The following is a 57,671-nucleotide window of genomic DNA, read 5'->3' as shown; positions in this document are numbered from 1 at the left end:
TTTGGCAACTGGTGATTCATTTTTCTGAAAGCTTGGTGTGCATTTTGTAGTGCATCAAGCCACCTTGTTGCGTCTGAAAGCCGACAATCGAGGTGCTTCGACTTCACAACTTGGATGGATTTTCAATTTGATTCAGGACCATGGGATTTAAGGATCATTTTGAACTAGTGCTTGAGCGCATTGCGGCGATCGGTGATAATTGCCGTTTGGCTTAAACAATTTGGTATCCTATTGCCAAATTGGACAAGTGCGTGAAGATTTTCATTTGCCGGGCGTTCAGTACCAGAAACTTATTCCGCCACGGCATGTGACTGACGAACTTCTTCTGAAGGGGGCGAACATTCATGTTTCAGAGGGTTTTGTTCGAATCTGATGGAGGTGTTTAGGACACCACTTTCAGTTGACGATGCAGGCGAGAATGTCGGAGGCTTAGCCTTCTATCAAGACATCAGTATAGAGATACCACATGCCTAGAGAACCAAGGTTCAAACAAACGGATTCGATTTTGGTTCGTGACGAAGATGGAAAGGAGTTTCAAGTTGAGGTCATTTCCATGTTCAATGATGCGACCACCGATCGAAGTACAAACGATGAGTGGATTGAGGCACGATTGAAAGAACTCCGTGCTCCCGATGGCAGGCCTGTCTTTCCGGTGGAAGGTGAAGAACGAAAATATTACATCGATGGTGAACCAGACAGGATTCTAATCGCTATCGACTGATACTCTTGGAGGCTGATCGAATTCAAACGGCTTTAAGCCTGCAATGGGATCAGCATAGTTGACGACGTCAAATCCTTAGAAAAGCTTGTCAGTTGTGAAACGGGAGACATTAAGCAGATCGCCGACCAACTAGGTCATATAAGCCATCTTATAATTCAAAACCTGCCGGGCTTTCGCTTTGATATGCGAGTCGACTCCTTCGGTCGCTAGAAGTGTCTTAGCTTTACGGGTAGCACATAAAGGGTTGCGAAGTTCATGAGACATCTTGGCCAAGGATTCATCGCGTTGTTTGCCAGATCAGTGAATCTGATCTCAGACGTGTTTCCGCTCTGTGATATCTTGGATGATACCGATTAGATATACTCTTGGCGCTTAAGATCAAAGACCGCCGCTTTCCCTTTAGCGGACTCTAGGCTTGGCCTTCAAGTTCTGATTGTGAATCGATCTTGACGTTGTTAGGTCCCGCTTGCACGACAGATGAGAGATTTCCTGGATACCTTGTGAGCCATCGGTGCCGGTGCCAAAGAGGATGATCCCTACAGCGCATCGTCCCCAGTCCAAAGCCAATGACCGAAGAAAATGTCTATTGGCAGATTGAGTCTTTGCTTTAGGTCATGGCGTTTCAGACGCAAGCGACCGGGCGTGATTGTCATCTCTTTGTTCGGGGGCGGCAGATAAACTTCCAGCTCAAAATCGATGAGCCTAGAATTTGTGACGTCGCCAATGGATTAAGAAACCGCTTGAGAATTTCAGGGATGCGTGTTACCATTTTTGAAGGTGCAGATTTTGAATGTTTACGCCAGCTAGATCGTATCACACAATCATCTTGGAATAAATGATGGCGACGATCACGCGAGACGATTTCCAAAACGATCGACAAGGCCGGACATTTGCCGACGTGTTGGAAATCTCCGGTCAACCGTTTGATTCATTGATCGATTTTTTTGCTGATGAAGATCGGCAACGGAGAATGGAGGAAGCGGAGATCCATCATGACCGTCCGGCGTTGGCGGGCGTGATCCGAGAGTTGGAGGCTCAACGGGAAATCGATGACTTCCTGACAACAGCGGACGCACGACATGCGAAACGGTTTCGTCAGGCGGTCGGTGTTTTGGTTCGTTTGATTATGGAAGCTCGCGGTTGGAAAAAGACCGGGCGAAAAGGCTCTCTCGGAGTTCGTGGAAGCTCTGATTCACAAGGCGATTCAGGTGGATCGTCTCACAATACGGGCGGACTGGCTTTCTGGTTTCTTCGGGCAGAACGGTATCAACCGGCCAACGGGCTCCCTTTTCAAACTGTGAAAGAGCGTTGCATGGCAACTGAAGAAACGCAACAAGTGGAATCGTGACCTGTTGACTGGTCACCAGTGGAATCTTTGATAAGCGTAGTTCTCGAGGAGAAAACATGACTCCAACTTCCCCGATTCGTGTCTGGGTCCGTACGTTGGGAAATAGCTGCCGGATTCGCCTGGAAAGTCAGGATCATGCCCAATGGCTGCTGGCCCAACTCCGTGAAAGAAACGCTCTCATCGGATCGGACGATGTGCAAATTCATCCGACGGATTCTGGGTGTCGAATTCAAATTCCGAATGCCGCTGAGCGAACACTGACAACGCTTGAGACTGCGTTGCGAGAGATTCCTGACGTCGAATTGATGTTGTCGCCGGAATCCACTTAGCACCAGGACTGCCACGGTTCGGATCTCGTTTCCATCGATATAGACGGAATTGCATCGCAAGGGATTTCGCTTCGTCGGCATGCTCACATTGCCGCTCGGGAAACATTCCTTAAAGGAGAGGCCATCAATGAACGAGAAGCGACCGATGCCACTTTATAACCCTAAGCCCCGACCGATTTGTCCAGTGTGTGGGGCCGCGACTTATTCGAAGGCTGGGATTCATCCGCAATGTGCTCAAACAAAAGCGGATGAACAACGCACGCGAGAAATCAAAGCGACATGTGAGGCAAATCCTCCAAGGCCGCCCGCCGTGTCAGCCGAGGCAGTTGGGTCCTGGTATCGTCGATGCCCGCAATGTCGAAGCGAAGTTCACGTTCGACGGCATGAATGCAATTGCGGCTACGAGTTCGTGAAACGACAACCGGCTTGAGGTCACTTGTCATCTGCTCCCTGCGAATTTGTGTTTCCGTTCTATAGTCGACTCTGAACGAATTAAAGCTCACCGACGACATTTCGTACCCAAAGAGATTTCGGCCCTTCTTGCAGTCGTCGCATCGCCGATTCTGAAATCGCAAGTTGCAAGTTTTATTCGTCCTGCAATAGGTCCCCCACTATTCCCTCTCAAGTGGCTGAAATCGAACATCAGCCGAAGTGTCGTGGATCTGTTGTGAAAGCTCAGTCGTTGTAAGAACAAGGGACGACGAAAAGTCGTCCAGGCGAACCGAGCAGCATGAACTCCGGAACCGAAGGACCACGGGCGAAAAGCGGATCGTCTCGGAGTTAGCCCGCTCTACAAAACGTTTGCCGTGCTTTTGCTTGGCGGAATGGGGATCGATGATGTTCTGTGCGTATGAACAGAGTGAAGTTTCGCCGCAAACGACTGAGGTCTTGCAGGTCGAATATCATGTTTGACCGTGGGTCATATCGACGGTACAGTGCTACGTGATGACTCTTCAGATTCGGGTATTCTCCATTTTCCGATTTCTTCTTTTCGTCCCTCCAATCCACTGATTCTCATGGGGATTGGATACGCAAGTTTGGAGCTGACATGGTATTACGCGCTCTTGCCCTCTGGAAACAGCAACTTACGCGACAAATCTTCTCTCGACGAAGTCGTCTCTATGTTTCGAAACGCTCGCGTCAGATGAAGTACACATCGGCCCGTGTCGAGCAGCTCGAACAACGTGTCTTGCTTTCGGCGGTCACCGGCACGGTGTTCGACGATATCAACGGCAACGGTTCACAAGACGCCGGTGAGGCCGGAATCGCCGGAGTTACGGTCTACCTGGACGCCAACAACAATGGTACATTGAATTCCGGTGAGCAGTCCGTACTTTCGGATACGGACGGGAATTATGGCTTCGAAGGGCTGGCTGCGGGCGAGTATGTCATTCGTCAGATCACGCCACTTGCTTTCGAGCAGACCTCGCCACAAGACACGAATAGCCGATTGTTCGCTACAACGTTCTTTGGAACGCATCGGGTGCAGGAACTCGACCCGGCGGATGGCACGATTCTGAACGAGTTCGCGTTGCCCAATCCTCAGGCAAGCTTCACCCAAGGGTTGGCTTTTGGTGACGGCACGCTGTTCTATTACGAAAACAGTGCGAAAACGCTGTACGAACTCGATCCCGAGACCGGAGCGATTCGCGATCAGACGTCGTTGGCCGCCGAGTTCGCGAATCGAAACATCGGTGGGCTGGCAGCGATGAACGGGCTGGTTTATATGCTCGATTCCACCTCAATTACGGCGGCTCCAGCGTTGGTGGTGTTCGATCCCGTATCGGATCAGGTGACAGCCACGTTCCCCAGGCTACTAGGGGTGACAGTGGAAGGTGGCTTAGCCGCCTTGCCGGGGGAAAACTTGCTAGTGACTTCCTCCACAAACGACGAGTTTCTATTTCTTGATCCCGCGACCGGACAGATCCGCGAGTCCACTCCCTACAATGCGACCCTCAGCAACTCGACCGTTAGCGGCTTGGCTGTCGTGGACGGGGAAATCTACCTGACCGCGGGCGGTCGCATCACAGATGTGCTCGCTCGTGACGGATCGTTCTTACGTTCGTTTATCATGCCGGTCGAAAGCGGCGGACTCGCTGGTGGTACGGGTGGCGTGGGCGCATTCCGTGTCACGGTTGATGGAACGACAGATGTTGCCGGGCTGGACTTCGGCAACCGTTCGACGTTGGGCCGCATTTCAGGCGTCAAGTTTGAAGATGTCAATGGGAATGGCATCCAAGATGCCGGTGAGAATGGTATCGCGGGCGTCACGATCTACTTGGATCAAAATCGCAATGGGGTCCTCGACGAGGGAGAAACGACAGCCATTACCGGCGAGGATGGCTCATACTACTTCACGGGACTGCTGGACGGCGTATACACCGTGCGGGAAGTGGTGCCGGAACGTTACATCCAAACGACGGTCGGCAACGATCCCGGTACGTTCTATGGAGCCGCCTATATCATCAACGGTAACGGACTGATGAACTTTGTCGAAATCGACGGCTTGACTGGCCGAGTCGAGCGAATCGGCGCCCCACTTTCCGTTCGACCACATGGCCTGGTTCGTACCAACTCGGGAGAGTTCTATGCCTTGAACGGTTGGAACGCGGACAGTCTTTATCAGCTCGATCCGACGACTGGGGACCTCACGCTGATCGGCGCAACCGGCTACGAAATGACGTTTGGACTCGCTTACGATTCCGCGACCGATACGATCTATGGTGTCGGAAAACCAACGGCCAGCGACACCGTCAACTACCTTTTGGAAATCGACCGCACGACTGGCAGCGTCACACAGATTGGTCCGGGATATGAAGGACTGGTAGCAACGAGTGGTCTGGCGTTTGATCCCGTCAATCGTCAGGTACTGGCATTTGATAACAATGACAAAGAGGTGGTCGCCTTCGATCTGGATGGCACTGCCGAACAGAAATTCGTTGTTACGGCGGGCTTCAGCTTCGGCCATTGGTCATTGGCACATACGCAGGACAAGCTCATCGCTGGCGGGTTAGGGACAATCGGTCGGAGATACCTCGTCGAGTTCGATCTGGAAACCGGCGAACGAAGACGATATCTCACGCTTTCGGAGGACACCCCGTTGGAGTCCCTCGATTGGGTCAATGATCCCACGCAGTACCGGTTCTCGATTTCGTGGGAAGAAGGGCTGCTTGAATACACCGGTGTTGACTTCGGCAATCAGCGATTGAATGCGGCTCCGACTGCCGATGCAGGTGGACCTTACACGATCACCGAAGGTAGCGGCGTCACGCTGAGTGCCGCCGGATCGACCGATCCGGACGGCGACAGTCTCACTTATCAATGGGATTTAGACAACGACGGCGATTTTGATGATGCTAGCGGAGTGACTGTGACTCTCGATCCCGCCGAGTTAGCTGCTTTGGGACTCGGCGATGACGGCGTGTTTTCGGTGTCCGTACTTGTCAGTGACGGCGACCTCACCGACACGGCAACCGCCACGCTCCTCGTCGAAAATGCTGCTCCGGATATTACCTCTGTCGTGACCGATGCGGACGACGTGGGCGATGCCTTACCTGGACAGAGTATCGCGCTCACGGCCAGTTTTGATGACCCCGGTCTCCTTGATACCCACACCGCCACGATCGATTGGGGAGACGGAACCCAGTCTGCGGGCAACATTGCTGGAAACGTCGTCACGGGAAACCATACGTACGATGAGGGGGGAGTCTATCTGGTTTCGGTCTCTGTGACAGATGACGACGGTGACACCGATGCAGCAACGACAACCGTGTACGTGACCGGCATTCGGGTCAAAGACGGCGTCCTTCAAATAGTAGGCACCCGCGAGTCTGACAACATCTCGATCAGAAATCATCGCAAGCATGGGGCCGAGGTCCGAACCAACTTCCTGTCAGGACGCGGTGTTGGATTCGATGCGTCCGGCGTCACTTCCATCGAAGCTTATCTGGGCAATGGAGACGATAAGTTTTCCATTGACAATAGTTTCACACAACCCCTATTGATCGTTGGCGGCGCCGGCAACGATCGCCTGTCGGCAGGTGGCGGCCGAAGCCTCATCATCGGTGGGTTCGGAAGCGACCGACTCGACGGCGGACGGAACGAGGACTTGCTAATCAGTGGCACAACGGCTTTCGACGAAGACGTCACTGCGTTGCGTGGACTGCTTGCTGAGTGGTCGTCAGCGAGAACGCTCGAAGAGCGGGTCGCCAATCTCTTTGATGGTTCAGGAAGTTCGACGCGTGCCAATGGCGATTACTTCTTGACAGTCGGCGATGGCGGTACGGTTTCGGATGACGGCGACTCCGATACGCTCAGCGGTGGCCGATCGACCGATTGGCTGTTCTACAATCCCGACAACGATCGGGTCCGCGGACGAGTTCGCGACGACCTGTTTGCAAACGATCTGGACGGCTTACTAGGTACAATGTAGAGCCGTCGAGCATCGAACTAAAGTTGCACCGCCGGTGTCCTCTTGGCAAACCGCCTGGCCGGAGGACACCGCCGATGCCCATTGTTGAACTCAGTGGCAACCCAATTTCTGTAACGTCGCCTGACACCGGCAGAAATGTCATCGTTTGCCCGAAGAGGCATGTCACAACCTTCTGAAAAGACTTCGTGCTAGTCTTTTCGACTCTGGGCTCGTTCCTGAGCCTTGTCTCTCAACGCGGCTTGCAGTCTTTCGACTTCCGAAGTGAGATGGCTCGGCACGATCACACCCACTGCGGGGAGCGTTTCGACGATGTGCTGCATCAGGTTCGGATCAGTGTAAAGAAAACGACCGATAAAGCTGGGACGCTCCTCTTCCCTCGCATCTTCGTCGACGATGACCCACAGTTCGGCAAACTGCTCGCCAAACCCGAGAAAACCGAAGCCATGACAAACCGGCGACGGTCCGCCGACCGCAACATCAATGGGATGGTAAAACCACAACCCGTCCGTCGGTTCGTTTCCCGTGATGTAGCCCTGACGGAAATCATGGTTCTCCGGTGCGAATCGATGCATCAAAGAGTGTACCGCATCCAACGCCTCAGACGGTTCGACGGCAACCTTCCCCTCATCGGACGCATCGTCTGGGCGATTCTTGCGATCTGAAAGCCCCTGCTGACGAGAATCCATCGTGACTTTCCTTCGATCGGTAGACGTGATTTGCCAGTCACATTGACCTGCGTCTCAGGGCAACGTGGGGGCCAAGTTAGGTGGGAACGGCACAGTAACTCATCAGTGGATCGGCGACTCGTCGAGAATCGGGTCGTTCCGTTTTGAGCTGTGACGAATCATTTCTCTTTTCCTTCCGTGTCCGATGGGCTTTTTGACTTGGCGGTAGAATCCGGTTCGTCGAAGAATGGAAAGAGTTTTCTGATTTCAGCTGTGCTTGGTTGGTGGCCGTACTCGCAGATCTCGAACGCCTCGGCGTATTTCACCGCTTTGCCCCGATCTTCGCCGTACCAGCGAATCAGAGCGTCGCGATACTTTCTCGCTTCCCCTCCCGCCCGGTTTTGCCATACCTCTCGGACTTTGGCTAACCGCAGTTCCTGGTGACGGGCTGGAGGTGCCTGGGCCGCTTGTTCAGCATTGCCAAGCGCTCCCCCCTCGAACACTTGCGATTCCAGTTCAGCAATTGCTTTGACTTTGGTTTCAAAAACATCGTCAATCGCGACCGCAATATCGGCCGTGAACGGATAAGGCTTTTGGAACCGATCACTGGCATACAGAAAGACCGGATTCTTCTCGAGAGCGGGAACATCGGGACAGAAGAAAGGGACCGCCACCATGAAAGCAGCGTCTTGCACGAGCACGCCGACGTAGCGATGGTCGGGATGATAATCCCATGGACGATGCGCAATGACAATATCCGCTTTCCACTCACGGATCAGTCGCGTGATCTTGCGACGGTTCTCCAATGTCGGCATCAGCTCGCCATCATGAATGTCCAACACCTGCGATGTGGTGCCGAGGATTTTCGATGCTTTGCGAACTTCTTCCGTTCGCCGTTTCGCCAATGCACCCCCAGACATGGCCCAGTGTCCGATGTCACCGTTGGTCACCGACACCAGTTTGACATGGTGTCCGAGCCGAGCCCACTTCACGCCACACCCACCCGCACGATATTCCGCATCATCGGGATGAGCGCCGAAGACAATAATTCGCAGCTTGCCATCATCTTTCGGAGTGTCGTCAGCAAACCCGACTGATGACGTTAGCGTGAGAATGGTGAGCAACAAGGACAGGAACCGCATGTTGAGTCTTCCCATGTTAAATAGTTCGGTGGGGCAAAGTCACGCACTAGTTTGTGGTCGGCTTCGCCCTCATGATTGATTTTGAATGTTGAATGTACTACGCGGGCCCTGCTATTCACAACTCGACCCGTTCGAAGATACTAACCCCACTGCGACGACCAAGACCAGACTTCTCGCCAAACGCTTTGAAAACCTTGAACTGTTGCTCTCATCAAGTGACTTCGCTAGAGAAGTTTTAATGAGCATGGGGCTCCTCATAGGATGACGGTCGTCGCATGAGAGAACTTGACTGTAACATAGTTCTGGTGGAGTCGCGAAATCTCAGTGTGAGATGATCACCGTTAACGTCTAGCAGACTTCAACTCTTGATAACTTTAGTCGACTGGCCTCGTGAATAGCGCGATTGCAACTAGTTGGGAGCGAACTGGTGCCAGAGTTGATCGAAGGTTGATTGGAACGGTTGGATCAGACGGAGGTCGTTCGAGAGGATGAAGTTTTCCTCGTTGTATTCGGCAGCGCCGCGAGTCCAGTTGTAGCTACCAGTTAGGAGCGTCTGTTCGTCGAAAATTGCAAACTTGTGATGCATATGATATGGCGAGCGATCTCGACGCACGTGAATACCTACAGACTCAAACCGTTCGATGTCAGAGCCGGTGTCGAACGACTTGTCATCGTCTGTGATGAGCCGAATTTTCACGCCACGTTCATGAGCGGAAACGATCGCAGATGCAATTCGGTTATCTGTAATCGTAAAGACACAAACATCCACACGACTCTTGACGTTGTCGAAAAGGCTGGCAATGCGTGTTGGGCAATCGTCTCCGGGGCTAAAATGGCATTCGACATTTGGCGGAGACTCGTTCACGTTGGGAATTAGAAGCTTGATGACGTCTTCGAGCCAATTCAGTGTTTGACGCGCGGGAACATCGTTAAAGTTCGACAAGGCAACTTCAAAGTCCAGGCTTCGTAAAACACCCAGGTTTTGCGGGGTCGGTGCGATGCCCTCCAGCACACGTGACATCGCCCGTTTTTCGCTGCGAGATAACCGGTGGTCGTCAAGTGTTTGCACGAGTTGATCGCGAATTTGATCGAGATTCATGATGGACTCCAGGTATCTCGAATGATTGCTAGTTTCGTGTCACTCAAATAGCCATAACGATTGATCCAGACACCCTCGACCTGGCAGTCAGCAACGAGTTGTAAGCGACGCTCGAAATCAGCTGGTGGTCCGTAGCCGTGCACTAGCGGGGTAACTGCACATTGGCCGTTCGTCTCTTGAGTGACTTGCTCGATTTTTTGGGTTTGAAGATCGGTACTCACACGATGTGGTTCGTCAGGGGCGGGGTATCCATAGTCCGCGAGTTTATTTGTATCAGGACTATTATCGATCTCCATCCAATTCGCGAGTACTTTAACTAAGATTGACTCATCGAGTTTAGAGTTCTGTTCGAGCAATCGTCTTCCCCAGAAGTCAACCATTTGAGTCCAGTGCATTGTATAGAGTTTCGGCGAAATGGCATCGCAGATGGACGCATTGCGAGAGAAGTCAAAGCCTGTGAGTTGGTTGTACGGGGGCATAAAACTATTGGCTGAGAGTTCATAGCGGTGTGGACTATGGTTCTCAAGACTAGTCCGCCAGCGATTCAGAATTGCGAAACTTAATTCTCGTTTGATCTGTAACCAATGCTGTATTGAACTGGCAGGAATACCGAACTGTTGTGGAGTCGATGGATCTGACATGACTTGCTGAAGAATTGGTGTTGTGAGTCCTCCACGGAGTAGGTTATAGAGGCGGTCGATGTCCGACTGGATTTCTTCGAAATCAATGTTTAATGACTTGAGATATTGTTCGACTGGTCGGCACTTGGCGACATGTGAACTGAAGTCTTGGAAGCATTCGTCGATTGTGTAACACGGAGCTTCAGGCCAATCCGGACGGAATCCGCTGATCTGCGGGTATTGGGAAATCAAGTCAGCGATGTAAGCGGCGTTGTATGCATGAACCGCTTCGCTCGCCAGACTCGCGGTATTCGCCACCCTGCCCTGTGGGAGTTCGCCATTTGGTAGGCGTGGACGATCTTCGTTGCGGAGGCCTGTCGGTTGTGCGGCGCCAAGTTGAAAATAGACTTTCAATCCTGCATCGACCGCTAGCGAAATGAATTCTCCGATGATGTGGCCATGGTCTTCGGTTAGGTCATTTGGGGTGCGTGGTGCATACGGGGACTGTTTGTAGAACTGTGGGTCCGGGTGATAGCTAGGGCCGCTTCGGACCCACAAACTTGTCCGACCGAAGAGGGGGCGATCGAACACTCGTGGACTGCTACCGGCATCGGTCGGAGGTTGGAAGCTGCCGGTTCCTTCCGGGGCGGGCGCCGTGACCGTGGGATTGGTGGCAACGGCGGTTACGCCGATATCCTGCAAGTTCCGCAGGACTGTTGCCGGCCCTTCGCTCAAGAGATAATCGCCGAGAACAGTGACGCCGAGCATGCGTTGGGTCGAAGACATATTCGTGTGGGAATTGGGGAAGGAAGGTTGGATCGCGACCGTACTCCGTCGAAGTGTCGTTCAGAATGATGCCCGTATCGCATCTTTGCAAGCGCGTTCACACGTGGAGTGAGGTTTTTCGTCTGCCTTGGAATTGACGAAGCGGACTGATACGCTTGCTGGACGGGTTTCTTGTCATTGTAACGGAGAGAACGTCGTAGCTCCGTTACACAAGCCCCGGTGTCTTGGCACAATTTTTTGTGAAGCAACGATGAGTGTGTTTGTTCGATACGGTCGAGTTCCTGAAGTCGGGCGGTTCAACATTTCTTTGCCGGAAAGTTTGAATCGTAGCGATCAGGTCGTTGTGCGTACGCAGCGGGGGCTTGAGTTAGGGGAACTTCTTCGGGATTGGACGCCCAAACCGGCCGAACAGACTCTCAGCCTCGAGCGTGTCGCTGAGGAATTGGCTGACCTGAAAGTTGTCCGCAGGGCGACCACGGATGACCTCCAACGACATCGCGAATTACGCTCGCTTTGCGAGGCAGAGTTTGAAACCTGGCAAGATCGAATTGCCGAGTGGCAACTCGAATTGGAACTGATCGACACGGAGCGAACGCTCGACGGCGAGCAGCTCATTTTATACGTCCTGAATGAACGCGGACCGGACTGCACCAAACTGTCACTGTACGCTGCGGCGGGTGGCTTCGGCACAATAACCGTTCAACCGGTAGGTATCGAGGGGATGATTCAACTCGAATCGAGTGGCGGTTGCGGCTCCGGTGGTTGTGGAAGTGGCGGCTGCGGCCATTAAACGGCAGACACGCTGTCACCATCAAACCGACCACTACGTTCACAGAAGAGAACAACGATTTCATGTCTGAAACGATTTTTTCAAAACTCGAAAGCACCTGTCAGAGCGAAGGTCCCGCGGCGGCGATCGACACGTTGATCGGACATTTGCGAGAACAAAAAGCCTACGACCGCTTGTTCGACGCGTTATTGCTGAAGAAGCGAAACGAGATGGGAATGCCTTTGGCAATGCCGACGGCTCTTGATGATCTTCCCGAAGATCGACGCAAAGAGTTCGAGGACTACTACGTCGATGTGGCTCGTGAAGTCGGTGAATTGTTTCTGGCGGATGACAATGTCGCCCGGGCTTGGCCATACTTACGAACGATTGGCGAAACCGACACCGTTCGCCGGAAACTCGACGAGATGCCAATTCCCAAAGAACTGGATGACGCATCGGAAGAATTGATCCAGCTCTGCCTACACCAAGGCGCACACCCTGCCAAAGGGCTGGAAATCATGTTGCATACGCATGGCACGTGCAACACGATTACTGCGTTTGACCAGGCGTTACAGGCTCAGTTGCTTCAAGGTGAGGACCAACAACGGGCGGCAGCGATGTTGGTCAAGGAACTCTACGACGACCTTAAGCGAACCGTCCAACAAGATGTCGAGCAGCGAATCGCAATGGCACCGCCGACTGATTCGTTGCGTGAATTGATCGCGGGGCGAGACTGGCTCTTCGAAAACGGCAATTATCACATTGATGTGTCTCACTTGAACTCGACAGTTCGGTTCGCCCGTTGCCTGGAACGCGGTGCTCCTGAACTCGAAAAAGTTCTGCAGTTGGCGGAATACGGTTCCAAACTCGCCAATCAGTTGCAGTACCCCGGTGAGCCGCCCTTCGATGACTTTTACCCCGCGCACATTCATTTCTTCAAGACCATCCTTGGAGAGAATGTCGACGAACATATCGCATATTTCCGGACGAAACTCGATCAAGAACCGGACGAACAAGACAAACCTTACCTGGCGTTTGAACTCGTTACGCTTCTGGTGAAGATTGACCGCCTCGACGATGCTGTCGAGATCGCGAAGAACCATTTGCGATCGTTCAATGATCCCAACGGGTTTTCATTTCTGAAACTTTGTCAGCAAGCTGGGCAGACGGATGCCTGGCGTGATGCGGCTCGTGACAACGACGATGCAGTCGGTTTTTTGGCGGCAATCGTGCATCAAACGACGGCCAGTTGACGTCCCATGTCGTACCGTGACAAAAACCGAGCAGCTTGGAATCGGCTTGCGGATGGTGGTAGTCGTTTCGCACGGGCGGCGACCGATCAAGAGTGCGCCAATCCTCTTGGAACGCTCGATAGTCGAGGCTGGTTGCCGGAATCTGTTCGTGGATTGAACGTGCTATGTCTGGCTTCCGGCGGTGGCTGGCAATCGATTCTATACGCCTCGGCCGGGGCAAACGTAACGGTTGTCGATCTCAGCCCGTCCATGCTTCGCCTTGATGAACGGGAAGCGGCCCGGAGACGCTTGACCGTTCGCTTGGTGGAGACCTCGATGGACGATTTGTCCGCGATTGAGTCTGCTAGCATGGACGTTGTGCATCAACCTGTCAGCACCTGCTACGTTCCCGATCTCGCTGCGGTCTATCGTGAGGTTGCTCGCGTACTGCGTCCGGGTGGGTTGTATATCTCGCAGCACAAAACGCCGACCAGTCTGCAAATCAGTCGCCGAACCCGCGATCATCAATACGTGATTGGCGTGGAATACTACCACCAGGGACCCTTGCCGACTGTCGACGATACCTCCTACCGCGAAGACAATGCGACCGAGCATCTTCATCGCTGGGAACAACTCGTCGGCGGGTTGTGCCAGTCCGGTTTTGTGATCGAAGACCTTGTCGAACCCAGTCGTGCCGACCGCACTGCTCCCGTCGGTGACTTTCGACATCGCGGTCGATTTGTAGCGCCGTATGTGCGAATCAAAGCCCGACGACTTGACGATCAACCCCAGCGGATGCGTTCGATCTGGACGCCCGCATAAACCGGATTTTAGCTCCAGTCATGCGACCATTCACGAATCATCACACGGTTCAAAGCAGCTTTGTTGAATGAAATCCCCAAACCGGGCCGCTGAATTCTGGCAGCGTGCCCGCCGTATCCAAACGTGAGGTTCTCGTCGATCAAACTTTCCTTGACGAGAAAGCGATCGTAGCTGCCTTCGAGATACCGGATCGGCTCGATAGCACATGCGATGTGTCGCCCCGCCGCCGACAGAATACCGGTCTCACCGACTTGGCAACCAAGTTGAAATCCGAGACCCGCATCGACCGCCATGGCCGCTAGCCGAAGGGATGGCAAAAGCCCGCCACACTTTGACAAGCGGATGTTAAACAAGTCGCATAATCCTTCATCAATCGCGCGGCGTCCATCCTCGGCGTGACAGAGCGACTCATCGAGCATGATTGGCACCGACAATTCAGGACGCACGCTGGACAACCCCGCGACCTCAGAGTGCGGTACTGGTTGCTCGACGGCCGTGATCCCGAACGGAGTCAACGGATTGACGCGTCTGACAACCTCATCGCACCGCCACGCCTCGTTGGCATCAATTCGAACATCGACTTTACGGCCCAAAAGACGACGGATCTTACGAAGCGAATTCTGATCGTCGATGTCGGAAACACCCACTTTCACTTTGACCTGATCGAAACCGAAGAGTCGCATTTTGACGGCTTGCCAAAGCTGTTTCCGAGAACTTTCTGCCGTGATTGCACCGCTGTAGCGAACGGATGGTTTCGGTTCGCATGCGATCGGCAAATCGTTCAACATCCCCGGCAGATCGGACAATGGACGACCAACTTCGCGGAAGACGGCGTCGAGAAATGCCAACTCCATGGCACATCGGGCCGAATTTCCGAAGCACGCCCGCTTTGCACTTTGAGGACGTGGAAGTTCCCAATCTTCGGCGGCGGCGATGGCTTCGAATTCCGTCGCGAAGCGGGAATTCAGTGGAGAGTTTTTAGGCAAATCTTTAAGCAATGCGTACGCGGCGTCAATGTCCTCGCCAGTCACGTACTCACGGGGCAGACCTTCGCCCCATCCGATTTGACCGGTGTCGAGGCGGCATCTGACGATGAGAGAGTCAGTCGAATTGCGGACGTGCGATGCGTGCCGAATCGTTTTCTTGAGCGGAATGCGAACGTGGACAATTCGCCATTCAGTGACTCGCATTGCATCCGCCGAACTGAATGACTTAAGGGGTCAGTACGACGAGAATATCAGACTCGCTGGCGATCAAAACTGATTCACCGTCGATATCGATTTCTGTTCCAGCCCAGGGGCTGAACATCACGCGGTCGCCCTCTTTGACTTGAAACGGTGCCCGAGAACCATCCGCCCGACGAACGCCATCGCCGACGCTCAGCACGCGGCCTTCGGTGGTTTTCTCGCGGGCATCATCTGGCACGACCAAACCGCCGGCCGTGACGGTGTCCGCTTCGATTCGTTGTAAGACGACTTTGTCGCCTAAAGGCACAATTTTCATCGTTCGGTGTCCAATTCGACGTCTCAGAAGTTGATCGAGTCAGTCGGTTTTGTACGGAAACCGATTTGGTTGTATTTGAATAGAACGCCGTAAAAGACGAAAGAGTCAACTCAGCATTTTTACGAATGCTACAGGTTTCTCAGAACCGCGATAACATTCCTTACCAAGGCATTTCCATGCGATTGACGATCTGTCGAGCGATTCGCTGGACCACTTCTTCCTTCGCAGTCGCAAGGGACTGACCGACTTCAGGAGCGAATTGGCCTTGCCCGAAAAATGCGGTGTCTTCCGGTGGTAACAGGATTTGTTGGTCGGAAAGGTACCGCCCGGTCCGTAAGTCTTCCCATTGGATGACCACCGCATATTGAAGTTGTAACTGTCGAGGGTCATCGAAAGCGGATTCGGTCAAGACTTGCTTTTGAATCTCGACAATTTTGCCGGTGAGTCGGGTGTCTGCGTAAGGTTCCTCAGCGATTTGCAAGCCGCGTTGCTGCATTTCCTTCTGAACCGCCTCGGTGAGTTGGAACTCGACACCCTTGCGGTAAGTATCATTCTGAAAGATCGGGACGGCGACACTGCGAACATCCGGTCGAAACGGCGAACCGACTACGTACCCGCAACCTGCGAGAAGCAATGCCAAAAGTGGCCAGGTTCGATTCATCCGTGGATTCCTTGCTGACGTTCAGCCGCCCGATGAGTAACGTGTGTCGTAATTAGCTCGAACCTGGAATTCACGAAACATATCCAGGTTTCTCACATTGACGCGACATCCATGACACACGTAATCGGTCATTTTCACTATCTGTTCGTTGACTACTCGACAGTTCCGTTGGCCTGCATTTCCGCGAGCAGGTCTCGCGCTTGGCTGGCGTAGGAACTGTTCGGGTAAAGTCGAATGACTTCCCGGCAACAGGTTGCCACCGAAACCGGGTTGTTTTTCTTCTGCCAGAAGATCACGTTCGCCCACTCCTGCTCGGCTTTCGCTTCTTCGATTTGCCGAATTTGGTTCAGGATGCGTTCGCGGTCTTCCGTTTTGGGGTAGAGTCGAAGAGTGCTTTCCTTCAACTGAGCCGCTTGTGTGAGTGAATTGCCATCGTAGTTCGGCCCCTGGTACGCCATGAGTTTCACATGCGAACCGAGGATGAATGCGTTTTCCAAGTGCGGACTCTTGGGATAATCTCGTCGGAGAATCTCGAACAATCGGTCCGCTTCGAGGTAACTGCCTTTGCGAAGGTTATGGCTCGCGGCGAGCATCAACGCATCATCCGCGATCGGCCCGGTCGGGTCGTTAAGCCAGATTGTGCGGAGAGCCTGCAGTGCGCGGCCATCGGTATCGAACGCCGGTCGTGATTTGTCCCACATGTTGGGGAAAATTGGAATCATACGGGACGGGTCCCAACTACGTTCGATCGGAGCTTCCGGCGGCGGTGTGGCTTTCGGGTTCTCCAAATTGACTTGTTGGATTTCGCTCGTTTCCACGAACTCAGGATATTCCAGCCAGGTTCGAGCGATGTCGAATAGCCGTCGTGTCATCAAATCCAACTGACGAGGCGTCGGGTATTTTTTCAGCAGCGTGTCGTAGGCGTCTTGGGCCTTCGCGTAGCGTCCCCGAGCGAATTCACACTCGGCAACATAGAACAAGCCTTCTTCTTCGATCGGCGTGTCTTTATAGCGTTTCGCGACTCGCTTGAATTGCTTCTGAGCTGCTTCGTAGTCGCCACTATCGAACAGGGCTTTCGCTTGGTCGAACTCCTGTTGGCCTTCGAGCGGAGCAAGTGACCCATCGTAAGTGCCACGTAGGGAAGCACTTCGTTCGAGTTGCCGTTGAAGCGGACCGCGAATGCCATCAATCGACCGTAGGTCGCGATCGTCACGTTCCCAGAACTTGAGCTTCGAAAGACTGAAGCCCTCCGGTTCCGGCTGCGCCATGCCAGGGGCCTGACAGCCCGCGAGCAGCAAGAGACCTGCAAGCAGCCCGCCGCGACACATGCCGCAACGCCGAGGCGATTGATTTTGGTATGATTTTCGCATCGTCATCCATGACGGACTGAAGGAATCAAAATTGGAGATATCGCAACGTCTTAGGCCGCCGTCCCAATCCATGAGAAATGGCTGCCGTCGTGACTTGTCGCATCTGTCGAATTTGTTGTTCGCTCACCGCGATTCTCGCCGGGTCGGTATTGGGTTGACTGAGTCGCCGAAGCAGCATCACGGTTCCGGCCGGAACCGAGGTGCTTTGCGGTTGATAGGATTCCCGCTGACAGCTTTGGCAAATCAATCCCCCCTGGCCTGCCCAGAGAGCATAAGTTCGATTCTCCGTGACCGGTTGTCCACAAGCGAGACAGGCATCGAAGGCGGGAAGTTGTCCAATTTCCCTAAGCACCACCAATTCAAAGTGGATAATCGTGAGTCGACTGTCCGGTTTGTTGGTGAGTGCATCGAGTGTCTGAATCGCTGCTTCGTACAATTGAGGATGAGGATCGTCTTCTTCCGTGAATCCAGCGAGAAGTTCGGCGACGTAATATCCGCCGTACAAACTCAACATATCTTTTTGATGGGGTTGGAAACGCCGGACGAGCCGAGCTTCCGTGAGGATATGAAGTCCCGAGGATTTGCGAATGAAAACTATCTCACACCGCGTGAGGAGGTCAAGAGCGATCTCGAAGGCACTTTTCAAACGTTTAGCACCTTTGGCGATTGCCGTGACCTTCCCAAAGTCGGCCGTTAAAAACGTTACGACTTTGCTGGTTTCACTAAAATCGGCAAGCCGTACCGTCAGCGCTTCGGTTTTTTCAGTCGACATGGCCGATTTTTCGAAATTTCTTGAAGACTTGGCGGTTCAACATTTGGTCTTGACTGCTTCCAAGCTGCGTTTCACTGGGACCAGTGAGTTTAGTCAGGGGGCGTATATCCCCATTCTTTCTCAAATTGTTGAAAGGTCTTTTCTGGATTCAATCGCCGACCAAACTCAAGAATTGAGTCGTCTTGGTCCCCCATCAGGATCGAGACGAAGATTTTTTCGCGTTCCTGTCTAGTTCCAAAGACACCTGCGAGATCGACAGATTCCAAGACTTCACAGATGGCATTATCAACGCCTTTCGTGAAATCGTCAAACTCCTCCCAGCCGTGGTCCGTATCGACTGTCCTCAACGTAGCATAGACGTCGTTCATCAGCTTATTGACCTCGTCGAAATGGTGTTCCCCTTCCAAATGGAGCGGGGAATCACAAGGGCTCCAACGCAAGGACGCGCGAAGATGGTCATCCGATCTATGTGCGGATCCCGAATAGGATCGGTTACTTCGGAATGCTTGGTCGAGCCCCTCTTCCGTCATGGCAGTCGGCATAAGAGAGGATCGTAAGCCACAGGTGTAGAGTCCCATGCAATAAAACGATTCGTCTTTATGATTCTCGCGAAGCTCCCTGAACGCAGTCAGACATGCGGGCGTGAGTACGGATCGCAATCGTTGAAAATCAAAGTCAGCCATTTCTCACCCTAAAATTATTGCTTACTCCGCGCGGGCCTCGAGTTCTTCCCACCGCGTGTAGGCGACTTGCAATTCGTTTTGGATCGCTTCCAGCCGATTCGAAACCTCCGCGACTTTGCCGCCGTCTTGACGGAAGAAATCAGGATCGGTCATGGAATTTTGGAGCTCCGACTGCTCGGTTTCGAGCGATTCGATCCGTTGAGGCAACTCTTCGAGTTCGCGATTTTCTTTGAAACTGAGTTTCTTGGGTCTGTCCGTCTTGCCCGATTTGCCAGGTCTCGTATTGGATTTTGCGTCGGAGGATTCCTTGGAGTCGAGATTGGCAGCGGCACGATCCTTCTGGGCACGCAGCCAATCATCGTAACCGCCGTCGTACTCTTTGAACCGGCCGTCGCCTTCAAACGCGAGCACGCTGGTTGCGACATTGTTGAGGAACGCCCGGTCGTGGCTGACGAGCAACACCGAACCGGTGTATTCGACCAAGAGACTTTCGAGCAGTTCCAGCGTCTCGAAATCCAAGTCGTTTGTGGGTTCGTCAAGGACGAGCACGTTCGATGGTTTCGTGAACATCTTCGCGAGCATGAGCCGATTGCGTTCACCACCGGAGAGAAACCGTGCCGGGCTGCGAGCGCGTTCGGATGAGAACAGGAAGTCGTGTAGATAGCCGATGATATGCCGAGACTTTCCGCCGACCGCCACCATCTCCGCCCCGCCGCTGACGTTGTCTTGCACGGTTTTTTCTTCGTCGATCTGGTTTCGCAACTGATCGAAGTACGCGACTTCCAGATTCGTGCCGTGTCGGATTGTGCCGGATTGCGGCGTGAGTTCCCCCAGCAGCGTGCGGAGGAGAGTCGTCTTGCCACAGCCGTTGGGGCCGAGCAAACCAATCTTATCGCCTCGCATCATTTTCAGTGAAAGGTCTTGAATGATCGGTTGGTCGTCATACTGAAAGTTGACGTTTTTGGCTTCGAGGACCAACCGTCCCGATTTCTCGGCGTCTTGAACCTGAATTTTCGCGGTGCCGACTTGGGATCGTCTTGCGGCACGTTGACGACGAAGTTCTTGCAACGCACGCACCCTGCCCTCGTTGCGTGTTCGACGGGCTTTGATGCCGGTGCGAATCCAGGCTTCTTCCTGGGCAAGTTTCTTGTCAAACAACGCCTCCTGCTGGGCCTCCGCTTCGAGGGCAGCTTCCTTACGTTTGACGAACGTGTCGAAATCGCACGTCCAATCGAACAACCGTCCGCGTTCGAGTTCCACGATCCGTGTCGCGAGTTTCTGCATGAATACGCGGTCGTGGGTGATGAAAATCAGTGTGCCGGAAAATCGGCCGAGGAATTCTTCGAGCCAGGTAATCGATTCAACATCGAGGTGGTTCGTCGGTTCGTCGAGCATAAGCACATCGGGTTCGGTCACCAGGGATTGCCCCAGTAGCACCCGGCGTTTCATTCCCGAGGAGATCGACTCGAACGGCATTTCCGGGTCGAGACCGAGCCACCCGATGATGCGTTCCATCCGGCTTTCGAGTTCCCAAGCGGGTGTTTGGTCGTCGGTGTTCTCCAACCCCAGGGCCACGATGTCCCGAATCGTACCGCCGCGACCAGGCGGGACTTCCTGAATCATGCGGGCCGTTCGCAGGTTTTTCTGTCGTTTCACCTGACCATCGTGCGGCGTGATTTCACCATCGAGAAGCTTGAGCAACGTCGATTTCCCGACGCCGTTCCGGCCTAACAATGCGATCCGTTCGCCACGTTCGATCCGCATCGTGACACCCTCCAGCAATGAGGGGCCGCCGTAACCGATCGAAACGTCTTCCAATGTGAGCAGAGCCATACGGAGGGGAATCCAATTCAGAAATCAACAATACGATGCGTCCCTCGAAATTTACGCAGTTCGCGGTGGAAACGGAAGTGGCTGACCCATCTCGGTATGGTGGGAAATTGAAGTTGGGCGAGTTAAACTGGCGAATTCACCTTCCAAACTCCTTTTTTGAAAGTTTGCTTGATGCTTCCTACACGCAATTGGCTGCTATGCCTTGGTTTGGTCGCTTGCTTCTCGGCTGTGACCGTTGCCGAAGACGGGATGATTTCGCTGTTCGACGGCAAGTCACTTGAAGGCTGGACCCAGTACGGCGGAAAAGCCAAGTACGTCGCGATCGACGGAGCGATTGTCGGCACATCCGTCCCCAATTCGCCGAACAGTTTCTTGGCAACGAACGAGATGTATGGCGACTTCATTCTCGAATACGAATTCAAAGTGAATAACGAACTCAACTCGGGCGTGCAGATTCGTTCGAATGTCTACGACGAGCCAAAAACTTACGATACCGGCAAAAAGAAGATCAAAGTCGGTGCGGGTCGAGTTCACGGGTACCAAGTCGAAATCGATCCCAACAAACCGACTCGGTTGTGGGCTGGTGGAATCTACGATGAAGGTCGCCGCGGTTGGCTATATCCTGGCCCGAAAGGCGGCGATGGAAAAGCGTTCACGGAACAAGGTCAAAAGATCTATAAGATGGACGGCTGGAACAAAGTCCGCGTCGAGTGCAAAGGCGATTCGATTCGCACGTACCTCAACGGCGAACTCCGGGCCGACTTCAAAGACGACATGACACCCAAAGGCTTCATCGCGCTGCAAGTTCACGGAGTCGGTGGCCGCAAAGATCCGCTAACGGCGATGTGGCGAAACATCCGTATTAAGCCGCTGGATCACGACGAGTAACCTTCCGCTTCGCTGACAACCACGGTTGCAGCGAGATCGCGGTGATAAACCCAAGCGTAGCCACGCTGATGATGGCCCAAAACCGGAAACCCGGCGGTGCGTACCAGAATCGAACGGTATGCTCGCCGGGTTTTAACGCGACTCCGCGATGGACCAGATTGACCGGGATCACTTCCGTCAACTGTCCATTGACGGTCGCTCTCCAGCCAGGCGAATACAGATCACTGACGACGAGGTATCCTGGCGCGTCCAGTTTCGCTTGAATCGTCATGGAGTCAGGTCCGAATTCGACGATGACAGCCGGTTGAAATTTTTGACGTGAATCGCTTCCGTTCCAAACATCCCTCGCGACCAGGACTTCTTGACGCGGATTCAATCTGGCAAGGTGATCGATCATTGAGCGGGTATCCTGGACCTCAGTCGCCTGCCCGACAACAAACGCTCGCGGCAACCCATCCAGGTTTTCCCAAATCTCGAATGGCAATAAGTTTTCCTCGCTCAAGCGTGTTTTGGGATCGTGTTCGTCAAGGATCGCTTCCTCGGTCACGAACTTGGCTTCCGTCTTGCAAATGGCCCATTCTGATTGGTGCGCCGGATCAAGAGTAGGTCCGTTGGCCGGAACGACGGCATAACGCACGGCGAGTAAGTCCAAGATGTTCTGGCGATAGCGTGCGGGGTGAGCTGGCTTTAGGCCAATCAATTCCTGGTCCGGGGGATGATGGGGATCCAGAACGTCCATCAAAATCACCGCCCGCAACAACGGCACCGGATCGTAGGCATGAACCTTGGAAATCCCGTGGGTCCATGCCTCCCGATCAGAAAGCAGATTTTGGTCGACGATGACGCGGCGATAATCACCCGTGCCATTTCCAATTCGTTTCTTCAAGTAGCTCGTGATCGCGCTCTCGGATCGCAATTCGGGAATGACTCGCAAGACGACATGAGCATGACGGACGTTTTCAGCCGTTACGACACCCATGCAAACTACCGTGAAGCCGATCGCCAAAGCCTGACCACTTTGTCGGGACCGCGTTAGGAAGTCGACAATCGCTTGACTAGTGAATCCGCCCAAAAGGCATACTAACAGCGAAACCCAAAACAACAGTCGCACCGGCCCTCGAAACATCGAGACACCTGGGACGTACTTGTAGAACAACGGAAACATTGGCGTTTGTGTTCCTGCGGCAAACACCAAGCAAAGAAGCAAAGTGAGAAACAACCGCCATACCATGCGGTCATGAAATCGAACGACTGGAGCCAAGACCGCTGAGATCGTGAGCAGCACACCGAAGTGTAGCACGCTCTCCCAGTAGAAATATCCGGGGCCGTGGTAATTCGTCGGGCCGCCAAACACGAACGGATTCCATAGTTGCCAGAGACTCTCTAGGCGGATGCTCATAGTGGCAGCTCGTTCGATATCCACTCCGCTTGCCCGCACGGCTTGATGGGTGTATGCGTACGTTGGTCCCAATTCGATTGCGATCAATCCAATCAATGCGATTCCCGTTAGAACCCAATCTCGCGCCAGCGTGACTGACGAAGGTTGACGTCTTCGAGCGGCCGGTGACAGTAACTCCCAGAGAACCCATAGGCTCAATGTGAGAATGAGATAGAACAACTCCTGAACGTGTCCGGCGAAGAACGCCATCGAAAAGATGCCCGCTAACAAGGGCACACTGAATTGGCGGTTTTCCCGAAGACGTAGGAACCCCCAAAGACCCCAAGGGAGCCAAGCAGCCACGCAGATTTGGTTGTAGTGCCCTTCTCCGACATGTGCGATCAAGAACGGTGCCGACGAAAACGCACAGCCGACTAGAACACAAATTCCCCAGCTCCACCTCCACCAATTCCCAAGCACATACACGCCGATCCCTGCAAAAATGAGATGGCCGACCATAATCCAGCCCGGCAACCAAGCCGCTGTGGTCATGAGGAACAGCCAGTTTGGCGGATAAAACATTGCGGATTGGGGATTTCCCAGCCACGGAATTCCGCTCAATCCGTAGGGATTCCACATCGGCGGATGTCCGGCCTGTTCCCAACCGATGCTTAGAAAACTTCGCCACGGCAACATGTTCGCGGTAAGGTCGTTGCGTCCGCCATTTTGTGGCCCAACCAGCACACCGGTCGGTTCAGCGACCAATCGATGCACACACGCCAGAACCGCGATTGTGATGACCAGAAACGCCCAAAAATGACGAAGCCAAGGCGTGGTAAGGGAGTTGGGCATAAGACGGGCAAGCGGCTGCGAAGTCGAAAACTGACGAAAACCTCATGCTAAAACGCGAACTGACCAGTGGCGAGCGATTTTCGGAGAATTCGCAGAACCGTCAGCGTTTGCCGCCAGAGTCATCCTGACACATCTGTACCAACGTGGTATAATTCCACATTAACGATTTGCCGACCAGAACAAAGGAACTGTGAACGGTGCAAACGCGGGCATTTCTGATCGTTGTTGTGTTGGTAGTGATTGTCGCTGCAGGATGGAGTTGCGTGCGGCTGTCGAGTACGCATGAACCTCAAGTGACTCCAGTCGATGAGTTGGAATTCAACGTCATCGACCAATCTGAGAGCGATTGGCGTCAAGAATTAACTGCCGAGCAGTATTTCGTGCTTCGTGAAAAAGGCACAGAACCGCCGTTCAAGAACGCTTATTGGGACGAGCACCGTGTGGGTGTCTATCACTGCGCCGGTTGCGGTTTGCCGTTGTATTCCAGCGAGACAAAGTACGAATCTGGCACAGGGTGGCCGAGTTTCTATCAGCCGATCGATCAAGACAATATCGCGGAGGAGTTCGACTACAAACTCTTTCTGCGACGAACGGAAGTCCTGTGTCGGCGTTGTGGTGGCCACCTCGGTCACGTTTTTTCGGATGGCCCGGAACCGACCGGTTTGCGGTACTGCATGAACTCGGCGGCCTTAGATTTTCGACCCTCGAATTCGGCGGAAGATCATGAAGCTCAATAAACCATTGATTGCCGCCAGTGTCGGGTGGCTTGGAATGCTGCTGACGACGTTTTCCGGCTGTGGAACCAACATCGAACCTCAACAATCTGTGGCTGCCATGCCTGAATCTGCCCCGCAAAATCCATCTGATAACGACAACACCAAGAACGCTGAAACAGGCGAAATCGTCCTCGCGGGCGGTTGCTTCTGGTGTACTGAGGCCGTATTCGAAGAACTCAAGGGGGTGAAGACGGTCGACAGTGGTTATTCCGGCGGAAACGAAGGGGATGCGTCTTATACGCTGGTATCCGCGGGGTTGACGAATCATGCCGAATCGATCCGAGTCCGTTATAACCCGGAGCAAATCCAGCTCGAGCAGATTCTCGAAGTGTTCTTCCTCGTCGCTCATGACCCGACACAGAAGAATCGGCAAGGGGCTGACATCGGGAAGCATTACCGTTCAGCGGTGTTCTATTCGAGCGCCGCTCAGAAGCAGGCGGTTGAAAACTTCATCAAGAAACTTGAGACGAAAAAGGTGTTTGATGCTCCGATCGTCACCACGTTAGAACCGCTGAAAGGTTTCTACGTCGCGGAGGAATATCACCAAAACTACGCTCGATTGCAGAGCAGCAACCCGTATATCCAATGCGTTGCGATGCCGAAACTAGCGAAAGTTCGTGAGAAGTACAAAGATTGGTTGGTCGACGAGCAATAACCTTAGTTGAGACTCGACTTGGCGACAGGGAGCGTGAGTTGAAAACATGCTCCCTGATCGACCGAACAATCGCACTGCAAATCGCCGCCCATGCTGCGTGCCAACCGCCGGGACAACGCTAATCCCAGGCCAACACCCGGAGCCGAATGTGCGGCTTCGTGGGCCGACTTCGAGAACGGTCGGAACAATCGACGGGCCTGGCGGTGGGAAACCCCGGGACCGAAGTCACGGACGGAAATCACCGCGGTCTGGCCCTGTCTTCGAACGGTGATTTCGATCTTGGAATTCAACTCATCGCCGCCGTATTTACACGCGTTGTCGACGAGGTTGAACAGAATCCGTTCGACTGCCCCCGAGTCGCCGGAAATTTGGACGTCTTCCGTAGCGGATTTAAACTCCAACGTCCGACCCGACCGGTTGGCCCGCTCCTGCAAGGTGGAACGCAGTCGTTCGAAGAAATCGGCGATGTCGATTTCTTCAATGGCGTTCGGGCGACGTGTGTTTTCCAGCCGGGCATATGAGAGCACGTTTTCCACGAGGTGCCCTAATCGCTCGGCTTCGATCCGCAAGGTTTGCAAGTAATGTCGTCGTTTTTCCGGCGCCGAAACCATGCCGTCCACGAGCATTTCTGTGTAAAGCCGGAACGTCGTCAACGGGGTACGTAGTTCGTGCGTAACTGCCGAGACGAAAGCTCCCCGACGTTCGCTGAGTCGAATCGCACAATTCAACACCCATCCCACCGCAACTGCTGCCACGAACCAGCACCCCCATGCGATCACCAGCGAAACTCGGAGCGGCGTCCAAAGTGGTAGCGACTCCGGCGGCGGTAAACCCGGAGTGAGACGCAGCGGCAACGCAGCCAACTGTAAGCCGTTCTCCGCCGTTTCCGATGGCACTAACTCGGCGTCTGGCAACAGGTCTTGAATGTCGTCGAGCAACTGCGAACGAATCGTGTTCCAATCAAGCCAGCATCCCTGAACAAACTGTGTTTTCCCTTCTTCCACCGGGCGGACGAGCATCAGCAATCCATCCTGCCAAACTCCCTGCATCGGGCCGAGGACCCGCAGAGTCTCTTCCGATCGTGGTAACCCCATTGGAGACTGCATCCCTCCACGAGCGGTGTTATCCATGACATTTTGGGAACGTTTTCGAAATTCGTTCTGGTTCCGCGAAAATTCTTGGGCGGCAAGCTGTTGGTAGGAAGAGTTGCTCTGAACCGTGAATGGATCAGCCGATTGATTCGGTGATGCTTGTTGCAACTCAAGCTCGTTATAGACCTCAGGCGGATCGAGTGGTTGCTGTTTCAATAAACGCTCGAGCAGATTCGTAGATTCGACCGCGGCACACAACGCAGTAGGGAAGGTGGATGTGTCTGCCACAGGTTTATTCGGCAGCACGCAAAACATCCGATTGTCTTGCCGGAATTCGAAGCGGAGTCGCACGAACTCCGTCGGCTCCGACTTTTGACGATAAACCGTCGCCGACCGACCGCTTTCTCGCGCGATGAGTGGCACCAGAATCGAATCCATCCGCCATAACGCCAACCGATTCGATTCCGATTGTCGCACGAGATCCCGCTCTGCGGTTTCCAATTCCAAGACCGTTTGGCTGATCCACACCAACGCCGCTGTCACGACGATCAAAGAGGCGAAGAAACCAAACCACAGCAACCGCGAACGCATCAACGGTCCTCCTGGGTTGCGACTTCGGGGACGACCAACTCGTATCCCCGTCCTCGAACGGTCCGCAACATTTGGGAGCTCGAATTGCGATCGCGAATTTTCTCTCGCAACCGGGCGACCTGCATATCGATCGCTCGTGTATTAAGACCACGTGGATCGATATGCCACACGTGTGACATCAATTCTTCCCGCGAAATGACGCGACCGGCGTGCGTCCGCAGATACCGAAGCAATTCAGCTTCACGTTCGGTGAGTTCTGCTTCGGTACCGTCTTCGAACTCGATGAGTCCACGATCGAAGTCGATGGTTGCGTGGGGCAAACAGAAGGGAACGTCGTGTGAAGAACGCTCGGGCGAGCGTCGCAACACCGCTTCGACACGGGCTGTTAACTCTCTAATGCTAAACGGTTTAACGACATAGTCATCCGCTCCCAATCGCAGCCCGGCAACGCGATCGTTTTCGTCCCCACGGGCAGAGAGAATGATAATCGGTACCGTTGGGCGTTCCTGGCGGACTGCCTGCAGAATCTCCAAGCCACTCAAACCCGGCAAGACTAGATCGAGCACGAGCAAATCGTACACGCATTCCAACGCGAGTTTCAGACCATGATCACCGCGACCGGCTTCGAGAATATCGAAACCGGCGAACTCGAAAGCGTCGACCAAGCCGCGACGAATAGCCGGGTCGTCTTCGATTGTAAGAATACGCTGCTTCATGAAATTGATCTCGTGGGGAACAATTACTCACAGTATAGACGACGTCTGACCGGCAGACGTAACGACTTGGTAACAGGTGTAATTTCAAGTTCAGAGCAACCTCGGACGAACTTCCCAGAGGTTTTCTGTCTTCAAAATTTCGGATCCGACTTGTCTGCCAACGTACCGATGACGCGTTCGGACCAAATTTGGTTCCCAGAAACCGGATATCTACCTTAACAGACCGCAATTGCCGATGATTTCGTCTTGACGTCGAACCACGAATCTGCGAGAAGCCCGCACCTCTCTCTCTACAGCAAAAACTCACTCACTTTCGCGGACCGAAGAAGCACGTATTCTCGTGCCCTGCGGTCGGGGTCTGAACATGCAACACATCTTCATGCGGACCGTTCTCGCGGCGCTACCGTTCTGCGTGAGCGTCGGCTGTGCTCACATGGCTGAAAAGCAAGTCATCACAGCATTTACGACAGCTCTCGAGCAAGAGGACTATCAGACGCTGAAAGTCCATACCAGCGACGAGTTCAATACGCGAGCCCTTCGCACCGCCGAAGCGATGGAGGATATTCAGATTCTCCGTGTCCCGACGGGTGATGTTTCGGTGGTGGAAGTTCAAGATGAATCCGACACCGAAAAGCTTGTGACTGTCACTAACGGCAAAAGCTCGAAGAAGACGTACTATCGGCTGAAAAAGTCTGAGGGGTCGAAAGAGTGGGTCGTGGATGACGTTTACCTTCGCCAGAACAAAGGTGGTGTGAAGGTCGATAAGTCCGTTGCAGAGCAAATGGACCTGTTGCTGAGCGTGCGGGCGTTTCTCGACACTTGGCATGAAGGACAACGCGATCAGGTGTTGTCTGTCGTCACCGTGGAACTGGCAGATACGCTGAGGGATTTGCCGCCGGAACATCTCGATCGGCTAACGAAACAGGTTGTCGCAGAGCATGGTGCGTCGAAGTCGTTTCGACCGAAAGCCCAATTGGACGACGATGTGGCGATCGTCTCTTTGCCACGTAAGACTGGCAAGATGCTCCTGAAAATGAAACTGCTCGAGAATCGTTGGAAAGTGGCCGACGTGGCGGTGGAGTCTCGTAAGGACAAGGAACACATCGAATCGCTGAAGAAAACCGCGATGGCGATGCAATCGGTGACTCGATTCTTGAACGCCTACGCCGAGCAAAACCGCGAGCAGTTGAAGACTGTGTGTCATCCGAAACTCTTCGAAGATTGCCTAGCATTGGCGGATCTTTCGCAAGAGAAACTTCCGAGTGGCAAACTCGACGGTGCAGAATACTACGTCAAGATGGAAGGCCGACAGGCGGATTATATTATTGAACAACCCAACCGCGTGGTCCGGTTAAGCCTGTCTCGCGGCGGCGTGGAATTGCAGGAGATTCCGGAAGATTCGCCGTATGTCGTTGAAGAAGTTACGCTTTACGAAACTGGTGGTCCGTCGGACCAGGTGGCGGAAAAACGGTTGTCTGTCGTATTCACAGGACAAGCCATTCTGTCGCTGTTCCAAGAAGCCGTCCGCGACGGCAACCTGCCGATGATTCGAAATCTCGTGACTGCCGACTTCAACGAACGAGTCTGGCGAATGGTGCCCAACGAAGACGTTTCGCAGTTGGCTCCGCAGTTGTTCTCCAATCCGATCGATCGCATCGTTGACACGCAGTTTGATGGAGCCGTTAGCCGTTTCATCGTCTCACAAGGTGGGTTGGATCTGACCTATGTGTTACTTGACCATCGCGGACGTGTTCGTGTGGACGACGTGAAATTCGAGAACGAAGATCAAATCGTTTCGATGAAAGAAACGATGGAAATTCTTTTGCCGATCCGCACGTATGCCTCAGCGTTGGCGGCGGGTGACACTGGCACGCTACAGCGGTACTCTTCCAACGATTTGAACCGTTTGGTTTGGACGCAAGCGGAGGACGTTCCGAAAGCGGGTCAGGTTGTGATTTCGCACCTTGGATGCCCGCTGACCGATATCCGCGAAGTCGGCACCGATAGTATGATGGTCGTGCTGGGCGATGAAAACTTTGGGGCGAAAGTCATGCTCGTCAATGAACACGGTCACCGTCTGGTGGACGACATCATCGTCATCAACGGCAAGCAACCGGAAGAACGGGCGTTCCATAAACGGGTATTGCGGACCGAGATTGCCTACCATGCTTCACAGGATACGTTGCCGTCGCGAAAGTCGATGCAACCAGCCAGCCCGGTACCGGCGCACATTGGAGGAGACGCTCCGCAGGTGCTGACAGCGGAGCAAACGGCACCGGCTCAACAATTGTCGAAGGAACCGGCCCCGGTAGAACCCGTCGCCATGCCTGCATGGCCGTCTGCTTCACCCATTCAACCGGCCTCGTTCGAAGAAATGTCACGGGCGGAGTTCGCAGAACCTGCGACAAATGCATTACCCACCGGTGCCATTCCGTTGCCGATGGGTGACGAAGTTCCCAGCATGTCTTTCCAGCCCATCGAAGGACCGACGACGGAAGTGCCGAAACAGATGGAGCCTGTCGAATTCAAAAAATCTCCTTCAAAACCCAGCTTCCAAGTCGTCCCCGACGACGATGCATTCGCCTCCCCACCAGGGGTGGATTAGTTTTCCAGCAGGGTAAGCAGGAACTTTTTGATTCTTGAAATTCACGGATGGGGTTCGCTGTTAGCTCCGTCCGTGCTTTTATTGAAAGATCGTGTTGAGTAGTGCCCCGACGACGAATCCGCTGACCGCACCAATGGCGACTTGGTGAAGGGCATATCCAATTGCCCAAGCAAGTCCGCCCCGCCAGCCGACATATTCTCGGGCGAGTTTTCGGCCCATTGCTTCGCCGAACGATTCTTGCAACGTCTTGACAACGGTGCGTTGCTTCAGAGTCCCTAAAACGGCCCCCATAAGGGCTCCTTCGAGCGTCAAACCGATCGCACCACAAAGCGTCCAGATTCCAAGTGACGGCCAGGGAATGTCGGGGGACATCGCTGAGCGGAGCAGCCAAGCCGCTGGAATGACACCCGCTAAAGTCGCGGCGATGAGTGCCGGAAACTGCAGCTGATTGGCGAATCGATGACGCTCCGCCTCCCATTGTGGCAGGAATCCTCCTAGCCCGGAGAACGGACTCACATCGTGTCGTGACGCCCATGCGCTCCAGGAAATCGCGATTCCGCGTAGACTGCTCATGGCAAATAGCCCCAGTCCGCCCCCGAACAGCCAGAGTTGCTCGTTGGTCCATGCGGTACTCACCAGCTGCCCGAAGACCCGAGCAATCGCTCCCCCACCCAGAAACCCCACAAGCCAAGTTAGGATCCAAGGAAACGCGCCGGTCAACGCCCTCAGTGCACTTACGGATAGTAGGAATGCGAACCCTAATGGTAGTAGAAGTACTGCCAAAAGCGGCGTGAGTAGGAAGGGCGTATTCAGCCGCGATTCCGGTTCCGGCGGCTCTGACGGGGGTGACAAGGGTTCCTGCTTTCTAGAGCGTGTATACGAATGTGCTCAGGGAGTTCATAGTTCGCGCGCAAGACACAACTCGGCGGTTAGAAACAAGATAGCAACTCGGTGGCACGGTCGGGACTGCTCCGCAAAAACTTGCGAATTCATCGGTCTTCAACCGGAAATTGTTTCCATCTTGACAGAGAAGCCGTCGATAATCAAAGATTAGGTCTGTCGCGGGGACCATCGCCCCAGGCCACGATCGATGAATAACGGACGATCCAGACATCGGCAATGGTGAAAATTCATCCACACATGAATTCTTCCATGATTGATCCACTCTCAATGACCTACTTTACCGAAATTGCCTCGATGAACAGTTTTGAGTCGGTCCGGCGAACATGTCCGCGCTTCTGCGGCTCCCACCGCATCCGTCCACGGCCTCAAACACGAGGACCCGCTCCATGTCATATAAGACCGATGGAGTCACCGTAGATTCTGAATACTTCTTACGGGACGTTCGAAGGTTCAGCTACCCAATAATCAGTCTGACGGCGTTTCTTCTGACAACGGGATTGTTTCGACACTCTTCCGTTTATGCCGAAGAACCGGCGGCAGCCCAGGCTCAAGAAACTCAAGAACCGATCAAAGGTTCCCCCGACGGACAGGGTCTCAATGTCCCCTGGCGAGTCGATCGGAGTCTCGAACAACTCCTCCGTCGAGCTGACGACTTTGCAGCCGACAAACGCTTTGAAGAGGCGATTTCTCTCTGGCAAGAAGCTCTCAATCATGCGGATCGAGCAGCTTCCACGAGCACTAGCCAGACGATCGAAACGCTGCTCCGCGACCGCGAACGCAAATTCCTGTACGGTACGTTTCAGCCGTTTCGTCGCGAGATCGAGGCCCGGTTAGCCAATCTTCCCGAATCCGGTAGCCGTCTCTATCAATTGCAGGCCAACACCGAGGCCAAAGTTCTGCTCAACAATGCCGATGAAATGTCGGCGCGGGAAATCGATCGAGACATCGCCCAACGGTTCTTTCTGAGCGATCACGGTGACGACGCACTCTGGCGACGTGCTGCCAATGCGTTCGATCGGCACGACTTCGTCGGCGCAAGCCGCATGCTGGATCGCATTCTGCATGAGCATCCTCGCAACAGCATTCCGCGTGATTGGTTGTACCTGCGAAAGGCGATCGTGGAGTCCCGATTGGGAGAATTGCGGAAAGCCCAGGAAAGTTGGCTCGCGTTTCAATCACTGGAGAATAGTCAAGTTCCCATGCGGGTTCGACGGGCAGTCGAACGTGATCTGCAGCAGTCATTGGCGCGAGCCGATCGATCGGGACTTAGTGAGACAAATTATCGACAATCGACGTTCTTACTCGGCGACACACTGAACGGGAAACCGGTGACCGAGTCCTGGGTTCATTCATTCGATCAGCCAATGATCGTGAAGACAGAAGGTGCCGCCGAGCCGAGCGAACTGACTTATCACCAAATCCTCGAACATTGGCAGTCGAACGGTTGGCGACCGGCGATTGATCTCGTCTCGCGTGATGGTCGGCTGTACTTTTACGGAACCGAACATGTCACGTGTTGCGATGTCGAAACCGGCCGATTTCTTTGGCACACCACACACGGGAACGAGTACGCCTTCGATGGGCAATCTCGGGCCTATGGGAACGCGGCCAGTGGGCGGGATCAGGTTCGTCCTGCGGATCTCGGCAGCGTGCGAGTGTTTGGGGACCGTGTCCATCCCATGCTGACGGTGCATGAGGGGCATCTTTATTGTCTAGAAGGTCGTGTTTTGGACATCGGCAAACACAGTGCCGGTGGAGACTCTCCATTTCCTGATACCGAATCCGGGCGTTCGCGGTTGGGACCGATTTCACTCGCCGCTTATGACGCGAAAACGGGGAAATTGCGATGGTCGCGTCAAGCAACCGAAGCCGTCGGTATGCTGGACGATGCTGTTTTACCGAGCGGATTTCTCGCAGCTCCTGTGAAAAATGGCAATCGTCTTTACGTACCGGTCAGTCGCTCTGGCGAGATTGTCATGCTCGCTTTGGATGCAGCGACCGGTGAGACGATCTGGCAGACAATACTTTGCGACGAACCGGCGACAGGCGCTGTTCCATGGTCGCCAGTGGGGCTCAGCGTCGAGGGTAGCGACCTGTATGTGGCAACGGGCGTGGGTCTCGTCTTTGCACTCGACACGCAAACCGGTCAGATGCACTGGGCGACACGCTATGATCGTACGGGGGTCCGCAAGGCGACAGCCGGCGGACGTCCACAAGCAAGTGATTGGTTAGCTGAAATCGACGGTTGGGAAACCGATCAACTGTTCGTCAGCGGGGCGACACTCATCGTATTGCCATCCGACTTCGGCCGTTTGGTCGCGTTGGACTGTCGCACGGGAGCCTTGAAATGGGATTCACCACGGGCCACCGACGCGCATCAGTTCGGTTCCACGTTGGGGACCGCAAGTAAACTCACAAAGAAATCCTTGTCACCAGAAGCAAGCGAAGACAAGCGGGCGGCGGATTACCTCATCGGTCACACGTCTTCCGAATTGTTTGTCGGCGGTCGGCGAGTCGTCCGATGCTACGGCATTCATACCGGGAAATTGTTGTGGGAAACACGTGTCGAAAACGCCTGCGGTCGCGGGTTGCTCGTCAACGACGCCCTGTACATTCCCGATGGCAAACTGATTCGACAGCTCGATTTGGAAACTGGAACACCGATCGCTAGCACGACTTTCCTCAGTGCCACCGATGAACCGGTCGGCAACTTGGCAAGTGATGGTCGACGGTTGCTCATGGTGGGGTGTGAGCGGATTCTGTCGGTCATCGAACTGGACGAAAAGTTGCAGGAGCTAAAACACGAAGTCCTCGCGGGCGATCCTGGCTCGTCTTTGTTGCGTATGAAGCTGAACGCGCGACAGGGAAATCTTGGTCAGGCGATCGGAGATTTGCGTGTGGTGGAAAGTCTGCTGCGACAACGATCCGGTTTGCGAGCCGCACGCCAAGCGGTTGTTGAGGGAATGATCGAACTTGACTTAGCGAACACCCGTCCGGAACTGGCAATTCAATGGCTCGCCGATAGTTACCGTGTAGCGATTGCGGAGTCGAACTCCGCCAGCACTTCGGGGAGTCAACACGATGACTCCATCGCGGATTCTCGGCCTCGGGCCTTACTGGAAACGGCACTCGTGGCGATCACTCGCTCTGTCCCAGACCCAACAAAAGCGGTGCGGTATGCAAGTGCCGAAGACGATGGCGTCTCTCCGCAGGCCAGTGAATCGCTTTATCCCATCTTGCAGAACGCATGGTTGTGGCGGTTGGCAAAACTGGAAGACGCAGCCACTCGTGCGGTCGCCAAGATCGTCGAGGAAAATAGCACTTCGTACTTGTTCGACTCGTTGGCCCAAGCGGACCCTCTGACTCGGCGTCTCGCGATTGCGGGTTTGTCGCGGTTGGAGTCTCCGAAGGTGATGTCGGCGTTGGAATTCGCGTTGGAAGACCCTGCCGACGAAGTGCGTCTGCGAGCGGCAGTCGCATTGTTGAATCGCGGCCATCAAGAAAGTTTATGGACGCTAATTTCGCTTCTCGAAAGCTCGGATTTGTCGACGAGACGACGTGCGATCGCAGCACTTCGCACCGCGACCTCCCAACAGTTCGGCTACAACCACGAAGTCGTCGAAGAGGCGGATCTCGCGGCAATTGAACAATGGGCGGATTGGTTTGACCAATCAGGCATGGCGGCGGATTTGAATCTGCCCGTGAGAGTCGATGAAGCCCCCATGGGGCGAATGCTGCTCACCAACAACAAGTTGCAACGAGTCCGAGAAGTCGACGAGCATGGTGACGAACTATGGTCGAAGAACAACATGAAAAACGTCTGGAGTTGTCGAGGGTTCGCCGACGGACATCGCGTCGTGACCACGACAACAAGCCCACGTGCAGTCATCGAGTACGATGCCAACGGCCGAGAGGTCTGGAAAAAATCGGACTTGCCTGGCACACCGTTCTCGGCCACGCGTCTGAGCAACGGTAATATTCTGGTGGCCTGCAACAACAAAAAAGTGTACGAGTATCGGCGCGATGACTCCGTCGCTCGAACCATTGACGTACCTGGGATTCCACAGTTCGTCACACGACTCGACAATGGCAACACGTTGATTGCATTGGCCGGTTCCGGTTCCACGCCGGGCGAAGTTCGCGAGATTGATCTCCAAGGCAAGCTCGTTTGGCAGGTCAACACGCTGCGGAGCCCGGTGAGTGTGCAAAGGCTGGAAAACGGACATACGCTCGTAGCAGATAGCTCGACCCGATTGATCCAGGAGTTCGAAACGAACGGCCAACCCGTGTGGGTGCACCGTTGGCAAGGACATCATCGGCTCAATTGCGTGCAACGTGTTCCCGGCGGGAAGACTCTGGTCGTGGATGACGAAGGCCTTGCAGAAATCGATCTGCGTGGTCGAGTCACCCGGCGAATCCATGAAGCCGGTTTACGTTGCGTGAGTCAGTTTTAGGGAGCGTGGTCGGATGAAGTGATTCATCCGCTGTTTCTCCATTCTCAATTCAACATCTGAGTCTTGGTCAACGGAAGTTCGTTCCGAACTCGGATGAAATGCAAGACGCATTTCAGGCTTATGAATCTTAAATCTCGCCGGAGGTCAGGGATGGACCACATGCAACGGCCAATTTACGGAATGATGTTGGGGATTGTTTGTCTCACGTCGGCACTCGTGATTGCCGACGAGACCAGCTTGCCATCCGAGCGACAGGAATCGCTCACAGGACCCTATACGCAAACGCTCCAGAAGTACGAACTCCAGCCGACACGGGAATCGTTGCGTGTCTATCTGCAATCGCTGCATCCGAATCCGCAGGCCGAACAGGCGATTCGCACTTTGATTGCTCAACTCGGAGATCCGGACTTTCAGACACGGGAAGCTGCGACGGCAACACTGCTGAAGTCACCCATCCATCTGCCCGAGCTTTTGGAATCCGCGATGCGGGAGTCTGATCCCGAAATTCGATGGCGGGCCAAACAGATTTGGAAATTGGCTCGGGGGCGGTCGAGTCGAATTCTATATGCGGCGTTCTCGGTGATCGAACAGGGAGAGTTGACGGGGTTGGCCGAACCGATCCTCTGTGCGTTTCCACTTTGCAAAGCGGCCTACTTGGAAACGAAAGCAGCGTCTGCACTCGCAGCAGTGGCGACCAAGGACGATGTCGAAGTCTTGGAGTCCGTCGCCCGAGGACAGCATCCAATAGCCGGAGAAAGCCTGGCGGCGAGAACGGCTGCTATCGCTGCGTTGGAGCGAGTTCTCGGCACCGGAGCCGACGGTATTTTGTCGGACCTGCAAAATCTCGACCAACCGGTGAGAGTCCAAGTTGCCGTCGCACGAGCACTGCTGAATCATGGCAATCGCGAATCGTTGACACGGTTGGGGCATTTACTTTCGGCAGAGGAATTGGACGTGCGGTTACAGGCCATTCGTGCCTTGCGAAGCGCCACTCCACAGCGATTTGGTTACTCGCCGTACGAGTCCGTGAACAACCGGGAATTCGCCGCCAACGCCTGGCGGGAATGGATCGCCAGTCATGGAACGACTGCTGAACTCATGTTGCCATTGCGTGAGGTCGATGTGTTGCTCGGTCGGACTTTGCTGACCAACTACACGCAGCGTGAAGTGGTCGAACTCGATCATCAGCACAACGTCATTTGGCGAGCGGAAGTCAACGGGGCGTGGGGATGCGAGGGGTTAGCGAACGGACATCGTTTGATCGCATCTTACACGGGGAAGTTTCTGGTCGAGTTTGATGCCGCTGGTGACGAAGTGTGGCGGTTCGACGAACTCCCCGACAAACCGTACAGCGTGCAGCGTTTGCCGAACGGAAACACACTCGTGCCCTGTTATGATGGTCAGTTGCTCGAGATTCGTCCCGATAAAAGCATTGCTTGGGAGTTGGAACTTCCGGAACGGGCCAAGTCGGCTCAGATGCTCGAAAGCGGCAACATCTTACTGGTGCTGTATAACAGCGGGCGTGTGGTGGAGATCGATCGTGAAGGTACGATTGTCTGGGAAGTCGAGGGAATGGAACGCCCCTATTCCGTACAGCGACTACCCAACGGCCACACGCTGGTCGCGAATCGGACCGAAAACCGGGTTGTCGAAATCAATCGAGCGGGCGAGGAACTTTGGTCGTTCCAAAGCGAACCGAGCCTGTACCGCGCTCAACGACTACCGGACGGTCACACGCTGATCGTTAGTTCTGCGGGACTCGTTGAAGTCGACAACGCGGGCACGGTGGTGTGGACTCGTGAAGAGGCCGGACTGCGAGGAGCCGATCGATATTAAAGGCGGCGGAAAGCCGGACAATCATCGAAATTGGTTGACACTCGAATTGGTCGGATTACAATCACGCAATAAGTTAATGAGCCGCTCCCGTTGATCTGTTCTGAACGGGTCCATTGAGTGGACGCTGGGCAATACGCTCGACCATGCCTTCGTGAAGGCGCGGTGTCCACCAATTGTGGGCGGTCTCGTCTTTCGCGGTTCGTTCTTCGAAACCGCGATTTTCTGCGATCGCTTCGCATGCGCCTATCGGTGGATCGTCTTGCTCGGTAACTGGGATATGTCACCGAATTGATAGAGATCGCCGATCATGAGTAAACAATCGAAAGACCTCTTCGACGATACAGCAATGAGTTTCGGGGAACACCTCGAGATTCTGCGTGTCCACCTCTGGAAAGCCATCGTAGGACTGATGTTCGCGGTGATCCTGACGCTGTTCTTCGGCAACCGTGTGATTGCCATCATTCGGGCACCCATTGATACCGCACTGCTGGAACACGGCGTCACGGATTACGTGCAAGACGATATCAAAGAAGATTTCGATCTGCTGGAGTATCTGAAGGCGTTGTTTTCCGAGAAAGAAGATGTGCCGGACGATTCGGAGCCGGAGAAGACAGCGGAAGAACTCGAAGAAGAGCGAATCGCTCGTTCAACGATCGAAGTTCAGGTCGATGCCCGGCAACTCGTTGGTGCACTGCACGAACGGTATCCCGAAACTTACCCCGATTTGCCGGAGTCGGCGAAATCAGAACCGCTCAAGCTTTCGATGTGGGCACCCGAATTCGGGCAGTTCCGTGACACTCGCGACCAACAACACAAGATGGTCACGCTGACGGTGCAGGAAGCGTTTCTGACGTACGTCAAAGTTTCCGTCGTTGCAGGACTACTTTTAGCCAGCCCGTGGATTTTCTATCAACTGTGGTTATTCGTGGCGGCGGGTTTGTATCCGCATGAACGCAAATACGTTTACATCTATTTGCCGATGAGTCTCGGTTTGTTTCTCGGCGGTGCGATCTTCTGTTTCGTGCTGGTGTTTCCGTTCGTGTTGGACTTCCTGTTGAGTTTCAACAAATGGCTCGGTGTCACGCCGCAAGTGCGATTGTCGGAATGGATCAGTTTTGCGTTGCTGCTGCCGTTGATGTTCGGACTGAGTTTCCAACTGCCGCTGGTGATGTTGTTCCTCGAACGAATTTCGATTTTCACGGTGCAGGCGTATCGCGAAAAGCGACGCATGGCGATTTTGGTCATCGCGATCATTTCGATGTTCCTCACCCCCGCCGACCCGATGAGCATGATGTTGATGATGGTCCCGCTCGTGGTGCTCTATCAACTCGGTATTTTCATGTGCGGATTTAGCCCGAAACACCAAAGCCCGTTTGAAGCCGCGAGTTAGTTGGTTTTCGACACCAAGCGTTATTCAACACTTCGGCGTCAAACTTTGTAAGGAGGCGAGGATGGAAGATGGCGGATGGGAGAAGGGGCAAGGCACTGAATCCTGTTATCCTCGATCTTCCATTCTCCCTTCTCAGGCACAACTCGCCAGAATGTCAGCTTAAACGAACGACTCACGAAACCACTTCTCCGATTGACGAAGCTCAAACTCATGCATTATTCGACTCGTTTACATGCCGCGATTCAGGCCAAACGGACACCGGCACTTGTGGGGATTGATCCACGGTTTGATCAGCTTCCGCAGTCGGTTCGCGATGCCGCCGCCGAGCGGTTTCCTTCGGATCACCTGGCCATGCATGCGAGTGCATTCGAGGAGTTCAGTTTTCGGCTGATCGATGTCGTGGCCCCCCTGGTTCCGGCTGTCAAACCGCAGGCCGCGTTCTTTGAAGAGTTGGGGCCGGCGGGAACGGCGGTGTTGTCGCGTGTGATTCGCAAAGCGCGAGACGCCGGGCTGATCGTCATTTGCGATGCAAAACGCGGCGACATTGGTTCGACGGCCGAAGCCTACGCACGCGGGTACCTCGCGGGCGCAGACCCAGACGCTGCTCCGTGGGCAGCCGATGCACTGACCGTGAATCCCTATCTCGGTGCGGACACGCTCGAACCGTTTGTGAAGGTCGCAACTGACCGCGGAGCCGGGATTTATGTGTTGGTCCGCACGAGCAATCCGGGAGCGGGGACGTTTCAAGATCGGCTCACGGATGGTGAACCCCATTACCGGACCGTCGCGAAGACCGTCAACGAATTGGCCGAACGAACCGCTGATGCAGCCGGGTACGGTATCGTCGGTGCGGTGGTCGGGGCGACATACCCGAACGAGTTGGCAGAGCTGCGAGATGTGCTATCGGCGTCACCACTCTTGATTCCCGGTTATGGCAGTCAAGGGGGATCGGCCGCGGATACGGCGGCGGCGTTTCGAGCAGACGGACTGGGAGCCGTGATCAACAGTTCGCGAGGTATCAACTTTGCCTACCGCAAACCCGAGTACGTCGAGAAGTTTGCACCGGCCCAATGGGAACAGGCGATCGAAGCGGCGACACACGAAATGATTGCCGACCTTCGCACGCACACGCCAGCGAGCAATTTATAGATTCTCCGTTTGCCGAGCCGATGTGATGAACTCCTCGACTCGCTGAGGGTCTTTCATACCTTTTTCGCCTTCCAGGAATTCGACGCCGCTAGCGGTGTCGATGCCCCAGGGCTGCACGGCGTGAATCGCTTCGGCTACGTTATCCGGTCGCAATCCACCGGCCAGAATCAATGGTGGCCAATCGGCGACTTGGTACTGATCGGCGAGCGGCTTCCAAGCGACCGTCTTTCCGCTGCCCCCAAACATGCCTTTGACGTAAGCGTCCATCAGCACCGCTGAGAGTGTCACCCCGGCGGTCCGAGCTTCGGCGAGATACGCGGCTAAGTCGTCCAGGCCCTCGGGTTTCATTCGCCAGGCCCGGATTAGTTGCGTATCAGGGCAGCGATCTTGAATTTCCCGCAAGTCTCCAACGGTCTCGTTGCCATGACACTGAATACGATTTAATCCCACGCTTTGAACGATACTTTCAATTTCAGCCGGAGTGTGATCCACAAAAACACCGACCAATTCGGCTTTTCCCATATTAACCGCTGCGATATGCTGAGCTTGATCTGTTGTCACGCACCGGGGCGAGGGCGTGTAGAAGTTCAAGCCCAACGCATCGGGGCGGAATCGGCAGACCATTTCGGCCTGTTCCGGCGTGCGAATACCGCAAATTTTGATCCACATTATGTCGGTTTGTTCAGTTTTGTCCGCATTTTCCGCGGAATGGTGATGTTAGTTGATAGCGTTCAAAATAGTGACCGGCCAGGAGAGAGTCGACCGACGATAACGGATTGATGCGAGAATTTGGAGACGGGATTCAACCACGTGAAGTTGCCCATCGATATTCCTCAAGAGTCAATTGTCGAAGCCAAACGGTTTTTGCAAGCGGCCCAAACCGCGTATGAGCGTAGCTCTCAGGACGCGAAGCATCTTTCCGCCGTCGCTCATGCACAGGTCCGTGTTGGTCGAGCTCTGTTGCGTGCCGGCGAAGCGTTGCAGGCGATGCCTTACTTGCGGGATGCAGTCTCGAATTACGCGATTCCTGACATTCGGTCGATGGAGGCTTTCGACATACTTTGTTTAGCCGACGCCCGGTCGGTGTTGGGTGACGGCTACCGGTTTCGCGGCGACTATTTGAACGCCGCTCGCGAGTACGGTCGGGCGTTGTCGGAATTAAATGTCATTCCGGAACGTGTCAGTACGATGTCTTTAAGAGCCGTCATCAAAGAGAAAATCGGTGATGCCGCTGTCGGAGAGGAAGCCTGGGATAAAGCCGCTGCGGCTTACGACTCTGCACGGGACATTCTCAAGAATCTGCTAGCACAGGACCGAAGCGACGTTTGGCAACGTGGGTTGGCGATCATCCTCGACAAGCAGGGTATGCTCCATCAGAGCCGGGAGAAGTGGGAATCGGCGGAGACTTGTTTTCTCGAAGCTCGGCGAATTCGTCGGCAACTCGCGGAACAGCCCAATGCAACGGACGATGTCGTTTGCGATCTTATCATCAGCCAGCAGCGACTTGGCGATTTGCACTTTGCTCGGGAGAACGACGAACACGCACTGTTCGCATATGCTGCCGCCGATCTCTTCCTCGAAACGCATTTGAAGAACCCGAAAACAGAAGCCGTTTTGCGACTTCAGGCCACGATCGCGGAACACAAATCACAAGCGTTGCTGCGGCAGCGACAGACCGACTTGGCGGCGAAAGTTCTAGCCGAGGCGATGGAAATCCGCGAGCGTCTTTATGAGGAATCCAAAACTGAAATTGCCTTGGCCAATTTGGCAAAGACTCGCGGTCGGTTGGGCGATATTTTCCGCGACCAGGAGCGATGGCGGGAATCGCTAGAAGTTTACCAACAGGCGGGGGACGATTTGCGGTCGTTGGCGATTCGGGACTGGGCCGATCCGCTTCGCCAAGCCAATTGGGCTGCCAGTTCGTTACGCGTGGCCGACGCGGCTCGAAAATGCGGTGATTGCGGCACTGCTCTTAAGTCGTATCGGCAAGCCGCTTCCATTCGCGAACGTCTGGTTCGTCGTGATCCGACAATTCTGGCCCGACGTCGAGATTTAGCTGTTGTTCAAGAACGCACGGCATCACTTCTGAAAGCAATGCACCGACGCGATGCCGCGATGAATTTGCTGCGTGCCGGCATCGAGAACATTCAAGATGCCCTCAAGCATCACCCCAAACATCCCAAGCTTCAACGCGACCTCGTGATTCTGTGTCACCAGTTGTACGAACTTGCATCGACAATGGATGACACGAGCACGACGTTCCTTTGGCGGATGCGAACACGGAACGAACTATCGTCGCTGATGGACCTGGGTGTCGAAGTTGATGACGTTTTAACAATCATCCAGACAAAATTAGCCGAACCGATGGTCGTGACACGTGATCTCTAAGCGATGTGATCGATCATGGTCCGATCGTACGGACTAGTGTAGCGTTTCTGTTGGTGATGGGGGGGGTATAGACGCTTCGCATCGGCCAAACATGTCCTCGTCAGCGGAAAGTTCAGAACCGAGTACGTTTTCCCCGCAATGTATTGTATAGTCAAACATTATCGACATTTGTCTCTGCTACAAGGAACCCGGAAGGTGATTGACAATCGGGGCCGTGCAGCGCTCGCTGTTCTTCTAATCCTACTAATGGTCTCTTGGTCGCACGCCCAAGAAGAGGCATCCGCAACGCCGGAACCCAATGCGACGCAGGAATCCAGTCCGGCCGTCAATCAAATGAGTGGCACCGCGAGCAGACGTTCGAAGTTAGATCGTCCGCCGACGGCATTTCCTCCGAATCCGTATGGGTTCTTCCGGGGGAACGGTCCGGCCCAATACAGCGGGCCCAATCGGACGGTCGGGTTCTATTTCAATTGGTTTTTGCTGTTGCTGGTTCTCGGCGCTTTTCTGCTGTGGATGAACAGTTCCCGCTGGGTCGACGAAGACAGTCGCGGGCTCAATCTCGGAACGGCCAACTGGAATACGGCGATGTTGTTCGGCGGTGTCGCTGGTTTCTTCCTGTCGCTGGTCTTGCCCCGATTCGTCGGATTGGTGCCGATGCTTGCCGCGTGGGGCGTCCCGTTGGGTATGTATATCCGCGAACGGAACGCAAAAGTTCCTGAGGCTCGACGTGTGATGACGCAAGCTCACATTCGTCGTTGGACATTGAAGAAACTCGCGACGATCGGCATTCACATCGGATCGCGAGAAACAATCGAATCGACAATGGGACCGCCGATCCAATTCCTCGGCAAATCCGATGGAAACGATCGGGGCGAAGCGGAGCGTCGCAGCCGTCAGGTCGAGAATTCCAAGGGCTATCTCGCGGCGAAAGAGTTGGTCTACGACGCCATCAATCGCCGAACGACCGACGTGCACTTGGAACCGAAAGAAGACGAACTGTCCGTTCGGATTCGGATCGATGGTGTGATGTATCCCGCCGACGGATACGATGTCGCGACCGGTCGTAACATCCTGAATATTTTCAAGGTGCTCGGCGGCATGGACATCACCGAGCGTCGTCGTCCACAAGACGGAAGTTTCCGAGCACTGCTGGAAGGCCGCGAGATCGACTTCCGACTCGCGACACAAGGAACGCGACACGGCGAGAAAATGAGCTTGCGGATCTTGGATCAGAGCAACTCCGTGGGGAGTCTGTCTGATCTCGGTTTTCGGAAGTCTCTCTTCGAGCAAATTGTCGGGATTGTCGATCAACCGCACGGCTTGTTTCTTTCGTGTGGTCCAACCGGTGCCGGGAAATCGACAACGCTGTACGCGGCTTTGCGGGAAATCGACGCTTACCAACGCAATATCATCACCGTCGAAGACCCGGTTGAATACAAGATGGAGAACGTCAACCAAATCGAAATCAACACACGAGCCGGGCAAACATTTGCGAATTCGCTTCGTAGTATTCTGCGACAAGACCCGGATGTGGTGATGATCGGGGAAATCCGCGACCAAGAAACCGCGTCTATTGCTTGTCAAGCGGCGAACACGGGGCACATGGTGTTCTCGACGATTCACGCCAACGATACCATTACTGCACTGTACCGAATGATCGAATTGGGCGTCGAACCGTTTATGGTGGCTAACTCGGTCTCGGCCATTTTGGCTCAACGGCTGACGCGTCGGCTGTGCGATCTCTGTCGTGAACCCTATGCACCGAATGAAGACCTCATGAAACGGGCCGGGTTGCCGATCGATCGAATCGAGCAACTCTATCGCCCGCGACTGAATGGCGAAGCGGGCCGATGTCGTCAGTGCGGCGGGTTGGGATACTTCGGTCGCGCGGGGGTCTTTGAATTGCTGGTTATTACCGAACGCATGCGGGACCTGATTCGGGAAAAGGCTCCCATGTCGGCCATTAAAGCGGAGGCCCGCAAAAACGGAATGCTCACCATGCAAGAGGAAGGCCTCCGCCTGGTCGTTCGCGGCGTCACAAGTGTGCAAGAACTTGTGCGTGTGGTGAAGTAGCGGTTTGAACTCGAATCCAATTTTGAATCTCCATTGACGACTCATCCATGATTGCGTTCATTCTGATTGGCATTGTTGCTCTCGTCGCCTGGTGCGTAGCCGGTGAAGGTCCGTGGGGCGCAGGACTCACGTTTCTATGCGTGTTGTTCGCCGGCTTGCTGGCAATGAACTTCTTCGAACCGCTCGCCGAGATGTTGGCATCGATCACCAGCAGCGGTATGTGGCTTTATCGCTGGGACTATATTGCATTAGTCGGGTTGTTCGCAGCGTTTACATTCGGCTTGCGGGAAATTTCGAATAGGTTCGTGCCGACCTACTTTCAGACGGAAGATGTCACCTACGAAGTGGGACGCTGGGGCTTCGGATTGCTGACCGGGTACGTCACGATGGCCTTTCTATTGACCGCGTTACACACCGCACCATTGCCGCGAACGGTGACTGCAGGCAGCATTGATGAATTTCTTGATTTCCAAGCCGAGAAGGGCAACTTGTTCGGATTTCATCCCGATCAACACTGGCTTGGCTTCACACAATTTGTTTCGTCACGCGGTTTCGCTCGGTCCGACGAACGCAACCGGTTCGACGGTCCGATCTATCAAATTGGGGGTCAAGGCGGCGTGGGAGAACCCTGGCCATCATTTCCGATTCGGTATGCAGCACGCCGCGAACAACTCGGAGGGCAAGTCGTCACTGTTCCCACGACGACAACAACAAGTCCGGGAGAAGGTAACGCCACACCTGGCGGTGGAGCTACACCACCCGCCGGTGGCGGCAGCGCTGACGGTTTTTGATTTTGGAGATTGTCTCCGGCACACAATGAGTTCCGCTCAGAAGCGATGAAACTCACTTCCGACCCGGGATGGCGGGGGCTAATGGCACATCTCTTGAAAGCACCTGTCGGATGAAATCGCAAGCTGCCGGTAGCACTTCTCCTGAACTTGGGATCGCAGCGTTCACTTTTGCCCCACCAGATTGAACAGCAGCGACGAATTTCTCACAGTACGACCGAGCACGTGTCAAGAACTCTTGAAGTTCTGTCTTTTCCAGGTCAGTTCGATGCAGTTCTGTCGTCGTATCCGTACGAACCCGGTCTAACTTTGCGAGTGTTTCACCGGCGGTGCGGTAGAGAAATCCATCGACGTAAGCACGTCTCAGACGGAATTCCGGGTCGAACTGATAGACCGGATCGGCTCCCCAATAGATTGAAAACGCATTCGTTCGACGAAAACCGACGACGATCGGTTCTGGCTCCTCGAACAATTCGAGTTCGGCGCGTCGCGTGAGAGCGGTCGCTTCTCGCATTAAGTCTTCGCGGTCACTTTCCTGACGCATCATGGCGATCCCAGCGGTTGGAAGGAAAAATTTCACCTCCGAGTTTTTCGCCCTTGCGTGTTGATTATGCGACACAAAGACATTTCTGATAGTATATTGCTATGTTGCTCACCTGAGAATGGTCTGCTTGGAAACACGCATTGGATATGTCTGTGCCTGAGAAACGTCCACGCCCCCAGTCATCAGCAGAGATTCCTTCCCTGACGGAATCGGACCGACTCGCCGAGGTCCAACGCAAACAGCAGTGGATCGCCAACTTCCTCAAATCCTTCCAAATCGACGCCCTGCTTCTCCAGAAACGGCATAACTTCGCCTGGTTCACTTGTGGAGCCGAGAACGGCAGCGATGCATGTGCCGCCGGTAAAGCCGCCGTGTTCGTGACGCCGGAAGCACGGGTAATCGTGACCGACAACGTGACATCGCCGTTGCTATTTGAACGAGAGTTGGCCGGCTTGGGATTCCAACTCAAAGAACGGTCATGGCGGGAAGGACATCGCGGATTGATCGAGGAACTTTGTCACGGTCGCCAGGTCGGCGGTGATGTGCCACACGCGAATCGTAAAGATTATTCCGATGCACTCGCCGGTTTTCGCCGGTGTTTAACGACGGAAGAAGCCATTCGGATGCGGGAACTCGGTCGTGATGTTGCACATGCCGTAGAAGCGACGGCCCGTCGTTTGGTCAGAGGTTCGACAGAAGCTGCCATTGCCGGGGAAGTCGCTCACCGCTTGATTAAACGCCAAGTTGTGCCATGTCGGTTGCAGGTTGCCGGCGATTATCGACGAGTGCGGTTTCGCACGCAGAATTTCACGCAGACGCCCGTCAATCAATTCTGCACATTGACCGCAACCGGAAGACGCGATGGTCTCCACATCACGGTTTCACGCACCGTTTGTTTCGGTGAGCCACCAAAAGACCTGGTCGAAAGCTATCAGGCAGCGGTGCAAATTCAGGCAACGGGGATTTGTTTCTCTCGCGAGAATTGGACACTCCACGACGCCTGGCAACGCGTGGCCCGAATTTACGAGAAAACCGGTCACCCGAATGAATGGGAATATGCGGCACAAGGGGCAATTGTTGGTTATCGCGATCCCGAAGTGCCCATTGTCATTGGCCCAGTTGATGAAAATGTTTCGTTACAGCAGGGAATGGCGATTGTATGGCACCCGTCGATCGGCCCCGCGACGCTGGCTGACACATTGTTGATCACTCCCAATGGTGGCGAATTGCTCACTCCGATGGAAAATTGGCCACGTGTGCGGGTTCGAGTCCGTTCGACGGCAATCAGTCGGCCGGGAATCTTACGTCGGCAGAATGCTGACCAACCCGAATCGAAAGAAACCGCCATCGATCCAGCGGCTCAGGATTCATTTGCCTGGCTCAGCGACGATCGGACTGGTTTAGGCGGGTTATTTAGCGAATAATCGAGAAAAATTTGATCGGATCATGATTTTTGCCGCGCGTTTGGCACGGCGTTCGTTATTCGAAACTAGGGTTGATGAGTCGAGGTCGTAGATTTCACTGCAACATGGAGACTCACAACTAAGAGAAATACCGCGCGCAGTGCCGACATCCGATCCTGACCACATTGAGGGGCTACACTCGCCACTGCACTCATGGTAGAATAGGAGCCAATGCTTGTATTCACAAAGCCATTCTTGCGAGCGATAGACTCGCACGTTCAACTCACTGAAGATCGAACGTCACTTCGCTCTCATTCTCGAGCCGAGCGTCAATCATGACGGACCGTTTCCCTTCGAACTCTATTTCTTTGACTGAGCCAGGTTCCGATCGGTTTGCGGACCGACCCGTTGCTGAAGACGGTGACGGCAATTCGGACGCGCCGCCCACGTGGTTCCGTGGAAAATCGAACCGCCGGAAAATAGAATCCGGTTCGGCATCCCAGCCAAGTGTTTCAGAGAACGCCCAACGAACACCGGTTCGCCGACGGCAAACACCTGAGGCATCTGCACCACCGCCGAAACGCAGAGATGCTGCCGTATCGGGTAGTACCAACGGTGCGGCTTATCCGGACGAACTGGTTCATCCGCGAGCTTGGTATGTCACGGTATGGGATGATATCCGGAATTTGGTCACGGGGCGGGTCAAGTTTGCGCGACTCGGGCTTTTGATTTCGTTTTCGATACACTTTTTGGTTCTGGCGGTACTCGGGCTTTGGATTATCTCGCGAGAGCGTGAAAAACAGGTCGAAATCGTGGCGGAACTCAGTGAGCAAACCCAGCCAACCGAGTTCGAAGAGATTGATCTGGAATTTAACGCCCTGCCCGACTTCGAACCCGAGGGGCAAAATACACTCGATGAGCTGCCCCCCGTCACTACCGAAAACTTGGCAATCGATGCGAATGTGAAGACGCTGCTCGAGGGTGGCGAAGGACCGGTGGGCGATATTGGTGGGGGGATCGCGTTACCTCCGCAAGCGCTCAAAAAGGGCAGCTTCGCCGTCTGGACGGAACCTCGCGATCCGATCCCCAAGGAGCCGTATTACATCATCATTGATGTCGACATCAGTACCTTGGACAAAGAATTCAAATCGTATCCTAAACGCGATCTTTCGGGTTCGGTCATCGGGACCGACAATTACGAGCAGGACTTTGGCGGTCGACGGGAACGCGGGAATCTACCGATTGTTAACGACCATGTGCGAATGAAAGTTCTCGTGCCAGGGGCAGCCGAATTGGTACGTGATACGATTAAAGTCAAATCCAATCTATTGAACGAAGAGCAGACGATCACCATTGTTTTCTGAATGATGTGGTGACTTGCGACTGGTGCAAGCCGAAGTGATTAGGCTGTAGCGGCAAGAGAGATTGCGATCAAACCCGGCGACGATCCGGATTTGATCCGTTGTGGCATGCGGACGTGTTCTACACTAGAGGGTCTGGAATCGTTCCCCGTTCCGTTAGCCCCAACCGTTGCAATGTCGAACGACGAACAACTTTCCGCGGAAACTGAGTCATCAACTGACGACCTGCAGAGACGATTGGAAGAAGCTGAGCAGCGTGTTGCGGCTCAGAATAAGGTAGTTCAAGAGCTGACTGAACGGCTCGAACTCACCGCCGAGCAGTTGGACCGTTTACAGCGTATGGGCGTTGAACGGGGCGAACACGTTCGGGGGTTTCCCAAGACGGTCGTCGACGAACAAGCGGAACTCGTGCAGGAAATGTCGCGGGTGGTCGCGGTTTACGACGACGCGCGGTCCGCTGAATCCACCGCATCGTTGCAAATGCAAGTCGAAGAGCTTCGCGACTACCTCGAGGAGCAATTCCGGCTGTGGAAGGAAAAACAAGAGGCCGACGAAGCTGCCGATTCGGACGATGAAGACGAGCACGACACGGAGTCCGACTCAACCGAGGAGTCGGCAGAGGAACAAACGGTTACTCCCGAGATTTCCTACGCCGCGGACGAACCGATTCCGGTAGCCGATCCGCCGGAAATTGTCGATGTGCATGTTGCCGACGAGGAATTGCTTCGGCTGCTGATCGATGCCCAGAACAAGTTCATCGACTATATCACTGCACACGTCGATCGGTTGAAGACATATGCCACTGACGTGGACCGCGACAACAACTTTGGCAACCCGGCGTTGCACGATCCGATTAGCGACTTGGAGGAAGCGATTCGCTTCGCCGATTACGAAATCGCGCTCCAACGACAAATCACCAGTCGCAAAGAAGCCCGGTTAGCGGCGGCGGAGCGTCGGCTTGAGGAACAATTACAGGCACTCGCCGGTTCGAATTAGCGACGGGATGCAGAGCGATCGACTTCTTCGTAGGACGCCGGCTGAATCGCATTGGAATTCGGCGTGGATTGTTCCGGGAACAGGCGAATGGTGGTCGTCGTGATCTTTTGTTGGACAAACTCACGCCCATCGGCCTGACGAACAGCCATATCCAATAAGTGTTTGACCGAGCAATGCAGCGGAAGACCGGTCTCTCGGTCAATGCGACAAGTTCCATGGGCATGCCCGCCACGGACGATGACCTGGACATCCCCGTTTTCTGTCTGGCGTTGTTCGCCAAATGTACGGGTTGTCGCGATTGTACCGGCAATATCGATGTCAGCGATGCGGTCGGTCAAACGACTTAGGCTACAATGGTTCTGAATAAAGAGCGGCACTGGACGAGAGAGTGATCTTTCACGTGTCCAGGTATCTCCTTCGACAATCGGGTGGCTGGCCAATGGAAGGTAGCCGATGCTGTCGTCGACGAAATTTGCGACCCCTTCTTCGGTCGAGTTGGCAAAAGCGTTGAGAACCTGTTCTCGTTGAGCCGGTGGAACGTCTCGAATACATCGTTGCAAGAAATCCGCAAACCCAACTGGTTCCAGAATTCGATGATCCGGCCCAATCCAGAAGGCAAACCCGTTATTGACCAAGCCCCGATAAGGGAGCATCACCGCAGGCAATTGGTCAGTCGGCGTGTCTGAATCGAAGCGAATGGTCTGGCCGCCGATCTCGTTCTGGTAGCGAACGCGGTCATAATGGACGCTCAGTTTGCGACGACCGTCTTCGGTCATCTGTTCCAAACGTAATGTGACAAGCATCTCCAACCAGTCACGATTGACGATGTCACCCTGAGGCATTTTCTGAACCAGCGTTTGCTGAACCGTTTTCAGCAGGGGAATTCGCTGCCCTGGCTGTAGATTCAGTTTCAGTACCGCCGACGGTCGGGTTTCCTCCACACGGGGCGGCGTGGCGGTCGGTGTCGAAAATTGGGGGTCGATGCCTTCCAGTTCCGAAGCCGCAACGGGTTGTGTCGACTCGGTTTCTTCGGAATTGCCGCACCCGCAGGGAATTACGGCACAGACGGCAACGAGTATCCATCGGTTTAGAATACGCATCATTTGCATCCTTGCTCGAACCGGTTTCGCGGTTGAGACGGTACCATTTTCGCCCCAGAGCGCGAAGACGGATTGCATAACCGGTGAAAACCCAGCAAGCCGATTTCTCGTTACAACCGGAACACCTTACGAAGCCGCTACGACGCACCGAACTCAGGCCGCAAAACCGAATCGGTAGGACTACTTGCTCGGGTCAGATTCGCATTGTGACGATGTTTCTGGTGGAAAGCGTTCTCACGGAATGAGGACCAACGCCGCTTAGCACTTTTTCAACGAGACAACCGAAAGTTCAGGACAGTCCGATAGCGAACAATGTTCGGGCGGACGTTGACTGAACATTCGGATGGATGTGTCTCTGGGGCCAAGCGGCCACAAACACCACTGGAGGGTGACAATGAAAATTTATGCATCACTCATGCTAATGGCGGCCGTTTCGATCAGCGGTTGCAAAATGGCTTCAAGAACAGTTTCGTGCGGCGCTTCGTGTGCCGACAACGGCGCGAAAGCTTGCAGCACGACGAAAGTTTGTGATCCAGGGAAAAGCTGCACGACAACGTCGTCCAACTGCACCGATTCCAAAGGCTGCTTCCTTGGAAAGAGCAAAGTCAGCTGTGCATCAACCGCTTGTGTGAAACCGGCCTGTGGCGATCCGGCTGGAAAAGGAAATTGCGGTCCAACAAGCTGTGCGACGACCTGCATTCCCAAAAATGCCAGCAGCTGTGCGACCACCTGCGTACCAAAGTGTGTCTCACAGACCCAAACACAGCCGAACCCGTTCGCAAGCAATGAAGTCAAACAGCCGGAAACGCCTAAGCAAGTCATTCGCCCAACTTCGAACGAAGCACCGGCAACGGCCAAACCCGTTGTGACTCAGATTGCCGGGAAACTAGTCGAAGACTCCCCGGCATACGCCCACTCTTCGGATTACCGCTGGTTGCTCGGAGTCATTCAAAAAGTGAATACTCCCGTTGCGATGACCAAAGTGCGTTACGCTCGGCTTGACGAGCAAGATGCCTGGGGCGGTAGCATGGTGCTTGCGGAAGACGTCCGCAACGACCAATTCAAAGATGGTGATGTCGTCTACGTTGAAGGTCAAATCCTTGCAGATCGCCCAAGCTTATACGTGAGTGGTCCGCTCTACCGTGCGAACGTGATTCGTCACGCGACAGATACCGATCGTATCAAAGCGACGAAGTAACGCTGGTTCCGAGTGAATTAGACGCACAAATCAAAAACAACCCCGGGATCGAGGAGAGAACTCCTCGAACCCGGGGTTTGTTTTGTGAGCGGCTTTCAAACCGACGTATGTCGGCTTATTCGCTTATTGGTCTTTGTAGACCTTCGTGCTTTCTTGCTCGATCACTGGCGAACGCAAGGTGTCGGACTTCGCTTCCACAGAGACGCGGAAGTCACCAGGTTGCGTGCCTTTGATGTTCACACGATAGATGGCATCGGCTCGCGGTGCCAACTTCGGCAATGCACCGAAGAAGACCGTTTGACCTTTCACGGTCGCCTTGGTCGGACCGCGAGAGTTGGTGATTTCCATGCCTTCAGGAACATCAAGTTTGATCTGCACGTTGGTCGCGTAGTCGGTACCTTGGTTGGTGATCAAGATTTCGTAAGCCGTTTCGGCTCCAACTTCGACCGGGTCGTCGATGTCGACAACTTCCAGCAGAATCGCGGCGATCCCTTCGACGGTCGTCGCATGACGATCCATGCAGGTCAAGCCTCGTTCGGCTTTTGCAGCGGCCAACACCGGGAATTCCCCACGGTCGAGTGCCTTCAGGTCGCATTTGACGACCACCTCTTCGCCGGCGGGAATTTGGTTGACGAACCAGTTCACGGTCTTGCTGGCGGCATCGAACTTGCCGAAGTCGGTCGCGGCCATGAATCCGAAGGATTGCGGAACAGCACAGCGAATGTGCACATTATCAGCCGGGGCGGTTCCCTTGTTGCTGACTTTGACTTCAAAAGTCGCAGGACGATTCACATAGCGGAAACCAGGGCCGTCGATCTTCATCGCGAGAACGGCACCGATCCCTTGAACCTTACGAGCTTGTTCAGCTTTCAGCCCATGATCGGCTACAGCCGTGAAGGTGCAGAGGTGTTCGCCGAGTTTCGTCACATCAGCCAAAACGCGGACCGAACGTGACTCGCCTGGGTTCAAAGTCCCGATTTCGTAGGTCGAACCTTTCGCCAACGGACGCAAACCTTCCGAGTAGGCCACCTTCAACAGAGTGTTGGTGGTCGGACCGGTGCCGGGGTTCTCGATGACGACGTTCATGATGGCTTGGTTGCCAATGACGACCGTTTCCGATCCGTCGGCGGCCAACGTCAACTTCGGTTCGATCACTTCGAACTTGGTGTTCGCGGTCGTGCTATAGGTCACCCGAGCGTGACTTTCGGCGGTACCCGCTTTGACCGGTTTGAGTCGCAAAGCGATGCGGACTTCTTCGTTGGGCTCGATCTTTTCGACAAGCCACATTTGGTCGTCGCCGACCTTCGCTGGTGCTGGGCGTGAATTCACAAGCACGAATCCAACCGGCAGCACGTGATCTATCGCGACTTGTTCAATCGTGACCAGTCCTCGGTTCCGCAAGACGAGTTCGAAGTCGTCTTCGGCACCGACCATGATTGACTCAGGTGTTACCCAATCAATGGTCAGGCTTGGGATTTGGCTTTTGAATGTTTTGACGTACGGGGTGGCTCCACCGGGCGTGGCGATGTTCAGGCCAACCGATGGACCCAACGCGTTGATGCGAACACCCGCGGGACGATCCGCCGGTGTGCTCCGAACGTCTTCGGTGACCGTGGGCAACATTTCTTTCGCCGGGGGAATTTCGAACTCCGGAGTGGGAGCGGCTTGTTTCGGCGGTGCGATCGGAGCTGCAAACGGGTTCGCGTTTGGCTCCGGTTTCGGGAGTGGTTTCCCATCGAACTGTGCAGTTGCCGTCAACGGCCAGACGATGGTCGTGACGAGCAGCATAACTAGTAGTCTCATAACCCCAACTTTTCTCATAACGACCTCCGTGGCGAAACTCGAAAACACCGCCCGCAATTTGAATCCAGATCTCACGTGACAAAACCACGGATGCTGGAATGACGAATCGGTAGATAACGCGATCTCGGGGACGAGCTTGAGCCCTCTCGCGCGAAAATTCTCCATTTCTCTTGATCGGCACTATGACGGACAATTTAGAGAAGATTTTCCGATTTTGCCGTTTATTTCGCAGGACAAATTTCTCTTGATGAACAAACATCCGCAGCTGTCCGAGGTTTGATGCGGACCTTCGCTTCAAGACATTCGCACTGTCATGAGTTGAAAATCGCCCAGTTGTGCGAACGACGATCGTGTTCCGGATCCGAGATATGTGGGATATGAGATAGTTGTTGTTGATACTCGGTCGGAAGATCGTGCTGAGCAGCACCGCGGACGATGAATTCCCGATACCAGCAGAAAGCCGGCAATCCGACGGTGATCCAGTCAGGACGTGCGGTATAGAGATAAACCGTTTTGGTCGTGCCATCCACGAGTTCCGCAGTAGCGGTCGTGCAGTCGTAACCAACTCCCACACCTTCGCAGCGATCGAGTTCCGACTTACTAAGACCCGGGACACGACGGACGACTCCCCACATAGCGTCGGTCGATTTTCCCGTCCAGCGGGCGTCAGCTTTGGCAGACCCATCGTATCCCCGTTTATGCATGCGGAATACGAATCGCGGAAGCCGGGCGAGACCGATTAACTCAGTGTCTCCAATGCGGGCCGACAACCGCTCGACGCACATGTTGGAACCGTAACAGAAAATAAGATTCGACATTGGATTGTTTGAAGGCATCAATCATGAGGAGCCGTTAGGTCATCGCCGGCGATTGGAATCTGGCGACCTTTTCCGAATCCGCACTGAAATTTCCGGCTGGAAGCGGCTAAAATGAAAACGCATGGGAAATCCCGCGGATAGTTTCGCGGAACTTTCCTGTGTTGGCAGGGTTCAATATCCCAACTCGATGCTACGTTGGCAGCGAGTGAAAATACAAGGAGATCGGAATGGGTTCGGCGTCTGCCGCCTCTCAAACTGATGAAACATCGCGCGCTCGGGTACCCTCGTCGGACGAAAAACCGACGGGATGGTTACACGATCCGGACGTGCAGTTGATGTTGCGAACTCAGCAAGGAGATCGACAGGCATTCGAGCAGCTGGTGTTGGCATACCAAGATCGGCTGGTGGGCATCTTCACCCATATGATCCGCAGTCAGGAAGCCGCCGAAGATTTGGCGCAAGAGGTGTTTTTGCGGGTCTATCGTTCCCGAGAGCGTTACAAACCGACGGCAAAGTTCTCCACATGGTTGTTTCATATCGCGAACAACTTGGCGAAGAACGCCCGCCGGTCATTGGGGCGACGAAAGGAAGTCTCCTACGACACGAATTCCAGTGATCACTCCACCGGCAGCTTGGATAGCCAGGTTGCTGATAAATCCGGACTAATGCCGACCAGGCAGCTTGCGAAACGTGAACTCCAGGGAATTGTTCAGGAAGCTCTGGATACCCTTAGCGATCGTCAGCGAATGGCGGTGCTCCTCCATAAATTTGAAGGGATGAGTTACGCAGACATCGGGCAAACGATGGAAATGACCCCGGCGGCTGTGAAGAGTTTATTGTCTCGCGCACGCGAAAACTTGCGAATCAAGCTCGAAGCACAGATGCGTTAGGTTTCCGTCAATATTCAGATCACCAGGTTGACGAAAAAGACTTTGAAAGACCGAGACAATTGGTTGAGGGTTGAAGAGCCGACAGGCGTCGAGAATTCCGGTTCTCGATCTTTGATCGTCAGCGTCGAGTTTGGGTGAGTCGAGTCGTAACAGACCGTTTCGTTTCCAGAATTACAGCACCTTTTTCCGCATTGAAAACTTTTCAATGAATTCCTCCGAACCGCTCAACGAAGATCGCCACGAACAATTCGTCGCCTATTTGGACGGTGAACTGGACGAAGCGTCCACGCGTAGTCTCGAAGCCACGTTGGCTATCGACGAGGACGCCCGAAACGAAGTCGCTGCCCTGGCCCGCACTTGGGATTTGCTCGATGAATTGCCTCGTGTCGATGTCTCTAGCGATTTCACCGAAAAGACGTTGAGTTCCGTTCGGCTCGAAACGATTGTTCCGAAATCGAAACCTGCTCCCCAACCCGCGGGTACCGACTGGCGGAAGTGGCTCGTTGCGACCGTGCTTGTGGTCGGAACGGTATCATGCTTCTTGGCCGGGCTACTTGTCGTCCGGGGGATGAGTGACCCAAAAACCGATGTCATGTTGCAAAATCTTCCCGTAATCGAGAACTTAGAGACCTACGAAGACATCGGGGACGCCGAGTTTTTGCGTCGACTTCAGGAAATGAAGGACTTCCAAGATGCGGTGGAATCCCAACCGGAATGAGCGGTCGTTGATACGGCCGATTGTTTTACTGCTTGGTGTGGTCTTTCTGTCAGGGGCCGATCGGAATGACGAACGCCCTGCGATTTCGTCGGAAGAGTTGGAAGCCCGGCGAGACCGCATCGAGAAAATGTCCGAGTCGGACCGCAATCGACTGACTCAAAACTTATCGCGGTTTCTCGCGTTTCCCGCTGCGAAGCAGGACGACCTGATCGAACTGCACCAGGAGCTCGATCAGAATCAAGACTTGCTCGAGACGAAACGTCAGTTCGAAGAATGGCTGAATCAACTGAGTCCCTGGCAACGGCAAGAACTCGTGCGGCAAACGACCGTCGAAGGGAAGTTAGCCGTCGTGACGGCGATTCTCCAGGAACAGGAACAGCAACGTCTCGAACAGGAACAACTGCGTCAACGAGTCGACGAGATCTTCAACGAGTTTTTCAAGCCATTTGGCCCTAAGCCCACGCGATCTCGGATGTCGTCGGACTACATCGACAGCATCATCAGTTTCCTCGAAAAACAAATTCCCGAAGACGCTCGTCCGTCCAAAAAACTTTCGCGACCTGGTCGCCGGGCTGCAGTGCTGTTAGCCGTTCTCGACCATTTCGCGGATCGCCCCAATGCACGAGAAGAACCGATCCCGATGGATATTTACGAGGAACTTCGTCGGAAAGTCTCGTTGTATCGCGGCGGAACTCACCTATTCAATGACAATGACGAAGATGCTTCCCGCAATTTCACGCGGACGCTTGCTGGTAGCGTGATTTACATTGGCTATGAGGAAATTCTCAACGAACGCGAACGACCGAGAAGTCATGAAGAGTGGCTGAAGTACCTGGACAAATTTGATACAAAATATCGCCGGGAATTTGACGAAACGTTTGAGAGATCACGCGAAGAAGCGTTGAGAAATCTGAGTTTCACCTTTACGAAGTTGTATATCGAGCAGAATGCTCCCGATTTTCGTCGCGAGAGTGATCAGCTTCGCGAACGCATGCGGTCCTTGGGGCTGTTTCGAGATTGGCCACCCCGTCGTGGTGGCGGACGTGGACCTAGCGGCGGCCCCGACCGGGAAGGTCGCGGTCCGAATAATGGACCGGATCGTGAAGAACGGGGACCGGGGGGACCAGGACGTGGCCCGATGTTCAATCGTGAGGGCGAACGTCGAGGCGAGGAACCACGATTTCGACGATCGGAACGCGAAGATCGCTAAACTGTCGCCTGAGTGAACTTACGAAAAAAGCAGCTCCCGGTGTTCCGAGGGCTGCTTTTTTCATTGCGATGAAAAACTTTCGTGTCCACTCGGTGAGTGAACGACATCCGTGTCTTCACAAGTCGTCCCTGGTGCCTTGGAGCTTGACGAAAACTCGGATTTGGGGGTTGAGTGAGTGAGCCGAACTCTCAACCCGAGTGAACACGAAATTCGCGGTGTTTCCTATCAGTCTGGTTCTCTTACCCTGCTAAACCTTGGAACATGTTTCCAAAGCCGGGCATGTCTTGTTTCAAGGTTTCCAGCCATGCAG

47 protein-coding genes and 1 pseudogene (1 of these 48 running past the window's edge) are annotated in these 57,671 nt (G+C 54.2%); 25 read left to right on the top strand and 23 right to left on the bottom strand.

Going from position 1 to position 57,671, the window contains the following annotated elements; translation table 11 throughout:
- Nucleotides 1-1,120: 1,120 nt before the first annotated feature.
- A pseudogene (locus AC5DDB_RS01295) lies at nucleotides 1,121-1,291 on the bottom strand (hypothetical protein); the annotation flags it as partial.
- 268 nt (nucleotides 1,292-1,559) lie between these two features.
- Between AC5DDB_RS01295 and AC5DDB_RS01290 the strand changes: the two are divergent.
- From AC5DDB_RS01290 to AC5DDB_RS01275, 4 genes are all read left to right on the top strand, one after another.
- Complete coding sequence (locus AC5DDB_RS01290) at nucleotides 1,560-2,069, top strand: hypothetical protein (protein ID WP_491737855.1); 510 nt, start codon at nucleotides 1,560-1,562, stop codon at nucleotides 2,067-2,069.
- A 56-nt stretch (nucleotides 2,070-2,125) separates the two neighbouring features.
- A complete protein-coding gene (locus AC5DDB_RS01285) occupies nucleotides 2,126-2,398 on the top strand; it encodes a hypothetical protein (RefSeq protein WP_491737854.1) in 273 nt (90 codons plus the stop codon).
- A 248-nt stretch (nucleotides 2,399-2,646) separates the two neighbouring features.
- Entirely contained in the window at nucleotides 2,647-2,811 is a 165-nt protein-coding gene (locus AC5DDB_RS01280) for a hypothetical protein (protein ID WP_491737853.1), read from the top strand.
- A 635-nt stretch (nucleotides 2,812-3,446) separates the two neighbouring features.
- A complete protein-coding gene (locus AC5DDB_RS01275) occupies nucleotides 3,447-6,830 on the top strand; it encodes an SdrD B-like domain-containing protein (RefSeq protein ID WP_491737852.1) in 3,384 nt (1,127 codons plus the stop codon).
- A 188-nt stretch (nucleotides 6,831-7,018) separates the two neighbouring features.
- Here AC5DDB_RS01275 and AC5DDB_RS01270 read toward each other — a convergent pair whose 3' ends face one another.
- The 4 genes from AC5DDB_RS01270 to AC5DDB_RS01255 form a co-directional block, all read right to left on the bottom strand.
- Nucleotides 7,019-7,516 (bottom strand): hypothetical protein, encoded by a 498-nt coding sequence (locus AC5DDB_RS01270; protein ID WP_491737851.1) that lies wholly within the window; start codon nucleotides 7,514-7,516, stop codon nucleotides 7,019-7,021.
- A 158-nt stretch (nucleotides 7,517-7,674) separates the two neighbouring features.
- On the bottom strand, nucleotides 7,675-8,637 hold the full coding sequence (locus AC5DDB_RS01265) for a PIG-L deacetylase family protein (protein ID WP_491737850.1): 963 nt from the start codon (nucleotides 8,635-8,637) through the stop codon (nucleotides 7,675-7,677).
- Nucleotides 8,638-9,046: 409 nt separating this feature from the next.
- Entirely contained in the window at nucleotides 9,047-9,736 is a 690-nt protein-coding gene (locus tag AC5DDB_RS01260) for a phospholipase D-like domain-containing protein (RefSeq protein ID WP_491737849.1), read from the bottom strand.
- Nucleotides 9,733-11,124, bottom strand: coding sequence for a hypothetical protein (locus tag AC5DDB_RS01255; protein WP_491737848.1), 1,392 nt, complete (start codon nucleotides 11,122-11,124; stop codon nucleotides 9,733-9,735). The genes AC5DDB_RS01260 and AC5DDB_RS01255 overlap by 4 nt, the downstream gene beginning before the upstream one ends.
- 268 nt (nucleotides 11,125-11,392) lie before the next feature.
- Here AC5DDB_RS01255 and AC5DDB_RS01250 point away from each other — a divergent pair, with 268 nt between their 5' ends.
- The 3 genes from AC5DDB_RS01250 (at nucleotide 11,393) to AC5DDB_RS01240 (ending at nucleotide 13,965) form a co-directional block, all read left to right on the top strand.
- On the top strand, nucleotides 11,393-11,932 hold the full coding sequence (locus AC5DDB_RS01250) for a PSP1 C-terminal domain-containing protein (RefSeq protein ID WP_491737847.1): 540 nt from the start codon (nucleotides 11,393-11,395) through the stop codon (nucleotides 11,930-11,932).
- 62 nt (nucleotides 11,933-11,994) lie between these two features.
- Nucleotides 11,995-13,164, top strand: coding sequence for a hypothetical protein (locus tag AC5DDB_RS01245; RefSeq protein WP_491737846.1), 1,170 nt, complete (start codon nucleotides 11,995-11,997; stop codon nucleotides 13,162-13,164).
- Nucleotides 13,165-13,170: 6 nt separating this feature from the next.
- Entirely contained in the window at nucleotides 13,171-13,965 is a 795-nt protein-coding gene (locus AC5DDB_RS01240; protein ID WP_491737845.1) for a class I SAM-dependent methyltransferase, read from the top strand.
- A gap of 8 nt (nucleotides 13,966-13,973) precedes the next feature.
- Here AC5DDB_RS01240 and AC5DDB_RS01235 read toward each other — a convergent pair whose 3' ends face one another.
- The 7 genes from AC5DDB_RS01235 to AC5DDB_RS01205 form a co-directional block, all read right to left on the bottom strand.
- Entirely contained in the window at nucleotides 13,974-15,155 is a 1,182-nt protein-coding gene (locus tag AC5DDB_RS01235) for a dipeptide epimerase (protein ID WP_491737844.1), read from the bottom strand.
- Nucleotides 15,156-15,177: 22 nt separating this feature from the next.
- Nucleotides 15,178-15,468 (bottom strand): co-chaperone GroES, encoded by a 291-nt coding sequence (locus tag AC5DDB_RS01230; RefSeq protein ID WP_491737843.1) that lies wholly within the window; start codon nucleotides 15,466-15,468, stop codon nucleotides 15,178-15,180.
- Between the two features lie 160 nt (nucleotides 15,469-15,628).
- Nucleotides 15,629-16,129 (bottom strand): LPS assembly lipoprotein LptE, encoded by a 501-nt coding sequence (gene lptE, locus AC5DDB_RS01225; protein ID WP_491737842.1) that lies wholly within the window; start codon nucleotides 16,127-16,129, stop codon nucleotides 15,629-15,631.
- A gap of 152 nt (nucleotides 16,130-16,281) precedes the next feature.
- Entirely contained in the window at nucleotides 16,282-17,499 is a 1,218-nt protein-coding gene (gene bamD / locus AC5DDB_RS01220; RefSeq protein ID WP_491737841.1) for an outer membrane protein assembly factor BamD, read from the bottom strand.
- 25 nt (nucleotides 17,500-17,524) lie between these two features.
- Nucleotides 17,525-18,271 (bottom strand): DNA repair protein RecO, encoded by a 747-nt coding sequence (recO, locus tag AC5DDB_RS01215; RefSeq protein WP_491737840.1) that lies wholly within the window; start codon nucleotides 18,269-18,271, stop codon nucleotides 17,525-17,527.
- 89 nt (nucleotides 18,272-18,360) lie between these two features.
- On the bottom strand, nucleotides 18,361-18,954 hold the full coding sequence (locus tag AC5DDB_RS01210; RefSeq protein WP_491737839.1) for a DUF4303 domain-containing protein: 594 nt from the start codon (nucleotides 18,952-18,954) through the stop codon (nucleotides 18,361-18,363).
- 21 nt (nucleotides 18,955-18,975) lie between these two features.
- Entirely contained in the window at nucleotides 18,976-20,787 is a 1,812-nt protein-coding gene (locus AC5DDB_RS01205; RefSeq protein WP_491737838.1) for an ATP-binding cassette domain-containing protein, read from the bottom strand.
- Nucleotides 20,788-20,958: 171 nt separating this feature from the next.
- Here AC5DDB_RS01205 and AC5DDB_RS01200 point away from each other — a divergent pair, with 171 nt between their 5' ends.
- Nucleotides 20,959-21,675 carry a 3-keto-disaccharide hydrolase gene (locus tag AC5DDB_RS01200; protein ID WP_491737837.1) on the top strand — a complete coding sequence of 239 codons (717 nt, stop codon included), beginning with the start codon at nucleotides 20,959-20,961 and terminating at the stop codon, nucleotides 21,673-21,675.
- Here the strand turns inward: AC5DDB_RS01200 and AC5DDB_RS01195 are convergent.
- The gene (locus AC5DDB_RS01195) at nucleotides 21,650-23,905 is read right to left on the bottom strand and encodes a YfhO family protein (RefSeq protein WP_491737836.1); all 2,256 of its coding nucleotides are present in this window, start codon (nucleotides 23,903-23,905) and stop codon (nucleotides 21,650-21,652) included. The two genes, AC5DDB_RS01200 and AC5DDB_RS01195, sit on opposite strands and share 26 nt — an antisense overlap.
- A gap of 197 nt (nucleotides 23,906-24,102) precedes the next feature.
- On the opposite strand from AC5DDB_RS01195, the gene msrB reads away from it, so the two are divergent.
- Together msrB and msrA are read left to right on the top strand one after the other, a co-directional pair.
- Complete coding sequence (gene msrB, locus AC5DDB_RS01190) at nucleotides 24,103-24,642, top strand: peptide-methionine (R)-S-oxide reductase MsrB (protein ID WP_491737835.1); 540 nt, start codon at nucleotides 24,103-24,105, stop codon at nucleotides 24,640-24,642.
- On the top strand, nucleotides 24,629-25,336 hold the full coding sequence (msrA, locus tag AC5DDB_RS01185; RefSeq protein WP_491737834.1) for a peptide-methionine (S)-S-oxide reductase MsrA: 708 nt from the start codon (nucleotides 24,629-24,631) through the stop codon (nucleotides 25,334-25,336). Before msrB ends, msrA begins: the two co-directional genes overlap by 14 nt.
- Before the next feature lie 2 nt (nucleotides 25,337-25,338).
- Here msrA and AC5DDB_RS01180 read toward each other — a convergent pair whose 3' ends face one another.
- Both AC5DDB_RS01180 and AC5DDB_RS01175 read right to left on the bottom strand, forming a co-directional pair.
- Nucleotides 25,339-27,018, bottom strand: coding sequence for a sensor histidine kinase (locus AC5DDB_RS01180; protein WP_491737833.1), 1,680 nt, complete (start codon nucleotides 27,016-27,018; stop codon nucleotides 25,339-25,341).
- Nucleotides 27,018-27,734, bottom strand: a complete 717-nt coding sequence (locus AC5DDB_RS01175; protein WP_491737832.1) for a response regulator transcription factor — start codon at nucleotides 27,732-27,734, stop codon at nucleotides 27,018-27,020. The genes AC5DDB_RS01180 and AC5DDB_RS01175 overlap by 1 nt, the downstream gene beginning before the upstream one ends.
- Before the next feature lie 364 nt (nucleotides 27,735-28,098).
- Here AC5DDB_RS01175 and AC5DDB_RS01170 point away from each other — a divergent pair, with 364 nt between their 5' ends.
- Entirely contained in the window at nucleotides 28,099-30,339 is a 2,241-nt protein-coding gene (locus AC5DDB_RS01170; protein WP_491737831.1) for a hypothetical protein, read from the top strand.
- A 78-nt stretch (nucleotides 30,340-30,417) separates the two neighbouring features.
- Here the strand turns inward: AC5DDB_RS01170 and AC5DDB_RS01165 are convergent, their stop codons facing one another.
- The gene (locus tag AC5DDB_RS01165; RefSeq protein ID WP_491737830.1) at nucleotides 30,418-31,191 is read right to left on the bottom strand and encodes a hypothetical protein; all 774 of its coding nucleotides are present in this window, start codon (nucleotides 31,189-31,191) and stop codon (nucleotides 30,418-30,420) included.
- A 437-nt stretch (nucleotides 31,192-31,628) separates the two neighbouring features.
- On the opposite strand from AC5DDB_RS01165, the gene AC5DDB_RS01160 reads away from it, so the two are divergent.
- The 4 genes from AC5DDB_RS01160 (at nucleotide 31,629) to pyrF (ending at nucleotide 40,071) form a co-directional block, all read left to right on the top strand.
- Nucleotides 31,629-35,696: an outer membrane protein assembly factor BamB family protein gene (locus tag AC5DDB_RS01160; protein ID WP_491737829.1), complete on the top strand. Its 4,068-nt coding sequence runs from the start codon at nucleotides 31,629-31,631 to the stop codon at nucleotides 35,694-35,696.
- Between the two features lie 159 nt (nucleotides 35,697-35,855).
- The gene (locus tag AC5DDB_RS01155; RefSeq protein WP_491737828.1) at nucleotides 35,856-37,532 is read left to right on the top strand and encodes an outer membrane protein assembly factor BamB family protein; all 1,677 of its coding nucleotides are present in this window, start codon (nucleotides 35,856-35,858) and stop codon (nucleotides 37,530-37,532) included.
- A gap of 307 nt (nucleotides 37,533-37,839) precedes the next feature.
- Nucleotides 37,840-38,922 carry a twin-arginine translocase subunit TatC gene (gene tatC, locus AC5DDB_RS01150; RefSeq protein WP_491737827.1) on the top strand — a complete coding sequence of 361 codons (1,083 nt, stop codon included), beginning with the start codon at nucleotides 37,840-37,842 and terminating at the stop codon, nucleotides 38,920-38,922.
- Between the two features lie 210 nt (nucleotides 38,923-39,132).
- Nucleotides 39,133-40,071, top strand: coding sequence for an orotidine-5'-phosphate decarboxylase (pyrF, locus tag AC5DDB_RS01145; RefSeq protein ID WP_491737826.1), 939 nt, complete (start codon nucleotides 39,133-39,135; stop codon nucleotides 40,069-40,071).
- Here pyrF and AC5DDB_RS01140 read toward each other — a convergent pair.
- Nucleotides 40,066-40,740, bottom strand: a complete 675-nt coding sequence (locus tag AC5DDB_RS01140) for a phosphoribosylanthranilate isomerase (RefSeq protein ID WP_491737825.1) — start codon at nucleotides 40,738-40,740, stop codon at nucleotides 40,066-40,068. The genes pyrF and AC5DDB_RS01140 overlap by 6 nt on opposite strands.
- 141 nt (nucleotides 40,741-40,881) lie before the next feature.
- Between AC5DDB_RS01140 and AC5DDB_RS01135 the strand changes: the two genes are divergently transcribed.
- From AC5DDB_RS01135 to AC5DDB_RS01125, 3 genes are all read left to right on the top strand, one after another.
- Nucleotides 40,882-42,459 carry a C40 family peptidase gene (locus AC5DDB_RS01135; protein WP_491737824.1) on the top strand — a complete coding sequence of 526 codons (1,578 nt, stop codon included), beginning with the start codon at nucleotides 40,882-40,884 and terminating at the stop codon, nucleotides 42,457-42,459.
- Nucleotides 42,460-42,654: 195 nt separating this feature from the next.
- Nucleotides 42,655-44,532, top strand: a complete 1,878-nt coding sequence (locus AC5DDB_RS01130) for a GspE/PulE family protein (RefSeq protein WP_491737823.1) — start codon at nucleotides 42,655-42,657, stop codon at nucleotides 44,530-44,532.
- Nucleotides 44,533-44,579: 47 nt separating this feature from the next.
- Complete coding sequence (locus AC5DDB_RS01125) at nucleotides 44,580-45,323, top strand: CvpA family protein (RefSeq protein ID WP_491737822.1); 744 nt, start codon at nucleotides 44,580-44,582, stop codon at nucleotides 45,321-45,323.
- Between the two features lie 52 nt (nucleotides 45,324-45,375).
- Here AC5DDB_RS01125 and AC5DDB_RS01120 read toward each other — a convergent pair whose 3' ends face one another.
- Entirely contained in the window at nucleotides 45,376-45,867 is a 492-nt protein-coding gene (locus tag AC5DDB_RS01120; protein WP_491737821.1) for a hypothetical protein, read from the bottom strand.
- Nucleotides 45,868-46,016: 149 nt separating this feature from the next.
- On the opposite strand from AC5DDB_RS01120, the gene AC5DDB_RS01115 reads away from it, so the two are divergent.
- From AC5DDB_RS01115 to AC5DDB_RS01105, 3 genes are all read left to right on the top strand, one after another.
- Nucleotides 46,017-47,288, top strand: coding sequence for a M24 family metallopeptidase (locus AC5DDB_RS01115; protein WP_491737820.1), 1,272 nt, complete (start codon nucleotides 46,017-46,019; stop codon nucleotides 47,286-47,288).
- A 314-nt stretch (nucleotides 47,289-47,602) separates the two neighbouring features.
- Nucleotides 47,603-48,631 (top strand): hypothetical protein, encoded by a 1,029-nt coding sequence (locus AC5DDB_RS01110; RefSeq protein WP_491737819.1) that lies wholly within the window; start codon nucleotides 47,603-47,605, stop codon nucleotides 48,629-48,631.
- A 171-nt stretch (nucleotides 48,632-48,802) separates the two neighbouring features.
- Complete coding sequence (locus AC5DDB_RS01105) at nucleotides 48,803-49,624, top strand: hypothetical protein (RefSeq protein ID WP_491737818.1); 822 nt, start codon at nucleotides 48,803-48,805, stop codon at nucleotides 49,622-49,624.
- Here the strand turns inward: AC5DDB_RS01105 and AC5DDB_RS01100 are convergent.
- Nucleotides 49,621-50,727 carry a DUF6263 family protein gene (locus tag AC5DDB_RS01100; RefSeq protein WP_491737817.1) on the bottom strand — a complete coding sequence of 369 codons (1,107 nt, stop codon included), beginning with the start codon at nucleotides 50,725-50,727 and terminating at the stop codon, nucleotides 49,621-49,623. The two genes, AC5DDB_RS01105 and AC5DDB_RS01100, sit on opposite strands and share 4 nt — an antisense overlap.
- A 399-nt stretch (nucleotides 50,728-51,126) precedes the next feature.
- Nucleotides 51,127-51,546, bottom strand: a complete 420-nt coding sequence (locus AC5DDB_RS01095) for a hypothetical protein (protein WP_491737816.1) — start codon at nucleotides 51,544-51,546, stop codon at nucleotides 51,127-51,129.
- 43 nt (nucleotides 51,547-51,589) lie between these two features.
- Here AC5DDB_RS01095 and AC5DDB_RS01090 point away from each other — a divergent pair, with 43 nt between their 5' ends.
- A complete protein-coding gene (locus AC5DDB_RS01090; RefSeq protein ID WP_491737815.1) occupies nucleotides 51,590-51,922 on the top strand; it encodes a hypothetical protein in 333 nt (110 codons plus the stop codon).
- 123 nt (nucleotides 51,923-52,045) lie between these two features.
- On the opposite strand, the gene AC5DDB_RS01085 is transcribed toward AC5DDB_RS01090, so the two are convergent.
- Together AC5DDB_RS01085 and AC5DDB_RS01080 are read right to left on the bottom strand one after the other, a co-directional pair.
- The gene (locus AC5DDB_RS01085; protein WP_491737814.1) at nucleotides 52,046-53,725 is read right to left on the bottom strand and encodes a hypothetical protein; all 1,680 of its coding nucleotides are present in this window, start codon (nucleotides 53,723-53,725) and stop codon (nucleotides 52,046-52,048) included.
- Nucleotides 53,726-54,036: 311 nt separating this feature from the next.
- On the bottom strand, nucleotides 54,037-54,543 hold the full coding sequence (locus AC5DDB_RS01080; protein WP_491737813.1) for a gamma-glutamylcyclotransferase family protein: 507 nt from the start codon (nucleotides 54,541-54,543) through the stop codon (nucleotides 54,037-54,039).
- 227 nt (nucleotides 54,544-54,770) lie between these two features.
- Between AC5DDB_RS01080 and AC5DDB_RS01075 the strand changes: the two genes are divergently transcribed.
- The 3 genes from AC5DDB_RS01075 to AC5DDB_RS01065 all read left to right on the top strand — a co-directional run bounded on the left by AC5DDB_RS01075 (nucleotide 54,771) and on the right by AC5DDB_RS01065 (nucleotide 57,361).
- Nucleotides 54,771-55,433, top strand: coding sequence for an RNA polymerase sigma factor (locus AC5DDB_RS01075; protein WP_491737812.1), 663 nt, complete (start codon nucleotides 54,771-54,773; stop codon nucleotides 55,431-55,433).
- A 205-nt stretch (nucleotides 55,434-55,638) separates the two neighbouring features.
- Nucleotides 55,639-56,151, top strand: coding sequence for a hypothetical protein (locus AC5DDB_RS01070; protein ID WP_491737811.1), 513 nt, complete (start codon nucleotides 55,639-55,641; stop codon nucleotides 56,149-56,151).
- Nucleotides 56,126-57,361 (top strand): hypothetical protein, encoded by a 1,236-nt coding sequence (locus AC5DDB_RS01065; protein WP_491737810.1) that lies wholly within the window; start codon nucleotides 56,126-56,128, stop codon nucleotides 57,359-57,361. Before AC5DDB_RS01070 ends, AC5DDB_RS01065 begins: the two co-directional genes overlap by 26 nt.
- A 239-nt stretch (nucleotides 57,362-57,600) precedes the next feature.
- Here the strand turns inward: AC5DDB_RS01065 and AC5DDB_RS01060 are convergent, their stop codons facing one another.
- Nucleotides 57,601-57,671 carry the final stretch of a division/cell wall cluster transcriptional repressor MraZ gene (locus tag AC5DDB_RS01060; RefSeq protein ID WP_491737809.1) on the bottom strand. The gene runs 412 nt beyond the window's last position, so only the last 71 of its 483 coding nucleotides appear in the window; its start codon lies beyond the right edge, outside the window; it ends in the stop codon at nucleotides 57,601-57,603.

This window comes from Thalassoroseus sp., assembly GCF_984380535.1.
This window is presented reverse-complemented; position numbering and strand designations above follow the sequence as displayed.

Coding starts and splice junctions, on each gene's coding strand:
- AC5DDB_RS01290 (WP_491737855.1), top strand. CDS start 1,560: ATGGCGACGATCACGCGAGACGATTTCCAAAACGATCGACAAGGCCGG.
- AC5DDB_RS01285 (WP_491737854.1), top strand. CDS start 2,126: ATGACTCCAACTTCCCCGATTCGTGTCTGGGTCCGTACGTTGGGAAAT.
- AC5DDB_RS01280 (WP_491737853.1), top strand. CDS start 2,647: ATGAACAACGCACGCGAGAAATCAAAGCGACATGTGAGGCAAATCCTC.
- AC5DDB_RS01275 (WP_491737852.1), top strand. CDS start 3,447: ATGGTATTACGCGCTCTTGCCCTCTGGAAACAGCAACTTACGCGACAA.
- AC5DDB_RS01270 (WP_491737851.1), bottom strand. CDS start 7,516: ATGGATTCTCGTCAGCAGGGGCTTTCAGATCGCAAGAATCGCCCAGAC.
- AC5DDB_RS01265 (WP_491737850.1), bottom strand. CDS start 8,637: ATGCGGTTCCTGTCCTTGTTGCTCACCATTCTCACGCTAACGTCATCA.
- AC5DDB_RS01260 (WP_491737849.1), bottom strand. CDS start 9,736: ATGAATCTCGATCAAATTCGCGATCAACTCGTGCAAACACTTGACGAC.
- AC5DDB_RS01255 (WP_491737848.1), bottom strand. CDS start 11,124: ATGCTCGGCGTCACTGTTCTCGGCGATTATCTCTTGAGCGAAGGGCCG.
- AC5DDB_RS01250 (WP_491737847.1), top strand. CDS start 11,393: ATGAGTGTGTTTGTTCGATACGGTCGAGTTCCTGAAGTCGGGCGGTTC.
- AC5DDB_RS01245 (WP_491737846.1), top strand. CDS start 11,995: ATGTCTGAAACGATTTTTTCAAAACTCGAAAGCACCTGTCAGAGCGAA.
- AC5DDB_RS01240 (WP_491737845.1), top strand. CDS start 13,171: ATGTCGTACCGTGACAAAAACCGAGCAGCTTGGAATCGGCTTGCGGAT.
- AC5DDB_RS01235 (WP_491737844.1), bottom strand. CDS start 15,155: ATGCGAGTCACTGAATGGCGAATTGTCCACGTTCGCATTCCGCTCAAG.
- AC5DDB_RS01230 (WP_491737843.1), bottom strand. CDS start 15,468: ATGAAAATTGTGCCTTTAGGCGACAAAGTCGTCTTACAACGAATCGAA.
- lptE (WP_491737842.1), bottom strand. CDS start 16,129: ATGAATCGAACCTGGCCACTTTTGGCATTGCTTCTCGCAGGTTGCGGG.
- bamD (WP_491737841.1), bottom strand. CDS start 17,499: ATGCGAAAATCATACCAAAATCAATCGCCTCGGCGTTGCGGCATGTGT.
- recO (WP_491737840.1), bottom strand. CDS start 18,271: ATGTCGACTGAAAAAACCGAAGCGCTGACGGTACGGCTTGCCGATTTT.
- AC5DDB_RS01210 (WP_491737839.1), bottom strand. CDS start 18,954: ATGGCTGACTTTGATTTTCAACGATTGCGATCCGTACTCACGCCCGCA.
- AC5DDB_RS01205 (WP_491737838.1), bottom strand. CDS start 20,787: ATGGCTCTGCTCACATTGGAAGACGTTTCGATCGGTTACGGCGGCCCC.
- AC5DDB_RS01200 (WP_491737837.1), top strand. CDS start 20,959: ATGCTTCCTACACGCAATTGGCTGCTATGCCTTGGTTTGGTCGCTTGC.
- AC5DDB_RS01195 (WP_491737836.1), bottom strand. CDS start 23,905: ATGCCCAACTCCCTTACCACGCCTTGGCTTCGTCATTTTTGGGCGTTT.
- msrA (WP_491737834.1), top strand. CDS start 24,629: ATGAAGCTCAATAAACCATTGATTGCCGCCAGTGTCGGGTGGCTTGGA.
- AC5DDB_RS01180 (WP_491737833.1), bottom strand. CDS start 27,018: ATGCGTTCGCGGTTGCTGTGGTTTGGTTTCTTCGCCTCTTTGATCGTC.
- AC5DDB_RS01175 (WP_491737832.1), bottom strand. CDS start 27,734: ATGAAGCAGCGTATTCTTACAATCGAAGACGACCCGGCTATTCGTCGC.
- AC5DDB_RS01170 (WP_491737831.1), top strand. CDS start 28,099: ATGCAACACATCTTCATGCGGACCGTTCTCGCGGCGCTACCGTTCTGC.
- AC5DDB_RS01160 (WP_491737829.1), top strand. CDS start 31,629: ATGTCATATAAGACCGATGGAGTCACCGTAGATTCTGAATACTTCTTA.
- AC5DDB_RS01155 (WP_491737828.1), top strand. CDS start 35,856: ATGCAACGGCCAATTTACGGAATGATGTTGGGGATTGTTTGTCTCACG.
- tatC (WP_491737827.1), top strand. CDS start 37,840: ATGAGTAAACAATCGAAAGACCTCTTCGACGATACAGCAATGAGTTTC.
- pyrF (WP_491737826.1), top strand. CDS start 39,133: ATGCATTATTCGACTCGTTTACATGCCGCGATTCAGGCCAAACGGACA.
- AC5DDB_RS01140 (WP_491737825.1), bottom strand. CDS start 40,740: ATGTGGATCAAAATTTGCGGTATTCGCACGCCGGAACAGGCCGAAATG.
- AC5DDB_RS01125 (WP_491737822.1), top strand. CDS start 44,580: ATGATTGCGTTCATTCTGATTGGCATTGTTGCTCTCGTCGCCTGGTGC.
- AC5DDB_RS01120 (WP_491737821.1), bottom strand. CDS start 45,867: ATGATGCGTCAGGAAAGTGACCGCGAAGACTTAATGCGAGAAGCGACC.
- AC5DDB_RS01110 (WP_491737819.1), top strand. CDS start 47,603: ATGACGGACCGTTTCCCTTCGAACTCTATTTCTTTGACTGAGCCAGGT.
- AC5DDB_RS01105 (WP_491737818.1), top strand. CDS start 48,803: ATGTCGAACGACGAACAACTTTCCGCGGAAACTGAGTCATCAACTGAC.
- AC5DDB_RS01100 (WP_491737817.1), bottom strand. CDS start 50,727: ATGATGCGTATTCTAAACCGATGGATACTCGTTGCCGTCTGTGCCGTA.
- AC5DDB_RS01095 (WP_491737816.1), bottom strand. CDS start 51,546: ATGACTTGCTTAGGCGTTTCCGGCTGTTTGACTTCATTGCTTGCGAAC.
- AC5DDB_RS01085 (WP_491737814.1), bottom strand. CDS start 53,725: ATGAGACTACTAGTTATGCTGCTCGTCACGACCATCGTCTGGCCGTTG.
- AC5DDB_RS01080 (WP_491737813.1), bottom strand. CDS start 54,543: ATGTCGAATCTTATTTTCTGTTACGGTTCCAACATGTGCGTCGAGCGG.
- AC5DDB_RS01075 (WP_491737812.1), top strand. CDS start 54,771: ATGGGTTCGGCGTCTGCCGCCTCTCAAACTGATGAAACATCGCGCGCT.
- AC5DDB_RS01070 (WP_491737811.1), top strand. CDS start 55,639: ATGAATTCCTCCGAACCGCTCAACGAAGATCGCCACGAACAATTCGTC.
- AC5DDB_RS01065 (WP_491737810.1), top strand. CDS start 56,126: ATGCGGTGGAATCCCAACCGGAATGAGCGGTCGTTGATACGGCCGATT.